At 36.9% G+C, this 57,671-nt stretch carries 38 protein-coding genes and 1 pseudogene (2 of these 39 running past the window's edge); 29 read left to right on the top strand and 10 right to left on the bottom strand.

The window, feature by feature from the left end:
* Positions 1-248, top strand: the final stretch of a protein-coding gene (locus OPU68_RS09985; protein WP_498473837.1) for a VPS10 domain-containing protein. 2,083 nt of this gene lie to the left of the window's left edge; 248 of the gene's 2,331 nt are visible here — the last part of the coding sequence; the start codon falls outside the window, past its left edge; the stop codon is at positions 246-248.
* A gap of 215 nt (positions 249-463) precedes the next feature.
* On the opposite strand, the gene OPU68_RS09990 is transcribed toward OPU68_RS09985, so the two are convergent.
* A complete protein-coding gene (locus OPU68_RS09990) occupies positions 464-1,717 on the bottom strand; it encodes a DUF4960 domain-containing protein (protein WP_498473838.1) in 1,254 nt (417 codons plus the stop codon).
* Positions 1,718-2,061: 344 nt separating this feature from the next.
* On the opposite strand from OPU68_RS09990, the gene OPU68_RS09995 reads away from it, so the two are divergent.
* From OPU68_RS09995 to OPU68_RS10045, 11 genes are all read left to right on the top strand, one after another.
* Positions 2,062-4,827: a substrate-binding domain-containing protein gene (locus tag OPU68_RS09995; protein WP_498473839.1), complete on the top strand. Its 2,766-nt coding sequence runs from the start codon at positions 2,062-2,064 to the stop codon at positions 4,825-4,827.
* Positions 4,828-5,295: 468 nt separating this feature from the next.
* Entirely contained in the window at positions 5,296-6,606 is a 1,311-nt protein-coding gene (locus tag OPU68_RS10000) for a sugar porter family MFS transporter (protein WP_498473840.1), read from the top strand.
* Between the two features lie 72 nt (positions 6,607-6,678).
* Positions 6,679-8,235, top strand: a complete 1,557-nt coding sequence (locus OPU68_RS10005) for a glycoside hydrolase family 32 protein (RefSeq protein WP_498473841.1) — start codon at positions 6,679-6,681, stop codon at positions 8,233-8,235.
* A gap of 13 nt (positions 8,236-8,248) precedes the next feature.
* Positions 8,249-11,350 (top strand): SusC/RagA family TonB-linked outer membrane protein, encoded by a 3,102-nt coding sequence (locus OPU68_RS10010; protein ID WP_498473842.1) that lies wholly within the window; start codon positions 8,249-8,251, stop codon positions 11,348-11,350.
* A 17-nt stretch (positions 11,351-11,367) separates the two neighbouring features.
* The gene (locus tag OPU68_RS10015; protein ID WP_498473843.1) at positions 11,368-13,065 is read left to right on the top strand and encodes a RagB/SusD family nutrient uptake outer membrane protein; all 1,698 of its coding nucleotides are present in this window, start codon (positions 11,368-11,370) and stop codon (positions 13,063-13,065) included.
* A gap of 13 nt (positions 13,066-13,078) precedes the next feature.
* A complete protein-coding gene (locus OPU68_RS10020; protein WP_498473844.1) occupies positions 13,079-14,473 on the top strand; it encodes a DUF4960 domain-containing protein in 1,395 nt (464 codons plus the stop codon).
* An 11-nt stretch (positions 14,474-14,484) separates the two neighbouring features.
* Positions 14,485-16,026, top strand: a complete 1,542-nt coding sequence (locus tag OPU68_RS10025; protein ID WP_498473845.1) for a glycoside hydrolase domain-containing protein — start codon at positions 14,485-14,487, stop codon at positions 16,024-16,026.
* Positions 16,027-16,029: 3 nt separating this feature from the next.
* Positions 16,030-16,947 carry a carbohydrate kinase family protein gene (locus tag OPU68_RS10030; protein ID WP_498473846.1) on the top strand — a complete coding sequence of 306 codons (918 nt, stop codon included), beginning with the start codon at positions 16,030-16,032 and terminating at the stop codon, positions 16,945-16,947.
* Positions 16,948-17,264: 317 nt separating this feature from the next.
* Entirely contained in the window at positions 17,265-18,437 is a 1,173-nt protein-coding gene (locus OPU68_RS10035; protein WP_498473847.1) for an acyl-CoA dehydrogenase family protein, read from the top strand.
* The gene (locus OPU68_RS10040; protein WP_498473848.1) at positions 18,415-19,140 is read left to right on the top strand and encodes a PIG-L deacetylase family protein; all 726 of its coding nucleotides are present in this window, start codon (positions 18,415-18,417) and stop codon (positions 19,138-19,140) included. Before OPU68_RS10035 ends, OPU68_RS10040 begins: the two co-directional genes overlap by 23 nt.
* Positions 19,140-19,724 carry a class I SAM-dependent DNA methyltransferase gene (locus tag OPU68_RS10045; RefSeq protein WP_498473849.1) on the top strand — a complete coding sequence of 195 codons (585 nt, stop codon included), beginning with the start codon at positions 19,140-19,142 and terminating at the stop codon, positions 19,722-19,724. The genes OPU68_RS10040 and OPU68_RS10045 overlap by 1 nt, the downstream gene beginning before the upstream one ends.
* Here the strand turns inward: OPU68_RS10045 and OPU68_RS10050 are convergent.
* Positions 19,694-20,881 carry a glycosyltransferase family 2 protein gene (locus OPU68_RS10050; protein ID WP_498473850.1) on the bottom strand — a complete coding sequence of 396 codons (1,188 nt, stop codon included), beginning with the start codon at positions 20,879-20,881 and terminating at the stop codon, positions 19,694-19,696. The two genes, OPU68_RS10045 and OPU68_RS10050, sit on opposite strands and share 31 nt — an antisense overlap.
* A gap of 266 nt (positions 20,882-21,147) precedes the next feature.
* On the opposite strand from OPU68_RS10050, the gene OPU68_RS10055 reads away from it, so the two are divergent.
* From OPU68_RS10055 to OPU68_RS10065, 3 genes are all read left to right on the top strand, one after another.
* Positions 21,148-21,570 (top strand): hypothetical protein, encoded by a 423-nt coding sequence (locus OPU68_RS10055; RefSeq protein WP_498473851.1) that lies wholly within the window; start codon positions 21,148-21,150, stop codon positions 21,568-21,570.
* Positions 21,571-21,783: 213 nt separating this feature from the next.
* Entirely contained in the window at positions 21,784-22,455 is a 672-nt protein-coding gene (locus tag OPU68_RS10060; RefSeq protein WP_498473852.1) for a hypothetical protein, read from the top strand.
* Positions 22,456-22,998: 543 nt separating this feature from the next.
* Positions 22,999-26,484: a T9SS type A sorting domain-containing protein gene (locus OPU68_RS10065; protein ID WP_498473853.1), complete on the top strand. Its 3,486-nt coding sequence runs from the start codon at positions 22,999-23,001 to the stop codon at positions 26,482-26,484.
* Between the two features lie 79 nt (positions 26,485-26,563).
* Here OPU68_RS10065 and OPU68_RS10070 read toward each other — a convergent pair whose 3' ends face one another.
* Genes OPU68_RS10070 through OPU68_RS10085 form a run of 4 tightly spaced genes read right to left on the bottom strand, consistent with a single transcriptional unit; the run spans position 26,564 to position 31,644 of the window.
* Complete coding sequence (locus OPU68_RS10070; protein WP_498473854.1) at positions 26,564-27,979, bottom strand: TolC family protein; 1,416 nt, start codon at positions 27,977-27,979, stop codon at positions 26,564-26,566.
* A complete protein-coding gene (locus OPU68_RS10075; RefSeq protein WP_498473855.1) occupies positions 27,960-29,279 on the bottom strand; it encodes an HlyD family secretion protein in 1,320 nt (439 codons plus the stop codon). The genes OPU68_RS10070 and OPU68_RS10075 overlap by 20 nt, the downstream gene beginning before the upstream one ends.
* Before the next feature lie 3 nt (positions 29,280-29,282).
* Complete coding sequence (locus OPU68_RS10080; RefSeq protein WP_498473856.1) at positions 29,283-30,956, bottom strand: peptidase domain-containing ABC transporter; 1,674 nt, start codon at positions 30,954-30,956, stop codon at positions 29,283-29,285.
* 10 nt (positions 30,957-30,966) lie between these two features.
* Positions 30,967-31,644 carry a TetR/AcrR family transcriptional regulator gene (locus OPU68_RS10085; RefSeq protein ID WP_498473857.1) on the bottom strand — a complete coding sequence of 226 codons (678 nt, stop codon included), beginning with the start codon at positions 31,642-31,644 and terminating at the stop codon, positions 30,967-30,969.
* A 746-nt stretch (positions 31,645-32,390) separates the two neighbouring features.
* On the opposite strand from OPU68_RS10085, the pseudogene OPU68_RS10090 reads away from it, so the two are divergent.
* From OPU68_RS10090 to OPU68_RS10140, 11 genes and pseudogenes are all read left to right on the top strand, one after another.
* Positions 32,391-32,807: pseudogene (locus OPU68_RS10090) on the top strand (type VI secretion system contractile sheath protein TssC); the annotation flags it as partial.
* A gap of 325 nt (positions 32,808-33,132) precedes the next feature.
* The gene (locus OPU68_RS10095) at positions 33,133-34,170 is read left to right on the top strand and encodes a patatin-like phospholipase family protein (protein WP_498473858.1); all 1,038 of its coding nucleotides are present in this window, start codon (positions 33,133-33,135) and stop codon (positions 34,168-34,170) included.
* Positions 34,171-34,414: 244 nt separating this feature from the next.
* Positions 34,415-34,570: a hypothetical protein gene (locus tag OPU68_RS10100; RefSeq protein WP_498473859.1), complete on the top strand. Its 156-nt coding sequence runs from the start codon at positions 34,415-34,417 to the stop codon at positions 34,568-34,570.
* A 21-nt stretch (positions 34,571-34,591) separates the two neighbouring features.
* Positions 34,592-34,999: a hypothetical protein gene (locus OPU68_RS10105; protein ID WP_498473860.1), complete on the top strand. Its 408-nt coding sequence runs from the start codon at positions 34,592-34,594 to the stop codon at positions 34,997-34,999.
* Entirely contained in the window at positions 34,999-35,775 is a 777-nt protein-coding gene (locus tag OPU68_RS10110) for a LamG-like jellyroll fold domain-containing protein (protein WP_498473861.1), read from the top strand. Before OPU68_RS10105 ends, OPU68_RS10110 begins: the two co-directional genes overlap by 1 nt.
* A gap of 207 nt (positions 35,776-35,982) precedes the next feature.
* Positions 35,983-39,855 (top strand): hypothetical protein, encoded by a 3,873-nt coding sequence (locus tag OPU68_RS10115; protein ID WP_498473862.1) that lies wholly within the window; start codon positions 35,983-35,985, stop codon positions 39,853-39,855.
* A gap of 70 nt (positions 39,856-39,925) precedes the next feature.
* Positions 39,926-42,424 carry a zincin-like metallopeptidase toxin domain-containing protein gene (locus OPU68_RS10120; RefSeq protein ID WP_498473863.1) on the top strand — a complete coding sequence of 833 codons (2,499 nt, stop codon included), beginning with the start codon at positions 39,926-39,928 and terminating at the stop codon, positions 42,422-42,424.
* Positions 42,425-42,428: 4 nt separating this feature from the next.
* Positions 42,429-42,743, top strand: a complete 315-nt coding sequence (locus tag OPU68_RS10125) for a hypothetical protein (RefSeq protein ID WP_498473864.1) — start codon at positions 42,429-42,431, stop codon at positions 42,741-42,743.
* 492 nt (positions 42,744-43,235) lie between these two features.
* The gene (locus tag OPU68_RS10130) at positions 43,236-43,811 is read left to right on the top strand and encodes a hypothetical protein (RefSeq protein ID WP_498473865.1); all 576 of its coding nucleotides are present in this window, start codon (positions 43,236-43,238) and stop codon (positions 43,809-43,811) included.
* Between the two features lie 3 nt (positions 43,812-43,814).
* Entirely contained in the window at positions 43,815-44,057 is a 243-nt protein-coding gene (locus OPU68_RS10135) for an Imm74 family immunity protein (RefSeq protein WP_498473866.1), read from the top strand.
* Positions 44,058-44,341: 284 nt separating this feature from the next.
* Complete coding sequence (locus tag OPU68_RS10140) at positions 44,342-44,842, top strand: M15 family metallopeptidase (protein ID WP_498473867.1); 501 nt, start codon at positions 44,342-44,344, stop codon at positions 44,840-44,842.
* A 69-nt stretch (positions 44,843-44,911) separates the two neighbouring features.
* On the opposite strand, the gene OPU68_RS10145 is transcribed toward OPU68_RS10140, so the two are convergent.
* From OPU68_RS10145 to OPU68_RS10160, 4 genes are all read right to left on the bottom strand, one after another.
* Positions 44,912-45,841, bottom strand: a complete 930-nt coding sequence (locus OPU68_RS10145; RefSeq protein ID WP_498473868.1) for a helix-turn-helix transcriptional regulator — start codon at positions 45,839-45,841, stop codon at positions 44,912-44,914.
* 418 nt (positions 45,842-46,259) lie between these two features.
* Positions 46,260-46,727, bottom strand: coding sequence for a hypothetical protein (locus OPU68_RS10150; RefSeq protein WP_498473869.1), 468 nt, complete (start codon positions 46,725-46,727; stop codon positions 46,260-46,262).
* A gap of 311 nt (positions 46,728-47,038) precedes the next feature.
* Entirely contained in the window at positions 47,039-48,655 is a 1,617-nt protein-coding gene (locus OPU68_RS10155; protein WP_498473870.1) for a helix-turn-helix domain-containing protein, read from the bottom strand.
* A gap of 197 nt (positions 48,656-48,852) precedes the next feature.
* Positions 48,853-49,212 (bottom strand): prevent-host-death protein, encoded by a 360-nt coding sequence (locus tag OPU68_RS10160; protein ID WP_498473871.1) that lies wholly within the window; start codon positions 49,210-49,212, stop codon positions 48,853-48,855.
* Between the two features lie 361 nt (positions 49,213-49,573).
* Here OPU68_RS10160 and OPU68_RS10165 point away from each other — a divergent pair, with 361 nt between their 5' ends.
* From OPU68_RS10165 to OPU68_RS10175, 3 genes are all read left to right on the top strand, one after another.
* Positions 49,574-50,893: a PQQ-dependent sugar dehydrogenase gene (locus OPU68_RS10165; RefSeq protein ID WP_498473872.1), complete on the top strand. Its 1,320-nt coding sequence runs from the start codon at positions 49,574-49,576 to the stop codon at positions 50,891-50,893.
* A 279-nt stretch (positions 50,894-51,172) separates the two neighbouring features.
* Complete coding sequence (locus OPU68_RS10170) at positions 51,173-56,059, top strand: DUF8693 domain-containing protein (RefSeq protein ID WP_498473873.1); 4,887 nt, start codon at positions 51,173-51,175, stop codon at positions 56,057-56,059.
* Positions 56,060-56,279: 220 nt separating this feature from the next.
* Positions 56,280-57,671 carry the 5' portion of a tetratricopeptide repeat-containing sensor histidine kinase gene (locus OPU68_RS10175; protein WP_498473874.1) on the top strand. It continues 480 nt past the right edge of the window, so 1,392 of the gene's 1,872 nt are visible here — the first part of the coding sequence; the start codon lies at positions 56,280-56,282; its stop codon lies beyond the right edge, outside the window.

A 57,671-nucleotide genomic window follows, 5' to 3' on the forward strand; every position in this document is an offset into this window, starting at 1 on the left:
CTTTAGGAGCTAATAATAATTCTTTATCAAAAGCTGAACTTGTCATCTATCCGAATCCAACTTCTGATTACATCAATATTTCTGATGATAATGTAAAAGAAACATCGATTGTGGATTTCACAGGAAAAATTTTACTGAAATCAACTTCCAAAAAAATTGATTTATCAAATCTTCCAAAGGGTGTTTACATTTTGAATGCAACTTTAAGTAATGGAAAATCGATATCTAAAAAGATTATTAAAAATTAATATGACTTAATATTCCTGAAAAAGAAATAGGATAATTAAAAAGAGAGCAAATATGATTTTTGCTCTCTTTTTTTTGCTGTCTGTGATTTTCATTAAATGCCAATGCGTTGGTACATACTTTTGTTTATTTAATTTAAACTTTTAAATACTAATATGTTTGCAAGGCTTATAATTTTTAAATAAGTATTGAGTGACAATTAATTACGTCTCATCGACTATTTTTTAATGAACTTAAAAACTTTAACAGATTTTCCCTGCTTGATCTTTATTGAATAGTTTCCTGGTAATAATTTCTCAACGTTTATGGCTTTTGAATCGGAAGTTATAACAGTTCTTCCACTCATATCATATACCTCACTGGATACTTTTTGTTCACCCATAATATTCAGAACTGACGACACAGGATTTGGAAAAATACTGACATTAATTTCCTTAATCTCTTGTGATGCCAGCATGGACTCTTTGCCTGCCAAATAAAGCAGTGTATTTTCTGTTATTTTTTTCACATTTTCATTACCTCCTCCGGGAGCATACCAGTCATACACGCCTGCGCCATACCAGACAACAGTGCCGTCACCGGAGTTTCTGGGGTTGAATTTTGCCCCCTGAATCTCTGTTCCATCACAGTTTTCCAAAAGCACCTCAGCATTTAGTGCTGTCTGGAATACCTGTCTTCTTTGTGCAAGCGTGGAAGTGCTTCCACCTGCGTCATCATAGACTCGGCCCCAGTTAAGATTGTATTGCAAAGCTCTGTTTTTCTTTTCGGTTCCGGCACCCAGAAACTCAATGTTTTTTGACGAATTGGTGCAGCTTACCGTTGTGGTGTTTATGCCAGATAGCAAAATTGGTACTCCTGAACTGCTCCAGTTTGTTCCCCAGGCTCCAGCAGTATTAGATGGGTTTGCGGCGGTATCGCCAAAAGATTGATTGGGTTTGTATTCCCAGGGATTGGAAAGTCCATCAAAGATCCCAAAAACTTCAAGTCCCTTTCCTGCAAAGTTACCCAGGAAAAGTTTTTTTCCGGACTTGTAGAATTGTTTGATCTTCCACATAAAATCATCTTCCAGCTGGGAGCATTGCCCATTCCATTCGAATCCGCTTTCCCTGAGAACACAATGTTTATCGCCATTGCTTTCTGTTGTTCCGCGTGGCCACTCATTCAGACGCTCGGTAAATGTTGCGCCATCACTTTGTATCCAGACAACGTCATAACTGCTTATGTCCGCACCTTCCGCCACATCCTGAAATGAAAAATAACTGCCAGACAATTCTTGGGAATATTTGGGAATAAAAGTGTCCATAAACCAGACCGCCGCGGTTCTGTCATCATTATATAACATTCCGTCGCTTGCAGTTGGAATATTATTGTTATAAACATCTGCCTGTCCCACAAATGCAATTTTTTTTGTTTGTGCACTGAAATTTGCGATGAAAAGTCCTGCAAAAAGACCAAGATAAAGTTTTCTCATAATATTGATTAGTTAAGTTATTGTAATTGTTGAATGTCCTTTTTAGATAATTTCTATCCGACTGAAACAAATGTATCTTCAAAGCAGGATGCGATATTTCAGTTATTGATCAAATTCATCTGTTTTTGTTATCAGTTTCAAAAAAGTGTATGTGCATCCATTTTTGCAGCTGTTTTATCCAGAAAAAAACTTCCATCGGAAAAGCAGATTTATGCTGATGTTACATAATGTTTGAAATTGTAACAAGCTGATTATGTTAGGAAAACAAATACACTTGCAATTCCTGTGAAATACCATTACCAAAAATTGTGTGTGTAAAACTTCTTTATTAATATTGCGTTAATATGGTCAGAAACAAAGAGTATAAAATGATTGGATTGCCTAAGATTTCCCGAGTGATATTTCTTTTGCTGATCGTGATGACAGCTTGTAAGGATGCGTCCAATAAGTCTGATAAGATTGTGATCGGGTTTTCACAAGGGTTGGGAAATCATCCTTGGCGGCAGGCAATGAATCATTCCATGGAAATCCAGGCCTCTCTTCATTCAAATGTACAACTGTCGATATCAAAGGCAGAAGGATCCGTAAAAAAACAGATTGCAGATATTCAGAAAATGATTGATCAGAATGTGGACGTAATCATCATTTCTCCCATAGAACCCGACTCAATTGCGCCAATCGTTGAAAAAGCTTACAACAGAAAAATACCTGTGATTCTGGTGGACAGAAAGATCAACTCTTCAAATTACGCTACCTATATAGGATCTGATAATGAGGAAATTGGAAAAGAAGCTGCCAGTTATGTCCTGTCAGATTCCAAAGGTTTTAAAAAAGTTATTGAAATAAAAGGCGACGACAATTCTTCTCCCACAATAGAAAGAAGCCTGGGTTTTGAGAAATTAATCAATGAAAATTCTGATACTGAGATTGTAAAAGTCTTTAAAGGCCTTCCTGCGGATGCATTCAAAAAGACAATAGATTCTATGGGTTCTCAGAACTTCTATGTCTTTGCTTTTAATGATGAGCTGGCTGCTAAGGCTTGGCAGGTTGCCAGGAATGCAGGCTTGGAAAATCAGATCAAATTTATTGGAGTAGATGGTCTCAATACCAAGGATGGTGGTATTCAGATGGTTTTAGACGGAAAACTCAATGCTACGTTACTTTATCCAACTGGCGGCGCGGAAGCTATTGAAACTGCAATTAAAATCTACGGCGGTCAAATGCCACCAAAGAGAATCAAACTTAATACAACAATCATTGACAGGCTGAATGCGGAGATTATGCGCAATCAGTTCGATAAAATAATTGAACAGCAGGGTATTATCGAAAATCAGGTCAGTGCAGTCAAAAAACAGACTGAACTTTATTCCTCACAAAGAGAACTATTCCGATGGTCGGTTGTTTTGTTGATTTTGATGTTTTGTCTTATTGCTTATGCAATCTATCTTATCTATGCCATTAAAATCAAAAACAAACAGCTGACTCTGACTAATGAAAGAGTGACAATACAGCGCAATCAGATTGAAACAATTGCAGATGAACTCAAGGAAAGCAATGAGGCAAGGGTCAACTTTTTTACAGGGATGTCCCACGAATTCAAAACGCCTTTAACGCTTATCCTGAGCTCTTTGGAATCTCTGAAAGAAGGAACCATACAAAAAGGAGGAAAGCCGTCTTATGAAATTGAACTCATTAGTAAAAATTCCAACAGACTACTTCGCTTAATAGATAATTTGTTGGATTTTAGAAAGATAGAAAATAAAACATTTAATCTGAGAGTCTCAAAAACCAATATTTATGATTTCACTTTTGGAATCTTCAGGGATTTTGAAAATGAAGCCCGGAAGCGGAACATCAAATTTGAAATCCATGCATCCAACAAAAATATTGAACTTTTTATAGACCGAAATCTGATGGACAAGGTTTATTTCAATCTTTTGTCAAACGCCTTCAAATTCACACCAGACAACGGTAAAATTGAAATATCAATTCAGGAGAAAGGAAATCTGGTGGTTCTAAGTTTTAAAGATAATGGCATCGGAATACCGGAAAAAGAAATAGGTAATGTCTTTGAAGCTTATTTTAAAGGTTCTAATAATCGTAAAAACAGCTCAGGAATCGGATTGCATCTTAGCAGACAGTTTATTGAGCTTCATCTGGGGAAAATTGAAGTCCATTCTTTTCAGGGAACTGAGTTTGTTATAAGTCTTTTTAAAGGTAATAAGCATTTCAATGAAGACCAGATGGTAAAAGAAGCCAGTTTGGTAAATGCTGAAACACTCGCGAGTGGCGCCATATTCGCAGGAATTGAAGATGATGTTTTTGTACAAAGTCCGGAAAATGATGGAGAGCGTTATTCATTGCTATTAGTAGAGGACAATTCTGATTTATCCTTTTTCCTGAGCAACAAACTGCAATCTGAATTTGATGTGTCGACATCCGACGGAACAGATGCTGTTGAAAAAGCTGTAGGAGAGATCCCGGACATTATCGTTTGCGATGTTAACCTGCCAGAAAAAAACGGATTTGAGATCTGCGAAATTCTCAAAAATGATCTAAGAACATCGCACATTCCCATCATTTTACTCACGGCTCTTGATAATAAAGAGTCTTATCTCCAGGGACTGAAATCCGGTGTAGACCTGTATCTTACAAAACCTTTCAGTTATCCTATTCTGACACAATCCCTGCAGGCATTGCTCTACAACCGCGAGAAGCTGCGCTATTATTATACCAATAATATCGGAAAAATTGTTGACAGTAAGTCGTTTGGAAGTATTGAACAAAGTTTTGTCAATAAGCTTAACCAAATCATTATGGGAAATGTTGACAATGCTGATTTTTCTGTGGAGAATCTTGCCGATCTGCTCAATATATCCAGAATACAGCTTTACAGAAAGATCAAGGCGATGTTTGATGTGAATGTAAGCGATTATATCAATAATATCCGTCTGGAACAGGCCAAATCTATGCTGCAAAATCCTGAGTTGACCATTTCGGAAGTGGCGTACAAAACCGGCTTCTCATCCCCGAATTATTTTTCTACTGTCTTTAAAAATAAGTTCGGCTTATCACCGAATGCTTTTAGGAAAAGTGTTGGTAACAATTGATTTTCACCTGCCTTTATCAAACAATAGATTGTTATCCTAATTTTCTAAGTATATCAATGGATTACGCTGTTGCAGGAAATCTATCATTTATATTAGATAAATGTGATAAATAGTACCTGACAAATTCTTTTCTGAAATTTCTTTAAATATAATTAACAATCCATACAATTGTAGCAAAACTTTAATTCATCAGTTTTCATCTCAAATTCCAGGTAATCTCAGAATAATTATAATCTGACATCAAATCAAAATGCGTCAAAAAACCTGTAACATTTTTATAAAACAATGTCACAATTTTGAAATTACTAAATTTTTTTCTTTGTTAAATTAAATTAAGGTGTTGATTTACAAATAATTGTATTCAGTTAACGAATCGTTAACATTGCTGAAATATTTTGTTACATAATTAGACCTTCGAATTGCCATCTCGGAATATATTAGCCACAAACAAATAAATATTTTCAGCAGATGAATAAAATTATGATGTGGTCTATCACCGCAGCTTTGGCAGGATTTCTATTCGGATTCGATGTCGTTGTAATTTCCGGAGCCGACAAAAAATTGCAGGCACTTTGGAATAGCTCTGATGCATTCCACGGAGCGGTAGTGATGGGAATGGCATTGTGGGGAACAGTAATAGGAGCAATCTTCGGCGCTGTCCCGACCAACAGATTGGGACGGAAAAAAACACTTTTGGCAATCGGAATTCTATATGCTTTGTCAGCAATAGGTACTGCACTTTCAAATGATCCTTACCTTTTTGCATTTTTTAGATTTATGGGTGGTTTGGGTGTTGGAGCTTCCACCATTGCCGCACCGGCTTATATATCAGAGATTGCGCCTGCAAAAGATCGGGGCAGATTGGTTTCTTTATATCAGTTTAATATTGTTCTGGGAATTTTGGTTGCATTTTTATCAAATTATTTACTGAGCGGAATTGGCAACAATGACTGGCGTTGGATGTTGGGTGTTCAGGCAATTCCGGCTTCAATATATACATTCTTTGTTATTACCATTCCCGAAAGTCCAAGATGGCTGATTTCGCAATCCAGAGTAGAGGAGGCAAAAAAGGTAATGAAAATCATCAGCCCGGATCAGGATTCTGAATTGCTGATTATGCAGATGGAGGAGGATCATGCCGATGCACCTAAGGAGAATATTTTTATGAAAAAGTTTCGTTTCCCTTTGATGCTGGCTTTTCTTGTGGCTTTCTTTAATCAAATGTCAGGAATTAATGCATTTCTATACTACGCGCCTCGGATTTTTGGCGAAGCGGGATTAGGCGAGAAAACGGCACTTCTCAGCAGTATCGGGATTGGCATTGTGAATATGGTATTTACTCTGGTTGGAGTCAGTCTGATCGATAAAGTAGGAAGGAGAAAATTGATGTTTATTGGTTCCATCGGATATATTATCTCGTTAGGCTTAGTTTCCATGGCTTTTTACCTTCATTGGTCCGGCCTGGCGATCCCAATATTTCTTTTCCTTTTCATCGCATCGCATGCCATTGGTCAGGGAACTGTAATCTGGGTATTTATCTCAGAAATTTTCCCGAATCATCTCCGTGCATCGGGACAAGCGTTCGGAAGTTCTACGCATTGGGTGCTGGCTGCCATCATACCTTCACTCATACCAACCTTGTTTTCCACCATCGGAGCAGGAACTGTTTTTCTGGTATTTACCATTGCTATGGTTTTTCAGTTGCTATTTGTCATTTTTATGATGCCTGAAACGAAAGGTACTTCCCTGGAAAAATTAAGTAAAACACTATCAAAATAATATCATTCGCTATCAATCTATTCTAATACAGGTGGATGATGAAATAACCTGCAAGACAATAAAAAAATTTCAATGAAAAAATATATTTCAACGCTCATCGTAGCCATAACTTTCCAATCCGGACTCTATGCGCAGTCCGAAACTAAAATTTCTGAAGAGCAATTTTACCGACCAAACTTCCACTTTAGCCCAAAAAAGGGATGGATGAATGACCCGAACGGACTCTACTATAAAGACGGCGTTTATCACATGTTTTTCCAGTATTATCCGGACGCAAGCAAATGGGGACCGATGCATTGGGGACACGCGACCAGCAATGACCTGATCAAATGGAATGAGCAGCCAATTGCACTTTTTCCAGATGATTTGGGATATATTTTCTCAGGAAGTGCGGTGGTGGACATCGATAATACATCAGGTTTCGGAAATTCAAAAAACAATGCTGTGGTTGCCACTTACACATATCACAATCCAAAACTTGAGAAGGAGGGCAAAATAGACGTAGAATCACAGGGAATTGCTTATTCCCTTGACAACAGCAAAACCTGGACAAAATATAATGCAAACCCTGTCCTGAAAAATCCGGGAATCCGTGACTTTCGTGATCCGAAAGTTTTCCGTGACAGCAAGAGAGAACAATGGATAATGGTTTTGGCAGCGCAGGACAGAATCCACCTCTACCAATCGAAAGATTTGAAAAAATGGGAATTCCAATCCGAATTCGGAAAGGATTTGGGCGGTCACGGCGGCGTTTGGGAATGTCCGGATTTATTTCCGCTGAAAGTAGAAGGCTCCAACGAAGAAAAATGGGTGCTAATCGTCAACATTAATCCGGGAGGTCCGAACAACGGTTCCGCAGGACAATACTTTGTCGGCGATTTTGACGGCAAAATATTTAAAATAGATGAACATTTCACCCACCAGCTTCACAAAGAAAATGCAGCCTGGCTGGATTGGGGGAAAGATAACTATGCAAGTGTTTCTTTTGATAATATTCCGCAGAAAAAACGAATTATCATAGGCTGGATGAGCAATTGGGAATATGCGCAGGAAGTTCCAACAGAAGCCTGGAGAAGCAGTACGACAATTGCAAGAGAAGTTTCTCTGAAAAAAACAAAAGATGGATACATCCTTAAAAATATGCCGGTTGCCCAGCTGACAGATTATCAGGAGAAATCCATCAGGAAAACAATTAATATAAAATCTGAAAATCAATTGTTCAGAAGATCAGAAATTGACCTTACGAAAGCAGTTGCAGATTTAGATTTGAAGAAAATGACCGCAGGAAAGTACACTTTTGCTCTGAAAAATACTTTGGGAGAAGAACTGATTTTCGGGATTGATAACACAAATAAAGAATTGTTCATAGACCGCTCCAAATCCGGAAAAACAGATTTCGGAAAAAATTACGCAACGCCTGTCACCAAAGCACCGCTGAATCAGGTTTATTCTGATGTGAAAATGAAATTGGTCATTGACAAAACTTCTATCGAAATTTTCTTTAATGATGGCGAAAAAGTACTGACAGAAATTTTCTTCCCAAACGAAACTTTCTCAGAACTCACATTGTCAACAGACACCAAAGGAAGCGCTTTGAATATCGATGCCCATCAGCTTAATATCAAATAAAAAACTATATCATATGAAGAAATATAAAATGGCAGTTGTGCTCTGCCTTCTTCCTTTTTCCTACGTCTTTGCACAGGAAATTGTTAAAGGAAAGGTATTGTCGCCGAATCAAAAACCTCTGAGCGGCGTGACTGTGACCGTTTCCGATACGGGTGCATCTACAACTACAGACAGCAGTGGGGCTTTTCAAATCAATGATTTGAAAAAGGGGAATACACTGGTTTTCACTTATCCCGATTATTCCACTCAGGAAGTGGTGGTGGACGAAAAAACAGTTCTCAATATTGTTTTGGCTGCTGATAAAATCAAAAACATCGACGAAGTGGTGGTTACCGGATACACGAAACAGAGAAAAGCTGACATCACCGGAGCAGTTTCCATAGTTGATATGAAAGACCTGAATAAACAAGGCGAACCTAATCCCATCAAATCCTTGCAGGGTAGAGTTGCTGGCGTTAATATCTCAACAGACGGTTCGCCATCCGGTGGAAATACCAAAGTGCTGATCCGCGGTGTCGGAACCTTGAACAACACAGATCCATTATATGTAATAGATGGTGTACCTACGAAAGCGGGAATGCACGAACTCAATCCTGGCGATATTGAAACCATGCAGGTTCTGAAAGATGCTTCTTCCGCAAGCATCTACGGTTCCAGAGCAGCCAACGGTGTGATTATCATCACTACCAAAAAAGGTAAAAAAGGGAAGATGAGGATTGACCTGAATTATTATACGGCTTTTTCTCAGTATGCTAAGAAAACTGAAGTGCTCAATGCAAAACAATTTGGAGAGGTACTTTGGCGAGCTAATATCAATGATGGTCTGAATCCTAACCTCAACAATCTCAGCTACAACTTTGACTGGGGTGTACTGAATGGTGTGCCTACATTGTACAACAGCTTTGTGCCTGAATATCTGGACGCAGCGAAAACCATCAAGTCTGCCAATACCAATTGGTATGATGAGGTTTCCCAAACAGGTGTAGCCAATTCTCTGGATTTTTCAGCTTCCAGTGCTTCAGACAAAGGTTCTTACTTCTTCTCTATGGGTTACTATGATAATGATGGCATTGTCAAACTGACCAATTTTAAAAGATTGTCTGCCCGTGTGAATACGTCCTATAATTTCTTCGATGGTAAATTAAAAATAGGTGAAAATTTCACGTACAGCAAGACCAATGAGCTGATGGATCCCGGAGTTCTTGATCCAGCTCTGAGAGCACTTCCTATTATTCCTGTTCGTACAGTTGACGGAATTGGATGGGGCGGTCCTGTTGGAGGAATGAATGACCGTCAAAATCCTGTACGTCTTTTGGAATATAATAAAGACAACGGTTACCGCTACCAAAGGTTTTTCGGAAATGTGTTTGCCGAATTGCAGATCGTAAAAAATCTGATTTTAAAATCAAGCTTCGGTATCGACTTTTCCAACTATTACAAACGAATGCTTCAAAGGAGCTATGTTTCCGGTTATCTTCAGAATAATATGAATGCCGTGAATATTGATCAATCCGATACTGAAAAATGGACTTGGACCAACACTTTACAATATACTGCAAAAGCGGGTAATCACCATTTCGATATTTTGGGAGGTACAGAAACGTATCGCGACACTTACAACAATACCTGGCTGAGAAAAGAAGGCTTCCTGATTGAAACACCAGATTATATGTATCCCGACGCTGGCACAGGCGATGCTTTTAACGGCGGAAGTTCCACATATTACAGCTTGTTATCTTACTTTGGTAAATTCTCTTATGATTATGACAACCGTTATCTGTTCTCAGCAACAGTGCGTTATGATGGCTCGTCACGATTTGGAAAAAACAACCGTTTTGGAACATTTCCTGCCTTTTCGCTAGGATGGAGAATCAATAAAGAAGATTTTGCTGAAAAATTGATTCCTTTTTTCTCAGATCTGAGGTTGAGAGCAGGCTGGGGACAGACCGGAAACCAGGAAATAAGCAACTCCGCGGTTTACTCGCTTTACATTGCCAATTATGCAGGCGGTAATCCTACCTGGGCCACTTCTTATGGAACGGCTTACGATATTTCCGGTGTTGGAAGCGGCTTGTTACCTTCAGGATTTATTGCCACTCAAACAAAAAACGATGATCTTAGATGGGAAACCACTACGCAGACCAACCTCGGTTTGGATTTTGGATTTTTCAACCAAAAGCTGACGGGAAGTGTGGATGTTTATCAGAAAGATACCAAAGATATTCTGGTATTGCCACCTTATCTCGGTGTCATTGGCGAAGGCGGAAACCGCTGGATCAACGGTGCTTCTATGGAAAACAAAGGAATTGAAGTTGCTCTAAGCTATCAGGACAAAACATCGGGCGGATTTGGCTATGAGATTTCAGGAAATTTTTCAGTGAATCGAAACAAAATCACGGAACTTCCCCAATCCGTTATCAATAATTATGGTGGGAATGGTACAACAGATAACATTCTTGGAAGACCAATCAATTCGATGTATGGCTATGTTGCCGACGGACTTTTCAGGACGCAGTCAGAAGTGGACAATTCTGCAACACAGCCGGGAAAAGGCTTGGGCAGAATCCGTTATGCAGATTTGAATTCAGACGGAATCATCGACGACAAAGACAGAACCTGGATTGGAAATCCGAATCCTGGTTATATGTACGGCGTCAACCTCAATTTTTCTTATAAAAACTTTGATTTATCAACCTTCTGGCAGGGCATCGGCGATGTGGATGTCATCAATGCTAAAAAATATCAAACCGATTTCTGGAGCGTGGATGATGTGGGTTCCAACAAAGGAACAAGACTCTTAAACGCTTGGTCGCCAACAAATCCTAATTCTGACGTTCCGGCACTGACTACAGTGGACAGCAATGCAGAATCCCGGTTCTCATCCTACTATGTGGAAAATGGAAATTACCTGAAATTGAGAATTTTGCAATTGGGTTACAGTATTTCGAAAGATGTGCTTGAACAATACAAGATCTCAAATTTCAGGATATATCTCAGCGCACAGAATCTTTTGACCATCAAATCAAAAAGCTTCACAGGCATCGATCCTGAAACACCGGCATTTGGTTATCCGCTTCCGCTGACGTTCAATTTTGGAGTTAATTTATCCCTTTAAACATAAATATTATAACAATGAAAAAATATATACTACTAACAATAGCTTGTGCCTTTTTGCTTGGAACTTCTTCCTGCAATGATTTTCTGGACAATGAGCCCAGAGGTGTGCTTTCCGAAGCTGATGTCATAACCCCTCAAAACGTTGATGGTTTTGTGGTTTCTGCTTATGCTGCTCTTGGAAATGACCATTACGACACGCCTTTCAGCCTTTGGCCTTACGGAAATGTACGTTCGGACGACGCCTATAAAGGAGGTAGCGGAACCAATGATATTCAGACCTTTCACTTTTTTGAAATATCCAGTAATATCCGTTCGGATTTCGGTGAATTAGACCGCCTTTGGTATCTGCATTATGTAGGTATCGGTAGATGTAATAAGGCTATTTCCGCACTCAATCAGCTTTCAGATGCACAATATCCCAATAAGCAAAAGAGAATTGCCGAAATGAAATTTGTGAGAGGTCATTTTTATTTCCTTCTAAAAACGCTATTCAAATATGTGCCTTATGTGGATGAAAATACACCTATTGATGAATATCCGAAAATCTCCAACCGGGCTAAAACAGACCAGCAATTGTGGGAAAGCATCGCTTCCGATTTTGAATTTGCAGCTGCAAATCTTCCATCAACACAATCTGAAGTTGGAAGACCTAAGAAAAGTGCTGCATATGCCTATTTGGCAAAAGTAAGACTGTATCAGGCATACGAGCAGGACGATAATTATACGGTGACTCAGATCAATCCTGCTACGCTTCAGAAGTCCATTGATGCTGCGAATCAGGTCATCGGAAACTACACTTTGGAATCAGATTTCGGGTACAATTTCCTTCCGGGAACACACGAAAATGGTCCTGAATCGGTTTTTTCCATTCAATATTCAGACAACGATGGGACACTTTTCGGAAGACTGAACTATGGTGATGTACTTTCTTTACCACAAGGTTTAGGCTGCTGTGATTTCCATAAGCCAAGTCAGAATCTGGTAAATGCTTTTAAAACCACACCTCAGGGTCTGCCGATGTTTGATACTTATAACGAAACTGATTTGAATTACAATCAGCTGAACAATTATAAAGTAGATCCAAGACTCTACCATACGGTTGCATTGCCGGGATTGCCCTGGAAATATGAAGAAAATAAAATCTATCAGGAAAGCTGGAACAGAAGTCCGGGAACTTACGGTTACTACGCATCATTAAAAGAAAATGTACCTGTAGGTTGCGGCTGTACTGTCAACGTTGATCCTTTTTATGGCAATTCCAAAAACAGGATCATCATCCGATATTCTGATGTTTTGCTGATGAAAGCTGAAGCTCTTATAGAACTCGGACAAATCAACGAAGCGTTACCATTGATCAATCAGGTGAGACAACGTGCGGGAAACAGTACGGTTTTAACTGGAAGTTACACCAGCAACAATCTGATCAGCAAATATGAACCTGGAGTCAATTGTACATGGAATCAGGATTTTGCCAGAAAAGCCCTGAGATGGGAGAGGAGAATGGAGTTTGCTATGGAAGGCAGCCGCTTCTTTGATCTTGTGAGATGGGGAACTGCAGCAGGTACGATGAATACATACTATTCCGGGGAAAAAACGAAAAGATCTTACTATTCACAAGCCGGATTTGACCACGGCATTGAAGAATACTGCCCGATTCCTTTAGCCCAGATCAACTTCAGCCAGGGATTGTATAAACAAAATAATGGTTATTAAAAACTAAAGATTTATGAAAACAATATTTAATAAATTTCAGATAGTGATTTTGCTGTTGATTTCAGCAATATTGGTGTGGTCCTGCGACAGTCAGATAGAAGACGGACTTGTGACAGAGGTTTCTGTAAATGTTTCTTCCTTTAGAGTAAATGGCGCAGCGGGAGAGATTGATAATAAAATTGATAAAATTACAGTGACGCTTCCTTATGGAACAAGTGTGAAAGCTTTATCGCCTGCCATTGAAATTCCGCAGGGTGCATCGATTTCGCCAGCGTCGGGAACAGCACTGGATTTTTCGCAGCCTGTAAAATTCCGAGTGAAAAATGGAAATATCTACAAAGATTATCAGGTAAGCGTTATCGCTCAGGTTCCGATTATCAGTTTTAAAATTAATGGATTGTCAGCAACCATCAACCATTCCGGCAAGAGCATTTCTCTTACGGTGCCTGAAGGAACGGATCTAACAGCATTAAAACCTGAAATAGAAATGGCACCCGGCGTGAGCATCAATCCTGCATCTGGAACTGCCATTAATTTCAGCAATCAGGTTCAGTTTACTGTATCCAATGCCAATCTCACGGAAATATACGCAGCGAAAGTATCAACACCTGTTTCGGGACCATCGGTTGCGTTTATCGGAATGGCATCTACCAGGACAGGCTTGACAAATCCTGATGAAATTGCAGCTTCCGACTGGCTTTTCGGTAAATTCTCGGGAGCGGTCTATGTATCAATGGCGGATGTGGCGAGTGGGACTGCAGACTTAACTGGAATCGATATTATCTGGTGGCATTTTGATTCTGCTGCTGCAGTTCCCGGGGAGGCGCTGAACGCAAATGTGACATCAAAAATTAAAAACTATTTAAGCGCAGGAGGCAATATTCTACTCACAGGATTCGCTTCACAATATGTGGATGCTTTGGGTATTGTTCCTGCAGGAAAAGGTCCTAACAACGTTTTCGGAGATTTCTTACCGAATGGATTTATAGATTCAGGGAGTGATTGGGGAATCTCTTTCAAAGGTCACGAAAATCATCCTGCTTTTGAAGGGCTTCAGACTTACGAACCTGGAAAGGCCAATCTTCTTCAGAAAGGAACATTCAGGCTAAATCATACAGCGTGGTGGTTTTTGCCGGAATGGGGCGGTTACGTGAACGGCGCAGGCTGGAGAAACCAAACCGGAGGTAATAACCTTGCAAGTGAAGGTTGGGATAACACGCTGGACGGAAGGGTTGGCATTGCTGAATTCCCAGGCGGAACTGCCAATAAAAAATGTATGGTTATCTCGATGGGTGCTTATGACTGGTATAATGAAACGGCAAACGGAACTCCAAGCCAGTCTAACGGATTTTTTGATAACATCAAAAAACTGACGGAGAACAGCCTTAATTATCTTGTAACTAATTAATTTCAGAACCAATGACAATCAAAAAAATATATTTAGCATCTGTAATGGCTCTGGCAACTTTTTCCTGCCAGAATAATGATTCCGTTGCAGATGTGAATCCGGATGAGATTTTCAAACAGACCAATATTTTTCCGCAGCCGTCAAACCAATGGATGGGAACTGGGAATCCATATTATACGGCAGGTTATGTAGGCGACGTAATGCCTTATTACGAAAACGGAAAATTCCACCTTTTCTTCCTGCACGACGCAAAAACGAAACCTGCTGGTGAGGGATTTCACGATATTCACAGCTTTGAGACGACCAATTTTAATGATTTCACTTATCAGGGAAGACAAATACCTTACGGAACAGCTTCAGAACCGGATTTCGGAGTGGGAACCGGAAGTCTTGTAAAGGCAGGAAATACTTATTATTACTATTACACTGGGCATAATGCAAGTGCTTCATTTTTGTCTAATAATCCTCGAGAAAGTGTTCTTTTGGCAACGAGTACAGATATGAAAAACTGGACGAAAGTGAAGAATTTTAAAATCACAGCTCCGGTAGGATATTATGATTACGAATTCCGTGACCCGCACGTTTTCTTTAATTCTGAAGACGGAAAATACTGGATGCTGGTTTCTGCACAGACCTCAGCCAAAAAAGCCGTCGTGCTAAAGTTTACTTCTACTAATCCTGCAAGCGGAAACTGGACAGTGGGAACCCCGATTTATACGACGACTTCATCGGAAAATTATATTATGCTGGAGTGTCCGGATCTCTTCAAAATGGGTAATTATTGGTATCTTGTCTTTTCAGAAAACTGGAGCAGCGACACCGGAACACATTACAGAATGTCAAATTCACCAAACGGTCCGTGGATAACTCCTGCAAATGACAGGCTGGACGGTTCCTACCTCTACGCAGCGAAAACAGTTTCGGATAATACAGACCGCTACATTGTAGGCTGGACTGCCAGGAAAGTTCCTGAAAGCAACACCGGCGGAAAGGACTGGGCCGGAAATCTTGTGGCTCATAAACTGAGTCAGAACGCTGATGGAACTTTGGCTGTAAAACCAATTTCAGCAGTACAATCTGTGTTTGGACAAAGTGCTGCTGTTTCCGTGGATAAAATTACAGGAAATGCTTCTCAGAACGGTAACAGTTTTAATCTCTCTGCCAATTCTCAGGTGATGTTTGGGAAACTTCAGAAAGCCAATATGATCACTTTTACTCTCAATGCTTCAGCAAGTGGAAAATCAGGAATGATATTGGCACAGGATAACAATGGAAACAGCGGATTCAAAATTTCATTTGAGCCTTCCGCCAACCGAATTGCCAGTTATGTCTTGAACAATGGTACTGAGGAATTTGTAAATTCTTATCCGTTATCCGGCATTTCTGGGACAAGTTATAATGTGACAGCCACCATTAGTAATGATATCTGTGTGGTTTATGTGAATGACAAAGTAGCTTTTAGTAATCGTGTTTATGATGTCGTGAACAGAAATTGGAGTATTTTTGGTACTTCGGACAGTTCATTCAGTAGTATTAATGTCAAAAATCCCTAATTGATGATTCTTAATAAAAAAATAAATGCAGTAAGCTACGGAGAAGTGCTCTTCGATGTTTTTGGCGATGAAAAAAAAATAGGTGGTGCACCGCTCAATCTGGCACTTAGAACAGCTTCTTTCGGATTTGCGGTGGCGATGATAAGTGCCGTAGGTAAGGATGAAGACGGCGAAGTTATCTGCGATTATATTAAAAATAATAATGTCGATACCAACGGAATTATCACAACAGATGATTACGAAACCGGAATTGTTCAGGTTACACTCAACGAACGTGGTTCTGCATCTTATGAAATCAAATTTCCTTCTGCCTGGGATTTTATAGAAGCAGATGAAAAAACAAAAGTTGTCGTAAAAAATGCTGACGTTTTTTTCTACGGAAGTCTTGTTTGCAGAAATGATGTTTCACAAAAAACACTTTTTGGTTTGCTGGATTCGAATCCTGAGATGTTTAAAGTTTTCGATGTTAATTTGAGAAAGCCTTTTTATCATATCGAAGTTCTTGAAAAATTAATGAAAAAAGCCGATTTCATTAAATTCAATGATGAGGAAATCCTGGAAATTGCCTCAGAATTAGGATTTGAATCAGATAATCTGGAAGAAAATATCCGTTTTGTTTCAGAAAAAACGAAGACGAATTCCATTTGTGTGACACTGGGAAAACACGGTTCCATATTGCTATGGAACGACAAATTTTACAAACACGGCGGCTATCCTGTGAAAGTGGCGGATACTGTCGGAGCAGGCGATTCGTTTCTGGCAAGTCTGATTGCCAAATTATTATCGAATAAAAATTCCGATGAGGCTATGGATTTTGCCAGCGCAGTAGGTGCGATCGTAGCAAGCAAGCCTGGTGCAAATCCAACCATTTCGCAGACTGAAATCGATAAGCTGCTTGGAAAGACTTTATCAAGCTTGTAATTAGTTAATATAAATCTCAATCACGATAAATAATCTAAAATCGTCTTGCAATTTTGCAGGACGATTTTATTTTTAGCTTTAGCTTTTAGGAATTATTGATAGTATTTGGATTTCATAATTTTCTATTTAAGATTTTTAAGTATTTAATCTGCAATAGTTGCAAACAAAAAAAGATTAAATCCTATAGTTTATTTACGGCATTATATTGGGTTAGTCTAGAATAATCAAAAAGTTATTTGATTTTAAATCTACCATAATGTCCATAATTTATACTGCGGGTTTTGAAAAATAAATATACTGACTTAGGCAAATCTACATTGGCAGAGTTAGTTGTAGCTGCACAGATCATCGGTGAAACATCGGCGTCTGAAGCTGCGAAAACTGATTCTGTCAATTCTTTTCCCGAAAAAACATTAGAAAAACTAAGATCTGCCCAACTTTTAACAGCAAGCATTCCCAAAGTGTATGGCGGGAATAATTTGGGGTTGGTGCCAGGCAGCAACTTGGCTTTGCTTACTATTCTCAAAAATATTGGCAAAGGAAATCTGGTAATCGGAAGAGTTCTGGAAGGACACATCAATGCCCAAATATTAATTGACCAATTTGGAGACGAAAAACAAAAGAAGCTTTTTGCAGAAGAAGCTTTTGCCGGTAAATTATTCGGTGTTTGGAATACTCAGGCTCAGCATGGTACATTTTTATCTAAAAAAGAAAAAGGTGATTATCAACTAAATGGTTCAAAAACCTTTGCAACTGGTACTGATTATGTCACACGACCAATTGTGACGGCTGCAAAAAAAGATGGATCCTGGCAGATGTGTGTAGTGCCTCTTGATAATGCAAACATAAAAAGCGACTCAAGCTGGTGGAATCCGATGGGGATGAAGTCGAGCAGAAGCTTTAAAATGACATTCCACAATACAAATATTCCAAAAATTAATCTGTTAGGATCGGTAGGAGATTACTACCAGCAGCCAGGTTTTAGTGGTGGAGCAGTACGTTTTGCAGCAGTTCAGCTGGGAGCTGCGGAACAGCTTTTAGACGAAACGAGGAAATATCTGGTAAGCTTGAACAGAACAGGCGACCCGTTTCAAAAAATACGATTGGGGCAAATGGCCATTGCGGTGGAGTCCGGAAATCAATGGTTGAATGGCGCCGCTTTGAGAATGGATCGATATATGAAAAAACCTACGAAAAAGAGAGGCGAAAATTTCATCATTTATGCCAATATGATGCGTATTGCGATTGAGCAAATCTGTACTGAAGTTATGACCCTTTGTCAAAAATGCGTTGGTGCACGTGGACTTAATAAACCTCATCATTTCGAACGAATCATTCGCGATCTTAGCATCTACTTGCGACAACCTGCTCCCGATGCGGTCCTTGCGGATGTTGGCGGTTATGTACTTAATTCCAATATTTCTGCCGGTGAAATTTGGGATTTAAATTTTAATAAAAAGAAAAAAAATGAATCAAATAAATTACGATAATATTCCATTAGCGCCTGAACAATGTGTGACGGGATTTGGAACAACACTTATTGTTGCACCGCACGCCGATGATGAAAGTTTGGGTTGCGGCGGCGTCATTTCATTGCTGAGGAAATATGGACAGAATGTTTTTATTTTGCTGTTAAGTGATGGAACATTATCGCATCCCAACAGCAAAGAGTATCCTGCCGAAAAGCTGCGTGATCTGCGCGAAAAAGAATTGCTGGATGCAGCAGAAATACTTGGTGTGGATGCAGAAAATATTATATTTTGTCGATTTCCGGACAGAAATGTGCCTTCAATTCACAGTGAAAAATTCGAAGCGTCCGTATCCAGTATTTCCAAAATACTAAATGTTATTAATCCACAAAGCATCTTCGTCCCATGGCGAAGAGATCCACATCCCGATCACAAGGCCGCTTTTCAACTGATAAATTCTGCAGATACTTTTAACGCAAAAATTTATGAATATCCCATCTGGCTGGAAGAGCTTGGAGATTCTGGCGATGAACCAACCCCTGAGGAATCAATGCCCTTCAGGCTAAATATCAGCAATGTGCTTTCTCAGAAGCAGGAGGCAATCTCGAAACACCTTTCGCAAATCACAGATTTGATTACTGACGATCCCGAAGGATTTAGACTGTCTCAGGAAATGCTTGATCACTTCAATGTACCTTATGAAACCTTTTTTATCTCAAAATAATGGAAGAAAAACAATCTTTAGATTCCAAATACTTCAAAGATGTCTATGATGCCAGTGAAGATCCATGGAATTTTGAAACCAGCGAATATGAATCAGCAAAATATGCTGCAACCATCGCAGCGCTTCCACAAAAACATTATGAAAATGTTCTGGAAATTGGCTGCTCTATCGGAGTTCTCACAGCACTGTTGGCAAAATTATCTACTCAATTGCTGTCGACTGATGTATCACAAAAAGCTTTAGATATCGCAAGTAAACGCAACAGCAATCTTAATAATATTTCTTTTAAAAAGATGATTTTTCCTAAGGAACTTCCAAATGATCAGTTTGACCTGATTATGGTTTCAGAGGTTGCCTATTACCTCTCGCCTGCAGATTGGGAATTTGCGGTGAAAGAATTATATGAAAGAATTGCTCCCAATGGAAATATAGTGTTAGTACACTGGCTGCCTGAAGTTCACGATTATCCACAGACTGGAGATGAGGTTCATAATAGCTTTGAAAAATTAATGAAAGATAAAATGTTCAATGTTTTCAGCACCAGAGCAGAAAATTATCGGATTGATGTCTGGACAAAATCGTGATTTGAATATTCCTTTAGCCTGATTTGCAAATCTCTGATCGCAATATCAATAGGAACATCAGGAAATTTGTTTGCGGATCTTTTTTGATTGAATGCAGTCATTTTTTCATACCATTCTCCGAAATATAAAGAAGTATTGAATGAATTAAAAATCTCGTCATTATTAAAAATTTCAGGAATTGTTTGTTGAATTAATTGTTTAAATTCCAGTTCGGTGATATGACCTTTAAGATCCCAAATATCCTTCAGGATTCTCTTTTGGGTAAATCTACTGATAATCGAATCTGCACATTCTACATAACAATTTTCAACATGAGTTCCCATGTTTTTCCAGACATTGAGCTGGTAAGAAAGTCCAATTTCTGTCCGGCCAACCCATCTGGCGGAAGTGTGAACAGTTACGTGATGACTATGACGAATCTTTGCATCTATCATTTGTAATCGATCAAAAAATGCACAATCTTCTAAATGGTCTACAAAAGGTACACCGCCAGATTTGACATAACAATCTGTAGTAATTGCAAAACTGCCATTGAAATGCTGATGATGTCTTGGAACCGGATCAAAGTTATAATTAATAATATGTCCTTCAAGTTCAGCAATTAACAGCTGGTATTTTTCATCTTTGAGGTGGTGCGAAAGTGTAAATTCATCCAAACTTTCAAGTTCATTGGGATAGAGTAAAATTCTGCCACCTACAACTTCGGCACCACTATTTATCTCCAGTTGTGTTTGCGCAATCCAGTCCGGAGCGACCATTGTATCACCATCTGTCGTCAAAATAATACCACCGCCATTTTTAATCAGTCTGGCACACGCACAATCCATCAGTTTTCTTCTTACAAAACCAATATTTGCCTGATTTGGCAACAAGGTTACTTCCTCCAGATAGATATTGATATGAGGATTTTCAATTTGAAATTTTTTTATAATTGAAACTGACTGATCTGAACAATTATTGGCTAAAACCAAAATTTCAAATTCTTTAAAATCAATAGGTTTACCGGAAAGGTTCTTTTGTTTTGCAAATGAATCCAATGTTTTTAAAATATAGGATTCCTCATCCTTTACAGGGATGACAACGCTTGATTTTACGCCTGGCAAAATTTTAAATTTCGAAAAAAAAGAATCACTAAAATCTTCTGTTGTAATAATCATGATATTTTAAGTTCAGATGCAATTCTGATATTTACAATTCTGATACCAAGACATTGGCCAAAATAACCAGTTGAAAAGATTTTTGTAAAATTTGGATAAATACTTGAGTTAAAAGTATTACTCCATTTTTTTTCCTATTTTTATAAAATCTAAAATTTTCTCAGTCCAGGAAAATATCTATATTAATTCCTGAAATCCTCCAATTGAAAATAATTCAGCATAAAATAAGCTTACTTTCAGAATACTAAACAAGTAAATAAATCAAAATGATAAATATAAAAGTCAAACGTGAAAAAATGAATGCAGTTTTCACAAAACATCATCTTACAGGTTTGCCTTTTGATGCCGTTATTCATCATTTCAGCGAGAAAGATCAGCACGAGCATATCCATGATCACCCTTTTGGTTTTACAACTCATATTTTAAAGGGTAGTTATGTAGAAAGGATTTATGAAATATTTGAAGACGGAACTTATACTAGCTCAGTTCATCACAGGAAAGAAGGCGATTCACATTTTGTTCCGGCCAGTACGATCCACGAGATTATTGAACTTCCGGAGGGAGAATGTTTTACACTCATCAGACCAAATGCACCAGAAAAGGAGACCTTTTTCTATAGGTTTGAGGAGGGAAAAGTTTTCAAAAGGCAATGGAATAAACGGAAGTTTACAGAGGTTGGTAAAATTTAATTGCTTAGACCTTCATATTTAAATCGCTATGTCTTTTTTAATTAAAAAGGCAACAAATATTCTTTATTGATGCGTCTTATTTGAAAATCTTCGATATACTTTTCAATTCGAAATATTGGAAAGTATTAGACTCACAGTTTTCAATGAGTATGTATTTTAGAATATTATTTTTATTATTTTAGATGAATTCGAATCCTGAAAATTCTCTTTTTTATGAGCAAAAAGCTTTTATTTTTCATTATATTAACGTTAGTATTTAGTTTACCGTCTAAAGCACAGAACAGTGCATTAGTTCCAACTGATGTCATTCCGTTTCAGGTAACTGTGAAAAAATCTGTTTTTAAAGGTAAGAATGCTTTAGCTCTTGAAATACCCGGTCAAGCTAATGGAGATAAAACACTTGCGGTACTAAAGGATATTGATTTTCACAATGGTATTATAGAAGCAACCATTTCCGGGGAGCCACTTGCAAACGCCGGAGAAACAGCTCGTGGATTTGTTGGTATTGCATTCAGGGCAGCTTTAGACGCTTCTAAAATGGAGGTTTTATATTTGCGGCCCACAAATGGTCGGGCGAATGACCAAGTACGCAGAAACCACTCCAGCCAATATATTTCTATTCCAGGCTATCCTTGGGAAAAATTAAGAATCGAAGCCCCGGGACAGTATGAAGCTTACGTGGATATATTACCTGCAGAATGGATAAAAATAAAAATTGTTGTACATGATGAAACCGCCAGACTTTACATTAATGGTGCTTCTCAACCAACTTTAATCGTAAATGATTTAAAGCAGAGTAAAGATATTCGTGGGAGTATCGGATTATGGATTGGTCCCGGAACATTGGGGCATTTTGCAGATGTTAAAGTAACCAAAGTGGATTAACAAATGATTTTTTTCACATGGTATCTCTCTCTTTGTGCATTATTGGTTGGTAAATTCTATAACATTTTGAAAAATTACCTTAATTCAAGTCTTTGTTGAATGCTTATGGCAATAACTTAATCATTTTAGCTTTCTGTTAATTTAACACTTCTGTCTTTCAGAGAATTTCCCTTTTCAACTTTTCAACGTGCTGATTCTCATTCTTATGCCGTTTTTTATAGACCAGCTAAAGAATTCTCAAAATGAAAATCTAATTACGCAATACGGCGGATATTTAATACGATTTTTTCGAAATATTGTAGATGTTTTTTGCTCTGTTCTTATATTAATTTTGTAGTTGTAAAGTAAATCGCTTTTTTTTACATATTATCAATTATAATAACTTATAATTGATTTATTAGCACGTATTTTGCAATATGATAATAAAAAAAACTTAGTATGCTAAAAATTTATAGTTTGTTTGTATTATTCAGTGCCCAGTTTTTATATTCGCAAAAGCCGGCATCTAAGTTTTCGACAATTAGTCAGTCTTCATCAAACATTTTGAACTTCCAACATAGAGCTATTGAACATGATTCAAACGTTCAAAATCCACTTATTAAATTTGATACTGAAAAGCCTCATGCAATAGTAGAAACTGATTACACGCTAGCTCCAAATAGCTATATTTTTTACAAAAATGGTACACTGCCAGATGGTACAAAAACTGATGGATTATATATTCCTGTTGCAAAAGCTTATCAAATGTGGAGACAAGGCAGGTATATGCAAGATGATTCTGGTATATTCACGCCAATCAATGAAAATGGCGAGCAGACTGCCACTGTATTTTGGGAAGATGTAAATGGATTAGTAAATTCAACTTCTATTGAGGGTATTGGTGAAAACGCAAAAATTAAAGTTATAATTGATAAGACAAAAGGTGAGGGTAATGCGAGTATCGCATTTAAAGTCGATGGCATCATTTATTGGACTTGGCATATTTGGGTTACGGATGATCCTAAAGCTGGAGCAACTTATGACCAAGGCTTTGAAACTGATGTACTGAATCAATCGTTTACCCCTCAATATATGGATCGGAATCTTGGAGCAACAAATGCGAGCTTTCTTGGTCATGACTGGCACAAGTCAGGTGGTCTGATGTACCAGTGGGGCAGAAAAGATCCGGTGCCTCCATTGGAATATAAAGATGGAATGTTCTACGAAGTGACAGGCGATGTTGGAAGCAGAAGACATTCGCAGGCAAGTTTACAGTCTTCTCCAATATCTGTAAAACAAAGAGGAGCTGATACAGGTAGCAATGAGATCACTGGAAATATAAGATATTCCATTAATAATCCCATAAATATTATAACCCATTCTCCAACTGATGGTACTTGGTTTTCCAGTCAGGAATATAAAAGTAATAATTCCAATCCGGATCTTATAGAAACGTGGGATCTTTGGTCTGATAATAGAAAAGGTCTTCATAGTAATGCGTCTAGTGGTGATAATATTGTTGCTGCGGATAGCAAATCATATGAGCTAAAATCAGAATACGACCCGTGCCCAAATGGTTGGAGAGTTCCTTCTCATTATGGAAGAAATACTATTAATAATAATCTTAACCCATTAGGCAGGAAAAACAGTGGTTTCAATGATGATACAAATACCGCTTACAGTCAGATATTGCCGAATTCAGTTAATGATGCATTAATCGGAGTGAAGGTATATCCTGGGAGAGGAATAGATTTCAATGGGACGGATAATAGAAAAATAGGATTAATTCCAACTTCGGGAAATTATATATACTATCAGACAGGCGACGGTAATCCACAGGTTGTCTATCAGGATCAAGCATCTGATGGTGTTTTGCTAAATGCCACTTATGGGATTGGAGGCAACAGAGGAACTATTATTCGTAGTGATGCCGAAAGAGCAGATATTTCCAGTACTGGATGGAATGGAATCTACGTCAACCAAACACTTAAAACAAACGGATTGGGAGCGGTAAGATGTATGAAAGATCCGAATATGTCATTGTTGCCTTCAGTTTATGATACAGAATATGTTTTATCAACAGACAATGATCAGACCGATTATAAGGCATGGACAAAAGAATCCAATAGTTTTGTAGTGATGACTGGTGAAGCAAATGATCCGGTGTCGCAAGATAAAGAGCTGATTATTAGTCTTAAAAAAGCCTACGCAATGCACAAACTTTACCTTTCAGATAATAAGGAACTTCCGTCTGGTAATATCGATACAGGTAGTGTGGTATGGACAGATAATGAGAGCTTAATTAAAAAAATTCAAATAGTTGGGACGTATCCGGATCAGCAAATGAAAGTTACCCTAGCTGCGAACAAAAAAGGTAATGCTGTAATTGCTTTTCATAAAGGTAATAATGGGGTGTGGGGAACATCTAATCCGGATAAAATTCTTTGGAGCTGGCACATTTGGGCGCCGGTCACATATCCGATGTCTGATCAGAATCAAATAACTTATAAGACTGAATCTGTTGAGAATGGTGGAATTATCCCTACTACAAATAATCAAATAATAAATCCCGCTAAAGGTGGAACACCTCTTACTACCACGTTTATGGACAGAAATCTCGGGGCTTTGCAGGCATTGCCATCATCCCTGGAAAGACCAAATTTAGCAGTCGAATTACAATCTAAAACACAAATTCAGCAATCTGGCGGACTGCATTACCAATGGGGAAGAAAAGATCCATTGCCAACTTTCCATAATCCTGGAGGAACTCAGTACATTTCTGCTCACGCCAATAGTGTACAGGTCGCAGCGGGATATAGTGTTTTTAAACAAACCGGCATAGATGCTGATAACAATGTTGTTTTATCAATATCAAACCCTATTACCGATTCCATCTTTTCATCAACAGACAATACCGGATACTCCAGAGAGTGGAATGTTTATAAATCTTCTGCGGGAATTGTTGCTGCCGATCCTAAACATGAAAAAATTAGAAAAGTCATAAAATATGCTACTGAAAATCCATTTTACTTTCTTTTCAGATCCAAAACAGGGAATGAACTTGGAATGGAAGATGCCGGGACATTACTCGCAAAATCATTACAGGTAAAGGATTGGATTTCCGACGAAAATGGACTTGCGCAAGACAGATGGGGACACGCTACAGAGAAATCTGTCTATGACCCTTGTCCCGGAGGATGGCGAGTGCCGGATACTGCAAACGCAAATTTATTTGCTGCAGGCTCCAACGGTTCTTATGCAAAAGGTTCTTCTCCCTGGTTCTATAATGGCTACAACACAACAAACAGTTTTTCAGATTATGGTATTGTTCAGAGTACAATTGCAGATCTTATGGGTGGTTCGGCTAATAATCCGGTAAACGTGAGGCAATATCCAGGCTACACGCTTTCAGTTACTACAGAAGGTACAACACCAAGCAGCAGATCTGGCTGGGTATTTAGTTTTACCGAATCCAAATATAACATTGGAAATATTCCGGCAATTGGCATCAGAGGAATACTTGGTGGGAATGATTGGAAAAATATCAGGAGCGGATCTCCTGAGGCAGATAATTACAAATATCAAACTGGATTATGGACCAGTTCTCCTGCCGATTTCTATACAGGTTACGCTATTGGACTTGATCTCAGCAGCACGTCAGGTTCCGGAGGAAAACTTGCATCGGGAACCGGTTTTTACCCACAAGCTGCTATGGGAGTGAGATGTGTAAAAGATACAGAAAGATATATGGGAGATCTGCCATACACGACAAATACTGAGACAACATACCTCAATTCTGTAATTACGATAAAAGATTATAACAAAGGTGATATCCAAATTCATCCAAATCCTGTAAAAGATGTGCTTCACATAGTTTCAAAAAATAACAACAGACAGGATTCGGGATTTGTAATTTTCAATACCGCAGGAGGTCTTGTAAAACAAGGTTATTTTAGTAACGGCACTATAAAGATTGCAAATTTACCGACAGGTATTTATATCTTAAAAGTTGACAATTCTCCGGAAGCTTTCAAAATAATCAAAAAATAAAATGATTCAACCCAGATTTTTTACAATTGAAACTGAATGATGAATTTTTAAAGTTGGTGTAGGAAAATATATTTAAAGACTAAATTTTTATCTTGAAAAAATTCTCATTCAGCCATTTCAGTTTATTATAGCTTTTCAGGAATTTTGTTTTGAGTTCTAAGTTTTTTTCCTTGGCTTCCAGTAATTTATTTTCTCTGGAATTAATCAAAAACAAAGAACTTTCTCCATTGCTGAAGCGGATTTCTTCCGCATTTAAAAGACGCTGATAGTTATTAAGGTTTTTACTAGAGATATCGATCTGTGTGAAATAATTGCTGACCTCATTTTTATAAGTTTCAATTTTCGTGCTGATCTCGCGGGATTTTAACTGAAAATCCTGCTGGTTCTGCGAAATTTTAAGCTTAGCTATTTCATAATCTGCTCTTGCCTGTCTCAGGAAAATTGGAATTTCGAGTTTCAAGCCATATTGAAAGTTATTGTCAAAAAGAGGAAGATAATCCGGTTTGTAATTTTCTTTATTGAAAAAATTGTAGGTAAAATCCAGTTTGGGAAGAAAGCTCTGCCATTTCAGCCGTCTTTCACTTTCGAGAATGTTTTGCTTCTGAAAATAATATTCGACTGAGGCATGATTTTCCAGCTGTCTCGAAGAGATGTTCTCAACTAAAAATTCATAATCCGAATAACCGGAATGTCCGTCTAAGTTGGATGAAGGAAAAATCAGCTGCGAAATTTCAAAAAGTTCCCGATTGTCTTTCCAAAGAAACATCTGCAAATCCTGCGTGCTTTTAACAAAATTAAGATAGGCGTCACGCTCGCGAAGTTCAAAATTTTGTAATTGAGATAAAACTTCTACAGTATCAATAGCCGGCCTTTCGCCGTACTGATACGTTTTTTTGGTGAGGATAAGACGCTCTCTGTTGATCTCTACGGCAGATCTTTGTAATTTGTAGATTTCGTAATTCTTTACCCATTCCCAAAACGTATTCTCCGCATCCAGAAGCAGTTCGTTGGTTAGGACGGTTTGTTCCGCTTCTGTCATTTTCAATCCGAATTTTGCCTGATCAAGCATCGCTCGTCGCTTGTCGTACAAAAGGTTTTTGGCTAATGGAATCGTAACCCCGAATTGATACAATCCGCCTCTCGTATCACTATTATTGATTTTTTCTCCATCCAGATAGTTGTAGCTTCCTGTAATGTCGAGTCCGTACCAGGTCGGGATTCCAAGTTCGATGTTTTTCTGTTCGTAATATTTTGTCCCGTCTATATTTTTTTCTCCAAATTTTCCGGCAATTACGGGATCGAAGTTTCCTCTTGCTTTGGTGATTTCTGCATTCGCAATTTTATTTTGAAGCTGATATTTGAAAGCCAAAGGATGGTAATTCTTAACAATGTTAAGAAATTCCTGATGCGAAAGCTTCAAAGAATCCTGCGCATAGGAAAACTGGATACAAAGCAAAAAGAGAATAAACGGAAATTTATTTTTTAGCTTTTTCATCGCCTGCAGATTTGTCTGTTGCTTTTACTTCATAATAATCCGGCGGAAAACCGTTGATGTTTCGCCACAACTCGTACCAGATCGGAACATCATTCAGAATGGCAATTCCCTGAACGCCGGTTCCCATTTTGATTTTTGGAGGCCATTGTTTTTCGTTTTTATCCTGAATGACCAACGCTTTGAACATTCCATTGGCACTGATGTTATTTTCTATAGCAATCACTTTTCCGGCAAAAGTTCCGTAGCTGGAATTTGGCCAGCCTGAAAAAACAATTGCAGGAAAACCATCGAAAATACACATCACTCGTTGCCCTTCTTTTACCAATGGCAGATCTACAGGTTTTATGTAAACTTCCACTGCATAATCTACCTTTTCCGGGACAATCACACCAATGCTTTCGCCGTCTTTCAGTATTTCTCCGATTCCCGCTTTGTTGAGCTGAACCACCTGCCCATCCTGGGAAGCAATTACAAAATACAAACCTTGTCTTGCACGGTAATTGGCAACCTGATTTTCAAGCTTGGCAATATCACCGTCACTTCCTTCAATTTGTCCCATGCTTTGGAACCTGTCACCTTCTGTCTTGCTCAATTTCTCATTATAATCCTGAATGGTGGCGTTTTGCTCGATGCTTACATTTACAATCTCTTGTCGGGTTTGTGCCAATTTATTTTCTGTGGCAGTTTTTTTTGCTAAAGCATTTTGATAAGAAACACTTCTCTGCTGAAATTGCGTAAGGGAAACCAGACCTTCATCATACATTTTTTTCTGTCTTTCGTACTGGTCAGCAGTCATTCGGAGTTCATTATTAGCAGCTGCAAGCTCAGCCTCCTCAGCAGCCATTTTATTATTTAGCTGGCTGATTTTCACTTTGAGCTGGCTTAGTTTCAGCTCTCTTCCTGAATTTAAAGCCTGCATTTGATCGTTGGTACTTCCGACTTTAGCTTCGTAATATTTTTGCAGACCTTTTTTAGCATCTACCTGTTGTTCAGTTCTTTTGACCAAAAGCGGATCCAGATAATCTTCCTTCACCTCCGAAAGTTGGAGTAGGGTATCACCTTTTTTTACATAATCTCCGTTTTTCACATGCCATTTGATGATCCGGCCGGGAATTGGTGAATTTAGCTGTTGCGGACGCTGTTCCTGATAGAGCGTACTCACATTTCCAATGACTTTGATATTCTGAGTCCACGGTAAAAACAGAACGATAATTCCGCCAAGAAAGATGAATAAAAACCATCTTTTTACCCGGGACTTTTTGTTGATTTGATATATTTTATTGACTGATTGCAGTTCCATTTCTTAATCTTTATTAAATAAATTTTTAACCGTTCCTTCTTCGATATGCAGATGCTGGTCTGCGTTACTTATTAGTGCTGGGTCTTCGGATACAATGACAATCGTAGTTGTTTCTTTAAGCTTTAAAAGATAATCTGTCATTTTTGTTCTGAACTCATCATTCATTCCGTCAAGCGGATCTTCAAGAATAAGCAATCTTTTTCCGCCAACTAAAGCTCTCAGAAGCAGAATTTTCTTTTTTGAACTGAACGACATTTCGGTATCTGTCTCGCTGATATTGGTAAAGAAACCGTTGCTGAACTGGCTTGAGAAATTCTCAATTCCCATCTCTTCAGAAATATCAAGAATCTGCTCTGCCGACGTTTCATTGTGCCCCAGAATGATATTTTCGTACACTGTGCCTTTGATGATGGTCATATCGTCAAGGTACATCCCGATTTCATTCCTTAAAGCTATTTTATCGATATTCTTCAGTGGGATTTTATCAACCAAAACACTTCCGACAGTTGGCTCATAAAATCCGGTCATCATATTGAGAAGCAAAGATTTTCCGCTGCCTAATTTGCCTGATATGACGCTGATTGTATTTTCATTAATTTTAAAATTTACATTCTCCAAAATTTTCTGGAAATCATTGAATGCAAAAGTCACATCTTTGAACTCGATAGCGAAACCTGTATTTTGCTCCTCAAAGGTGATCGCACCCATTTTTTCTTCGGGCAAATCTGTCACTTTATTCAGCTTCGCCAAAGCAGCTATCACGTCATAATAACTTTCAAGACTTACAATCAGCTTTTCTACCGCCGTCATAATGCTTAGTACAACGATTTCAGTCGCGATAAATGCGCCAATATTCAGCTGCTGATTGATCAAAAGGTAAGTTCCGATGACCAGCATTACCAATGTGATAATCACTTTGAAAGCGATGATGGTTTTGTACTGAATTACCAGAACCTTGAAGTGAGAAGTTCTGTCATCGATATAATCAACGACTCTTTCATCTGTTCCCTTGAGATGAATTTCTGTTTTCGAATTGAGCTTGAAGGTCTTTATGGATGCAGCAATATCTTCCAGCCATGATGCAACCTCGTACTTCTTGTCACTTTCCTCGATACTGGATTTTATTCCGCTTTCCATTGTGAATCTGAAGATGATAACCACGCAAATTATGACCAATGCACCAAATACCAAAAACCAGGGATGATAGAATGAGAGCAGCAGAATTCCGAATAAAATCTGGATCAAAGCCGTAGGAATCTCAAGCAATATCTTCGAAATGCCTTTCTGGAGGTTCTGTGTATCAAAAAAGCGATTGACCAGCTCAGGCAGATAATATTTCCTTGTGGCTGATAGACTGACTTTCGGAAGTTTTTCTGCAAAAGCAATAGAAAATTCGACAAAAATCTTTTGCTGGATTTTCTCAATGATCTGCATTACTTTAAGCCTGAAATAGCCGACAAGCCAGGTTCCTAAGACCACAAACGCAATGAGAATATAGATGGAAGTGGCCATCGTTGCTCCCATCACGAAGCTGACGATAGATTGTATCCCAAGCGGAACACTTAGCTGTACCAAACCATTCAGAATGGCGTAAAAATAAATGTTGGTAACGTCTTTTTTCTCTTTTGTTACATATTTAAAAAGATTATAGCCGTGCTGTTTTGGAGAAGTTTCCATTTGTGTCATATTATTTGATCAGAGTGAAAGTGATGAAGCGCAGATACTCCAGAACATATTTTTTATGTTCTATTTTATTGATATGATTATCTGTCAGTTTCGGAAGGTGCTCACTGAAAAACTGCTGATTATGAGCAGTTTCAAGCAATGTACTTGCAAATGATTTTGGATAAAGGAAATCTGGTTTAGCTTCCGATATCACTTCTCCAAAAAAATTACAAAGGCTCTTCAGGGGATTGAAAACCAACTCTTTATTGATCTCATCCACTTCTTTTACCAGGTAAGATTTACTGCTTTCTGCAATCACAATACTATGAAGTTTAGCAAGATCATAATCTTCAATCTTATCATCCGTCTCATCATTATGGGTAATGATTTCAAGAATTTTTTCCATTTTCTGATGTGGTTCCCTGATTTCCTGTAATCTTTGCTTGGCGATAAACTCAATATAAGACCAGTACCAGTTGAGAATGTAAGTCAGTAATTTATGTTTTGAAGAAAAATATCTGTAAACTGTAGCTTCTGTAGAATTGATTTTTTGCGCTAGTTTTCTGAACGTAAAACTCTCGAAACCAGTCTCGTAAATAAGTTCTATTGAGTCCTTTACGATTGATTTTCCAATCTCGCTATTCTCAGGATCTTTTAAATAAAGATGTTCGTTGACTTTAAATTTTAACTGAAATTCCATATTTTATATCACTATAATTTAAAATAGCAAATTAAATACCAAAGATAGTTTAATATTGTTTTTTGATAGTAATACTATTGCGTAGCTTTGAAAACTGTGGATTACAAATTCCCGATGCATTTTAAATATTTTCTCAAAAACTTAAGAAACAAGAGCAAAACTTGTTTGAAATAATAGCCTTTTTTCCCATTCATTAAAAAAATATTTCAAAAAATTTGATTTTTGATTAGGTCAAAAAGTACGAAAATATTCTATGACTTAAGATTTTATAAACAAAGATGTATCTGTTTTTACTACTATGAATCAAAAATAGCAAAACAAAATGTTTAGATTTCTTCATAAAATGATATGCAAAATAAATTCGAAATACTTTTAAAACTAATATTTTGTTTTTTTTTACAAAAAATCAATTAAATTGTAATTGAATACAATTGTATTAATTCAATAAATAATTATTTTATGTTGATTATTAAAACAATAAAATCATTTATTTTTCAAAAACTGTAAAATTTGGCAGAGATTCATTAAGTTGTATTTGTTTGATTATCATTTGTTTATGTGTGAAATGTAATTATATTTGTGTTGAACACAAAATATAATGAAGAAAACTAAAATCAATTTATTTTCTAATGTTGACTATAAAGTTTACGTAAGCTTTGGAGTCCTTTTTATATTGAGTCTCATCGTACTCATTTTTCAATATACAAGACACGTCGATTGCAAAAACGCGAAATACTTCATTCATTCTTGGATTGATTCCGATGGTAAATGAGTACGGAAAAGTAATGGCATTTTCTGGTAAAACTTTATTCAACGGTGACAACTTGGGGCTTCAGACATATTCTGTAGTAAGATTTTTCGATTATGTGACCAAAGTTTTGATGGATTTCCTGAACAGAAGAGCGTTTGAAAACTTCACAGCTGTGACAAGAAAAGAAATTATGAACCAAATTGTTCGTTTTCTTGACGGAATTACTGGTCCTGGTAAACTGATTGAAAATTTTGAAATCAGAAAATTTGAGCAGGATCCCATACAAAAAGACAGAATTCATCTTGATATTCATATGAAACCTGATTTTCCGGCTAAAAACTTCCTGATTAAAATGGATGGTCATAAAGGTGATGACGGAAATGAGTGGGAAACAGAATATGAGCAGAAATAGTTTTTAATTTGATTAATTTGTGTGAGCGTGGAAATTTTTTTCTGAGCTTTTTTTGTTTAAAAAGTTTTATAGCACTTAATACATTCTATTATTAATAGAAAATAATAATAGAAATCGAGATTCTGTATTAGAAATTTACTTGAATATAAGTCTCATTTAATTACTTTTTGGAAAACTTCTCCATTTGATTTTTTTGGACTGCGTCCAGATTAATTTATTTTTTTTAATATCTCAAAACAAAATATATCACGTCAAGTTCTGTCGCCGCCCTCATTTACTTTTGTATTATCAAATCAAATCAAATCAAATTAAAACAAAAGAAAAAATGAAAAAGATAACCATACTTTCTTTGGATGGCGGCGGTATCAGAGGGATTATTTCTTGCATCATACTCCGTTATCTGGAAGAACTTCTACAGCGAAAAGACCATCCTAATGCAAAGCTTGGCGATTACTTCGATATGATTGCGGGAAGCAGCACCGGCGGAATCCTGGCGTCAGTTTTACTCTATCCTAATGAGAACGGAAAAGCCAAATATTCTATTAAAAAAGCTTTTGAACTTTATACGGAAAAGGGTGAAGATATCTTCAATGTTTCTCTTTGGGAAAGCCTTGTGAATCCTTTCGGATTATTCAGCGAACGTATTTCTCAGGATAATTTGGAAAGACAACTCAAAGATTTTTTCGGAGATCTGGAACTGAAGGATTTTATAAAACCATCGCTCATTACCAGCTATGATATTGAGAACCGAAAAGCAAAGTTGTTTAATACAATTAATGCAGAACAAAGCCAGCAGAATTTTTTGGTTAGAGATGTTTGTCGAGCAACTTCGGCAGCACCAACTTATTTTGCCCCGGTTCAGATCAAATCAAAATACGGACAATTCTTCAGCCTGATAGATGGCGGAATGTTTGCCAATAATCCGGCTTTATGCGCTTATGCCGAAGCCAGAAAAATTCCTTTTGCCGACATCTTCAAAAATCCATTCAAACCAAATTATCCGAGTGTAAATGATATGATTATTGTCTCGATAGGCACCGGAACAGAAATGAAAACATATCCAATTAAAAAATACCGAAATATCGGAAAGCTTGCTTGGGTAGGACCAATAATTGACATTCTGCTTTCTGCCAATGCCGAAACGGTTGATTATCAACTCAGCCAGATGTTTATGACATTGGGGAAACGGAATCAGCAGAATTATTACAGAATTAATCCTTCATTGAAAACCGCTTCTCCGGAGATGGATAATGTGAAAAAGAAAAACCTGGAAGCATTGATACAAGCCGGTTTATGCTATGTAGAAGAGAATGATGAACTGCTGAATCAGATTGCAGAAAAATTGATAAAAAACAAAATATAAATTTTAATGCGACGAGTTTTGGCGCCAACGCAGAATATCTTTGAATTATAGAAAAACAGAAACAAAAACAAATGATGAAAACAAAAAATAAAATTTATTGCGTCAAGTTTTGGCGTTAGCTCCCACTACTTTTGGATTATAATTAAGGCCTTAATTAAATAATCAAATCACTTTTAAAAAATCAAATGAATGTTAGCCGTAAAAAGCGGATAAGGAAACCTATTACCCAATCACAAAATATTAAATGCAAAACACATTAGAAAACAACAAAGAAAAATCTTCTCAGGATTACAGCATAGAATGGGAAGATATTGAGAACACAGATCTCGAGTATGACTACGATCTGGATGAGATAGAAAACTTCTTTCGGGAAGACTTTAACGAGAATATTATTTATTAACACTTTAAAATTTTAAAAATTATGACAACAAAGACAGTATTAAAAACTTACTTCGAAAAAGGAGACACTCCGACAGAAAGCCAATTTCACGAATGGTTGGATTCTTACTGGCACAAGGAAGAAGTACTTCCCGCGGATCAGACCTATAAAACAATTTCTGCTAATATAACATTAGATGATAGCTTTCACAATTCCATAGTACGTATCACAGCTAACTCAACAATTACTGTTCCTAATACTTTGAAAGCAGATTTCAATTGTGTATTTGATGTGGTAGGAAATATTATGGGAACATTCGTGGAAGGAAGTGGCGCAACATTCAGCGCACCTTTTGGGAAAATATTAAAAGACAATGGGATGTGTACTTTATACAGGTATACTTCAAATATTTTTAGATTAAACGGAGGACTATCAGTAAACCAAGCATAATGAAAATTAATATTAATAATTACAATTTTGCGCAACGGAAACTTAGAAGCAGGTTGCAAGGCTATTATAAATTCAACGAAAATTTATTGGGAGCTAAAAATTACGCAAGTTCTACAGGTACATTAGGAGCTAAGGCAGGAAATCCAATTTATGAAACTGGCAAGCTTGGTATGGGTTGCAAATTTAATAACCAACAAACGGGATATAGATCTCCTAATGGTCATCTTCATTACAATTTTGACAGTGGAGATGGTATTACGGTATTACCCTTTTCAATATCCTTTTGGATGAATCTTGCATCGGTAAGACCAACTAACAATACTCAAGGTATGGTTTTCGGACTTATTGGGAGAACCGGCGGTGCCAAGGATCAGTGGTATGTGCAATATCCCACTACAGTCTCTAATGTTGTTTATGAAAAATTACGATTTGTAAAGGTAGATGGGGGGTTAGGTAAAACCAGAATTATCACTGCAGAAGTTACATTGCCATTTGACGAATGGCTTTTTATCACAATAACAGATAAAGGTATAGGTAGCGAAAAAATATATGTTAATGGGCAGGAAGTTACACTAAATATTACCGATAATGGCTACGTAACATTTTTGAGCGGAACACCTTATGGTACTTGTATATCTATGCTATCTGCTGCAAATTATTCCGGAGTTTTTTTTCCTGGTTCACTTGATGATATAGCTATATTCAAAGACTATATTTTAACAAAAGATGATATTGACTGGCTGTATAATAATGGTAGTGGGAATGAGATCATTTAATGTGATAATAACTTTATTATTTTCTATCAAATCATCTGCGAAATTATAAAATAAAAAAGTCTGTGATCTAATTTCATCCTAATCCAGCAATTTTAATAATAAAAACTGAATTCGAGGAAAAATCCTTGAACAGCAAGAAATATGTCCAAAAATAAAAACAATTTTAAAACAACAAACAAAAACAACAAACAAAAACAACAAACAAAAATGACAACACCAGACAACACAAATCCGGACGCAAGTAATCCGGTAGATCAAAACACAAAAGCAATAGCAAACCCAGCTACACAAACATTATTCAGATTTGTAAGCCTTAGAAATCCACAGTTAGCTAAAAAAGAAGGCAATACAAAATTTATCTTCAGAGAGGAGAATTATAAGGGGGTTTTTGATGAGCTATTACTAGGATGGAAGCCAGAATTAAACAAATCAAAAATTGACTACTTTACAGAAAATGTAAAGGGCAAAGATTTCGATTTCAGATATATCAAAAGAACAGAAAGTGACATTGCAAACTGGTTTGGTAATTTTTACATATCAAGTAAAAATCTTATTTCTAATGGAAGCTTGCCAGCGGATGAAGTAAACGGACTGATTTCAATTATAAAAACGTTCGAAAAAGATGAGCAAAAATGCAAAGAAGTTTTTGGCGGTCTTTGGGACAGTGTCATCTATCAGGTTCTTACTCAGGAAGATTTTTACATCAAGGAATTGTTGACTCAGATTTTGCAGACTATTCACTATGCTAAAAACTATGAAATTTTTTCTGCAGAATCCAACTCTAAAAAGAGACTTGCAAAAGAAAAAGAAATTGCAACGGCAAAAGTGGTAATTCCGGATTATCTCTTTGTGGATTCTGCTATTGTACCGACTGTACAGCAAAATCAAAATTTTACGGTAGGTGCAAGTGCGGTAGGTTCACAAGATGATATAAAAGGGACAAATGCCGATAGAATTCAAGATCAGAATATTGAGAATTCCGCAGTAGCAGAACAGACATATCTGACTACAGAATCTATGCTGAAACGCCAAAAAGTAGCATTGGCAAGCTTGGAAAAAGAGCAATTGGAAAAACTACAAAAAGAGCTTTCCAAAACACAAAAGCTCTACAATAAAGAATACTCAAAAGCATATGATCTGGCCACTCAGCAATATCAGAAATCAATTATGCCGGAGCGGGAAGCTTATGAACAGAGACTTTTGGAAGTTGAAGCAACTTTTAGTGAAGAGATGACAGAGGCAGCAAAGAAATTGGCGCTGAGTCGGGTTACAAAACCAGAGTTTCCGGACTTCGAATTCGAGTTTCGTGCGGAGAGGGATGCTGAGTATTTGCAAACCAAATTATCCGAATCAGCTTTATTTACATTTGCTAAGCTCATTGCTGATTCTGCATCTGAGGAAGATCTGTCTGCCAGAATCTCCAACGGTAGTGTCTTAGCAGAAAACATCTTGGCAATTGGCAAAGAGCAGTACATTCTGCCGGCAGATGAAAACCTGAATTTTGAAGAGATGTTCGAGACTATCAACTTGAGACTATCAGAATTAAACGAAGAAATCTACCAAAACACAGAAGTTGAAAAACAGAAATATGTAAGTGTAGGAGGGGTTTTGATTCCGGTAACTAATAACAATGAATCAACTTCGAATGTTATTATTCGTGATGCAGAGTTTTGTGCTTATGAAAATGTACCTAATTCTGGAATAGTTAATATTGGAGGAAGGATGAGTATTCCTAGCTCTTCTACTTTTAGCGATATTAGTTATAATGTTTCTAATGGTAATGTAGTTGTAAAAGAAGGAAATTATCATAATTTATTAAGAACAAATGATGGGGTTTTAGAAATACGTGATCTTTTTGATAATAAGTTGTCTATGGCGGAGTTCAATCAATCAAACACGTTTGTAATGAAATGTAAAATAGATGGTTTAGATACGACTTTAACATTAGATATTTCAAATCAGGGTTGTAATAGAACTGAATTGATAAGCGTTCCTAATGATAATTCCACAAATACAAATTCCTCTAATAGTTCTTTCATCCCAAAAGGCTTCGGCATCAAAAGATTAGGTATTGCAGACTATCTTAAAGTAGAGCAGTCAACTCATGCTTATGTAGAAGGAGAGGTAGCGGGTATTGAGAATATTATGGCTCGCGAATACCGTGAAAAATCCACAAGAAGATTACGCAGAAGCGAAATTACAGAAACAACATCTTCTGACACAGAAAAAGAACAATTGACGGATACTACTACGGCAAGCCGTTTCGAAATGCAATCTGAAATTGCCAAAATGCAACAAGAGGCTACCGATGTTGGTTTGAATGTTCAAACTGGATATAAAGGTCCAGGAGGATTATTTTCTTTAAACATTGGAGCTAGTTATGCCAATCACCGTTCCAAAGAAGAAAGCATGAGACAAGCTGTGACACAGGCTCAGGACATAACATCAAGAGCATTGGATAGAGTGGTCACAAAAGTACATCAGGAACGTATCGAAAAAATTATTGAAGAATTTGAAGAAAACAATTCTCATGGATTTGATAATAGAAAAGGCGATAAGCACGTAGTCGGAGTTTACAGATGGGTGGACAAGCTAATGAAAAACCAAGTATGGGATTATGGCAAAAGATTGATGTTTGAGTTTGCAGTACCACAGCCAGCAAAAATTCACACCTTGGCTACAGCGTCTTTAAAAAATGGGAAAGTAATCGAAAAACCTATAGATCCTAGAAAATCCGAAAAATTTACAATGAAGGATTACACAGCTGTAAGTGAAGAAAATGTTTTTAAATATTGGTTAAGTGAATATAATGCAGAAACCGAAAGCATTCCTGCACCAACCATTAAAGTAACAAAAGCATTTGCTTATGGTAAAGATAAAGTAGCTGAAGTTAATGACTCAGATACAAGTGCTATTGGTATTCAAGATACTATAAAAATTCCTGAAGGCTATGTAAGTACCAGTTATTCTATTAGTGGTGGAGGTAAACAATATCTTAAAGATGGGCACTCTCTATTAAATATTAATATTGGAGACCTATTAGTAATAATGAATGATACTTCAGAATCATTTAGTAGAAGTAATCTTTTCAGCGGGTATACTGACGATGTTGCTATTGGAATTTCTACAGATAGATTTTATTCTTTTGAAACTGTAGTTGCAATAATTTGTCAATTATCCGATACTGCAAAAAAGCAATGGCAACAAAAAGCCTTTAATGTTATCATCGAAGCTTATGAAACCGCTTTGACATTATATAATCAAGAAATTGCAGAAGAAGAAACAAAAGCAGGAAACATCAAAGAGACCAATGCTAATTTCTACCGTCAGATTGAGCAAGATGTTTTGAAGCACAATTGTATTGCCTATATGGTGGATCCTAAAGTTCTGGGCTCTAAGCTTTATGATAAAGAGAACATACAAAACTTTGAAGTCATTAAAAATAAATACCTGGACGAGTATGCTTCGCTGTCCAAATTTATGGAGCAGGCATTCGAGTGGAACATCATGTCTTATGACTTTTACCCATATTATTGGGGAGCAAAAGCAGATTGGCAGGCTTTGTATCAATCAGAAAGCATGGATCCATTATTCCGTTCATTCTTGCAAAGCGGAATGGCAAGAGTTGTGGTTACTGTTCGTCCGGGCTTTGAAGATGCGGTTCAGTTCTATATGGCAACAGGTAGATTGTGGAACGGTGGAGAGGTTCCTGTTATCGGAGATCCAATGTATCTGTCTATTGTAGATGAATTGAAAGATATAAAAGGAGAAGAACAAGGTAAGCCTTGGATCACAAGAATCCCGACATCGCTTACCATTCTTCAGGCACAAAATATCGGCTTGGAAGTGACTCATGCTTTACCATTCACAACAGAAGATCCATTAGATTTTGAAAATCCAGAGGAAGTTATTACCGAAAGTAATTTCTATCCATCCGATGCTCAAATGGAAGCAGATAAAAGCAAACTGGTCGAGAATATCGAGATCAATAACGATTATCTGCAGCTGACCAACAATGACAATCCACATCAGGTTATTGCACAGATTTCTTTGGAAGATCTTAAAGTAGCTTTAGAATAATAATTTTTGTTTGATCCAACAAGGGCGGTTTTCTAAGCCGCCCTTTTTATTAACTATTAAAATTAATGAAATGCAAAACAAAGAATATTTCAAAGACTTTAATGACTTTGACAAAGAAAGCCAAAAAATGCTATTAGCTTCTTATGGAATTCTGGTTAGCACGGATTCTTATTCAGTTTCTGCTGTAAATAAGTTATCAACAGAAAAAAACACAGGTAATTCTGAGTCAAAAGATGATGAATATATAAACCTCACTTTATTAACAGAGGACTTGCGCAAAGCCTACAAATCGGCTAAAGGCAGCAACTTCCCTTTTGAGTACAGAAAATATCTGAATAATTTGCCACAAACATACTTTTTAGATGGCCAGAACCATCACATAGATATGTCCGCAAAAATATCGCTAAAGGATGGAAATATACAAGTCTCAAATCTAGTAAAATGGGACAGACCATTTATGAAAATGTATTTGGATCAAGATCATAGGCTCAACTTTACATTATCTTTTAAGTATGAAGATGAGGAAGATGTTGCAATTGTGCTGAAAACAACCTCTTTTGAAAGCTTTAAATATCTGCTTCTCCACATCGGCTACGGGAATATAGAAACGGATAAAAATTCTGCTCGGTTTTTCACCACAGAGTTTACTTATTTTCTGAATAATGCCCAAACGGGAAAAGAACTGGCTGTAGTCTATTCGCAACTTCCTCTAGGATTTATAAAAAATATAAATCTTACGACAAGCAACGTGATAAGCCAACTAATAATCCTTGCTAAGGAAGATAATACCGGATGGTTCAGCTGGACAAAAGACACCAGTTCTCTCCTGATAAAAGCAATGGGAATGTTTAGTAATTATAAAGAGGTAGCAGACTTTTTCTGGAAAAACCCCAAACTGCTTACTCAGATTTATGATAATCTTGATGGGTCTTCGGAAGTCTTCGGAATCAGCTTTTCAAACAGAATTATCTTCACTTCAATTTTAAACAACATCGCCAGAAACGGCTCGGATCTGAAAAACAGAATCACCAAAAACGCACTGCTAAGCGGAAAAGGATATTCTATAGAATCCAACATTCTGGAACTGAATGATACACTCAATACAATGAAAGGTGTTCTGGGGCTGGATTTTGACTTCGATTACAAAGACAGTATTTTGCTTCAGCAAAAGAAAACCGTTACCCAAACAGTAGAACAGCGAGAGACAGATGAGTTCGGGAAAGGAGGAACTACAACAGAACAAAACAGTACCAAAGAAGAAGATGTAGATCCGGGCTATCTCTACCATCCGCTTCATTTGGTGCACTATCTCGATCAGGAAACAAAAAAGGCAGATCTGGTAACAGCTCTTTTCCTGAAAGCCGTGGCAGACGAAAAAGAATGGGCAGAAGTGATGCGTTGCATCCGCATAGGTGGAGATATCATTGCAATATTTGCAGGATTGTTTACAATGGGAGTTACTGGGCAAGGCTCAGTTTTGGCAATTGCAGACATTGGATTGGCAACTGCGGATTTGATAATGATGGATGAGGATGTAAAACAGTTCTTATCACAATATACCGAGGGAAAATGGTTTGTAGAAAACTGGGATGTCATCTACGGATTGGTTGGGATGGGGATCCTGAGTGTTGTAATGATAGAAGGCATCCTAACTTATGGTCCCGCACTTGTAGAAAAATTGAAGAACATCAAAAATCTAAAAGCAAATTACCGTATTTTTACAGAACAGCTGGAAAAGCTGATAACAGAGCTGGATGCCTACCAAGCAAAGAATGCCACGACTGCAATAGAAGAAGTAGTTATCACTGGAGGGCAAAACAATCTTCTGAAAAAGTTGTTGAAACCTTTTTTAGGAAAAGATGCTAATTTTGAACATATTTTACAGCAACTTCATAAAAGAAATATTTCAGTAAAAAAATCAGGAGAGAATCTTTATGATATTTATTATAAAGGCGAAGCCATTAAAACTGTTAATGATAAAGAAGCGGGTCTTTTTTTAAGAAGCAATTTCTACAAAACTGAACGGCAGTTGGAGGAAGTTGCTAAAATGGCAAAGCCTCACGATATTGATAAGTACTTGGGTGGGAAAATTTTAAAAGAATCACAAATCAGAAAATTTAGAGGAGACTTAAAGAAAAGAGGAACTGCGTTAATTTTAGAAGAAGATATTTTATTAAATAAATCGGGACAAATAACCAACAAGGCTGTTGTTAAAAACTTCAAGCCTGTGATTTTAGATAGATTTAAGTTTGATAACATATACGATTTGTATAATTATTTACGAAGAAAAGGTTATGCGGGATTATTTGATCATCAAAACAAACAGATTATCTTAACAAAAAATCCTACAGAGTATTTGATATTTCACGAGATAGGACATCTAAAACATTTAGAAGAAATAAAAGACATTTATAAAACATTACAATCTTGGCAAAGAGAAACCTATGTTTTTGAAGAAATTTGGAAACAAAGACATCTTTGGACAAAAAAAGAGTTGCAACACGCATTAGATTATGTAAATGATATAAGAGATAGAGCAGGACAAACATTAATAATTAAAAAACTATAATATTATGAAATATACAGAAGAACAAATCATAGCAAAAGCCAAAGAAATAATGAAAGATTTGGATGGTAAATACTACTTTGAGGAATGTGTTGCTGGAGTTGCATTTAGAAAAAATAAAATCTCAAATTATGGAAAAAATATAGGTGAAAAACATTCTATGTGGATAGTGGGGATAAAAGCATTAGCGGATAATGAGGATTTATTATTTATCTCTGATGAAACGGGTGAACCATTATATTATCAAAACTTCAATACTTTTGTTTTTGATATAGAAAAAGACGAAAAAGGATATTTCCGCGTAGGTTTGCCAAGAGATTAAAACTATGAAACATACAGAAGAGCAAATACTAGCAAAAGCAAAAGAAATACTAAAAACTTTAGAGGCAAATACTATTCTGAAGAATGTATAGATGGCGTAGTTTTTAGAGAAAATAAAGACATTAATTTTGGAAAATTAAAAGACCAAAAGCATTCTACTTGGATAATTGGAGTAAAATCCTTAGCAGATAATGAGGATTTACTATTTATCTCTGATGAAACAGGAGAACCATTATATTATCAAAACTTCAACACTTTTGTTTTTGATGTGGAAAAAGATGAAAGAGGATATTTACGCGTAGGATTACCGAGAGATTAAATTTATAAGAGACTATCGAAAAAGATGGTCTCTTTTTTTTACTAATAAATTATAAAGAATGCCACGACTGCAATAGAAGAAGTAGTGATCACAGGAGGGCAAACAATCTTCTGAAAAAGCTGTTAAAATTAGTATCTTCCCAGCAAGAGAATCTACAGTTCATAGCCACAGACCTTGCAAAAAAAAGGCTTATCTGTAAGAAAGTTATCAGAAAATGAATACGAAATACTTTACAAAGGCACATCTATTTTTGCAGGAAAGGATTCGGAAGTAGCAGGTTTTTTGAAAAAATATTTTTGGAAGAGTTTAGGAAAGAGTACCAAAGAGCTAGATCAGTTAAATATTTTAAGATTTGTAGAAAAGTATGCCGAATATTTAAAGACAAAACCTAATGAAGCATTCTTTTGGTCAGGGAGAACAGATGGAATTGGAGGCCCAGATATAGCATTAGAAATCGCTTTGTCAAAAAAAGGAATTACTTTAGAAGGACTAATAGATAAAAATAAAATTTCTATGCCGACTTGGAATCCCAATGATGATGATAATATACAGGCTATCTTGCCTTCTATTTCCAAAAAATATGCTGATCAAGTATCTGGAGAAATTAGAGCAGTTGTTGGTAAGAGTTTACGCAAAGATAATATTTGGGAAAGTTTTGAGTTGCCCGTTCTTAAGAAAAATAATAATGTTAAAAAGATAACTATTATTGATCCCAAAACGAAAAAAGAAACAATAATATTTAAAAGATAAATTATGATAGTGACAAAATTTGAAGGAATAAACCGAGGCTTAATTAAGGTTTGGTTTGGCGAAAAATCAATACTAATTACAGGAGAATTAACTATGACACCAAAATTTTATGCAGATATCGTTTCTATTAAAAAATGGGAATCTCCATTTGAAGATGAAATAATTACAGAGGAAGTAAAAAAAGAAATTATACATTCTATAGAAAGATTTACTAGAACAGCTAAAGTAAAAGTAATATTTGATTAGTAAAATAAGTTTATTAATAGAAATATGGGTAATTATCTGTTTGTTTATCAGACGAAAAAAAAACCCCGATAGCACGGATTTACAATCCGTGCTTTATAGTCAAAATAAAAACAGTCCCACAATGTGTTACTGCTTGTTTAGCATTTAGAAAAACAATCACAGACAATCACATTTCAACTCTTCCATTATATTTTTCCAGACAAGCTGCAATTTTCAAAATATCAAATAATACACGACAGGTTTTGGCGCATTAGCCCTCTACATTTGCGTTAAAGAATCACATCATGGATAAAATAACACAAAGCCGAATAGAAAAATTGCACCCCTCAGTCGTTGCAGAAGTAGAAAAAATAATTAATGAGTGCAACGCCGGTTTAACAGCAAATTCCCAGGTAAGAATTACACAAGGTCTTAGAACCTTGGAAGAGCAGGCAAAGCTCTATTCACAAGGCAGAACCGTCTCCGGAAAGAAAGTTACCAATGCCAAAGCCGGGCAGAGCATTCATAATTATGGCTTAGCCGTAGATATTTGTCTTATGATTAATGGCAGACAAGCCAGTTGGGACACCGCCAAAGATTGGGATAATGATAAAGTTGCAGATTGGTACGAATGTGTAAAGATCTTCGCAAAACACGGATGGAACTGGGGCGGAAACTGGAAAAACTTCAAAGACCTTCCTCACTTCGAGAAAAGAACACTGGTAATTGCCGGCAAGACGCTGCCTTGTAACTGGAAAACCCTGTCCAAACTTCCAAAAGACAAAAACGGCTACGTAATTTTCTGAAAAAAAATTCAATTTAATAAAACCCACGATATGTATCGTGGGTTTATTTTTTAAATGAATATTTTCGAGCTATGAATCCTGCGAAAGATCATCATACTGCTGGATAGATTTTTTTAATGTTTCCTTTATTTGATCCGCAAGGGTTTTTGGTTCTAATACTTTTACTTGGTTTCCAAAAGATAAAATCTCCTGAACGAAGTCATAAGTAGGGAAGAGGTCATAGGTAAAATACACCAGCTTATCAGTTTCCTTATCTATCTGCTGGGAATGGTGCAGAGGCGAACTTTTGAGATATTCTGCCTGCTCTTTTGTAGACCTGATAATGATCTTTTCCGGTGATTCTTCCAGATTCATAATGCCGAAAGCATTTTTGAAATGTTCTTTGATATTAAACTTTTCATGAAGTTTAAATCCCGATTTGCTAACTGTCAAATTACTGATCCTGTCCAGACCAAAAGCTTTCAGCTTTTCATCCTTAGAGTCTATGGCAATCAGGTACCAGCGGTCTTTGGACTCTTTCAGTGCCAGAGGATGCACTTTCCTGGATGTGACACTCTGGTCTTTGTATTTGAAATGCTGAAACTCTATAATACGCTTATTACGAATGGCAAACAGAAGATCATAAAAATTCTGAATTCCGCGTGGATTGCGACTTTCCAGATACACAAACTCTGAAAAATCAGGTTGCGAATTCACGGCATTCATAATCTGAAAAGATTCCAGCAGGCGCTGGTTGTACTCATCCACTTCCATCACAGGGCGGCTCTCTATGTAATACCGATTATCACCCTTCTTTTTGTTGTGAATATCAAAATTAAAAAGATTTGAAATATCCCTTATATCCCTCTGCAAAGTACGGATAGAATAACTGCCAATTTTGGCATCCTGAAACTCAAAAGAATTGAGAAGATAATCCTCGATCTCTTGATAAGTAGCAGGTGACCGTTCCAGTCTTTTAATAATCAGCGCATATCTGTTAAGGTAAAAATCTTTTTTCATCTCGGTTTTATTTGTCGCCTATAATTAGGTTATATCAGGTTTTTAATTTTATTCTCTGGTCTTAGTTTGCTTTTATTTCGTAGAACAAATATAAAATCTTAATGCGACAAACCGTGTCGTGTTTTATAATCTGATTTAAATTTGGGATATTTTTTTTGGAATTATTTTTTTAATCTCACGATTTCAGAATATTAGTCTTGGATCTCCGGAAAGATTTTAATACTCAAAACCAACTGATGAATGTAATGTGTCTTGGCAGAGGAGAAACAATGTAACAAATTGCGAAATACTTTCCCCAAAGAGATAGAGATAGATTCCATTAAATTTTTCTCATCAGAAAAACAGATCGGGAGATTGCTACAGATTAGCATAGAAGATTATAATTAAAGGAAGAATAGAAGTTATTTTCCCTTCCGGTTTAGTCTTCTTTGATGTTCGACAATGATTTGGTGATCTCATCACATTGCGCTTCACTGAAACCACTCAGAACTATTTTGAAAACATTGGTTTTTTCAGATTCCATATTGCTGCTGGCCAATTTCAAATAAATTGTTCGTCCGTCAATATGAAATTCCTTTAGCAAATTCAGTGGAAACTCAAGAATAGGCAATGCAAAACCTTTGGCACGCAACGGATACTTTTTCTTGATGGTAATCACGTAGCCCGAGTTTTCAAATTCTTTGTAATGCAACGTGTAAAGAGAAACCATTATAGCAAGCAACATTGGAATTAGGATGATGATGATCCAGTCAATTTTTTTAATTATCATAAAGTGGCATATTGCTACCACCAAAATTACCGGAATCATAAACATCAGGAATAATCCTACCGCTTCAATATTTTGTTTGTTGCTAACTTTCATGGCAGAAAAATATTTTCTCATCATCTCTTTGCAATATTACCTTTATTAATGATGGTGAACAAAGTTTGTACGACACGAATTCGGGAAAATGACCCATTGTAAATACCGTTTTGGATTATTGCAAAGTGTTATAAACCAGCGTTTAAATCTGGAAGCAACAGGAAAATTGAAAGAATATAAAAACAACTAAAAATACCTTCCGAAAATCGCAATTTTCATTGATTTCTAAGTGTTTTTAAGCACTATAATTCTGTATAAACTGTTCGAAGCCTTAGTTTTGACTTTGAATAATGCTTTTATGAATGTTCAGTTGTGGCGAAAAATACAAAAGAATCTTAATCCTTTTGAGCCGTTTTCAGGTGTTCCAGAAACTGTGATGGTGAGACATCTGTCACTTTTCGAAACGCAGCAGCAAATTTGCTTTGAGAAGAAAAACCAGCCTCTTCTGCCAGTGTGGATATTTTATATTTGTGATACTGAGGATCGGTCGTCAATTTTTCTATGATATATCCTACGCGCAACTCATTGATGTAGTTTTTAAAATCTTTCTTTTTGTACGTATTCACAACATTAGAGAGATACTTTGTATTGGTATTGCAGTACGATGCGAGATAGGGAAGGGAAACAGAACTTTTGGTAAACAGTTTGGACTGTTCAAACTTCTCCAGCTTTAATAATATTTTTTCCTTTGTAGCAGAGGTCATCATAGAATGACTTTCCGCATTCTCAATAACAGTTTCACCGCTGTATTCTTCATCATCAAAACTTCCGATTTCTGTTACCGATATTTCAGAATTTAATACTTTGGATTGTCCCACTTCATCCAAAATCTTCTTGATCTTTTCAAAATTCTGCTTTTGCCTTCTTTTGTGAAATAAGAAATAAACAATACCACAAAATAAGACAAACAACAAGATTTGGAGCAGCAGGCTTTTGTTCTCTATTTCTTTCTGGATGACTTCATTTCTGTTCCTGAGGCCAGAGTAGGAATCACTTATAAATGCTGATGATTTTTTTTCGATCTTTTCTACCACAGAATCTTGTTTTATTTTGGATTCCTGCAATTTTTTCACATCATTTATAAGCGCATAATATTGCTGGGATGTATTGTAGATTTCTTTTTTCAGACTTAGGTATTTCGATTCTTTTGCGAGACTTTCGGACTCATCAATATATTGTTTTGCCTTTTCCGCATCTTTCCTGGCAATATAGATTTGTGCAATTCCGTTTAGTACAAGTGCTTTGAGATAGTTGTCGGGCATCAGAGCGAGCTTTTCGAGTGCCTTGTTATAGAAGTTTAGCGCCTTGTCATAATCTTTGAGATGGTAATAATTGAGTCCAAAAAGCTGATCATTGTTGGCGGTTAGAAACGGGTTCGTTTGTTCACTCAGATCAAAATAACGGTTAGCTTCACTGACGTAAAAAATCGATTTTCTATAATCTTTCATCTCGATTTCGTAGTACGCTTTTTCCTGCATTACAAACCCCATCGTTTGATTTACAATTCTTGGCTCATCTATTTTCGCAATAGATTCCATTGTTTCATTGATGTACTTTTTGGATTCCTTTACAAGTTTTAATTGTCTGTATTGTGAAGCCAAAAATCCTGAAATCTTAGATTTCCAGATATAATCCTCTGTATTTTTGATGATGGTTTCAGCTTTGGATGCAAACTCCACAGCTTTTGTAATTTCTCCAACCTGCTGGAGCAGAGAAGCGGACAACATAAGACTTTTCGCCTGGTAGCGCGGCGTCTCGGAAATGTTAAATAATGAATCTGCGGTTTTTAGTGCTTTCGGAAAATCTTTTTGAGAAACCTCAAGATAGGTTTTTGTGTAGATCTTATTGTATTCTTCCGGATTTTGAGCGCAGATTTGAGAATTAAAGGCAATGAGTATAAGGATCAAAAAACTGAAAAGACATCTTTCCCTTTTACTTTGAATAAGATTCATAAATAATTATTGTAGAATATTATTCAAATTTAAGAAAGATGTTTGGACAAATTGAATTATAATCCATTATTAATATTATATTATTAAAAGCTTACAATCGTAAACTTTATATATAATAATACAAATAATACCTGATTTTGATGAAGGAAGAAAGGTTTCCGGATGCATTTGCAACACCCGGAATTTTTTAAAAGATACTAATAAAGTTCGTAATTCAAAACCACCAGACTCAAGATGAAATGAACAAAATCCTGTTCCGCTTCTTTCCTGTTGATAAGTCTTTTTCTGTAATGATAAGAAGAAAGAACGTTTTTCAAATTCTGATATTTAACAAAATTTTCGTCTCTGAAATACATATTGATATTGCCATCTTTCTTTTTGATAATCTGATCATCCAGTGTTCTTACCTTAAACAGAACCTCGCATAATTTTGGCTTCTTTATAACTTTTACCGCATACCTCTCAACGATGTTAACTTTAAATGAGTCCAACATAATAGTATTGAAGACAATATTAGATCCAGCTTCCTTTACGTCGAGCTCAAGAGCGTAATTCATTAATTTATTTTTTGCAAATCTAGGGAAATGTAATGTGATATGGTATTTATAACATAAATTATTTCTGATAAAGAATCTATAATCGTTTTATAATATGAAGTTCTTATTTCTAAAAATATAATGATGTGCTGACTGGTATTAGGCTTAGCGAGCATTCATAAATCTTAATATTTTTCTGAAATTTAATTATTAGGCCTTTGAAAATTGAGGTCAAAAAAAATATTTTCTTAAAAAGAATATATTAAAATGAGATTCTTTTTAAATCTAATATCAAAGATTTGTGATCAGATTCAAATATAGAAAAGCTCCGAAGGTCTGATAATTGTATCTAAATTTTTTTAATATCACATCTCAAAAAATTATGAAAAAATATCTTTTACCCTCAGTTGCGATTCTTTTTTTTAGTTGTAAAGAAAACAAAAATCCATCTGCAGAAGCCGAGCAAGGCAATGAGGCTGTTACCCAAACCGATACTTTGAAATTACCTCCTCCAGATGAGAAGAGTTCTAAAAACAAATTCAGCAATGTCATAGGATGGCCCAAAGACAAAGCGCCCACAGCTCCAGATGGATTTACTGTGACTCGATTTGCGGAAGGCATCAAAAGCCCGAGAAATATGATTCAGGCAGAAAATGGCGATGTCTTTGTGGTTCTGTCCAATTCTGAACGCTCTGCTACTGATAAAATTAAAAATGATATCAGTGGCAAAAGTGATGCTGAGGTTGGCGGCAAATCTGCCAACAGAATTATTCTCTATCGCGATGCAAACAAAGATGGGATTCCAGAGTCGTCATCCGTTTTTTTGACTAACTTAAACCAGCCTTACGGAATGCTGATCATCAAAGATAAATTTTACGTCGCCAATACAGACGGACTCTATGTTTATCCTTACAAAGCTGGTGATACCAAAATTACTGCGCCGGGGAAGAAGATTGTCAATCTGCCGGCAGGAGGTTACAACAACCACTGGACTAGGAATTTGATTGCAAATAGAGATCAGTCAAAAATTTATATCTCTGTAGGATCAGGCAGTAATGTGGGTGAAAATGGGATGGAAAATGAAGTGAGAAGAGCCAATATTCTGGAAGTAAATCCTGATGGAAGCGGTGAGAGAATCTATGCTGCCGGGCTCCGAAACCCGGTTGGGATGAGTTGGAATCCTGTAACCAGTGCATTGTGGACTGTTGTGAATGAAAGGGATGAGTTGGGAGATGAGCTTGTTCCGGATTACCTTACAAGCGTGCAGCCTAATGCGTTTTATGGCTGGCCGTACGCGTACTTCGGAAAAAACGAAGACCCAAGAAGAAAAGGCGAAAAGCCGGATCTTGTGGCAAAAACCATTGTTCCGGATGTGCCTCTTGGAAGTCATACTGCATCTTTGGGTTTGACATTTTATACAGGATCTCAGTTTACGGAAAAATATAAAAACGGCGCATTTATAGGGCAGCACGGATCTTGGAATCGCTCTTCGCTTGTAGGTTATCAGGTGGCTTTTGTCCCTTTTAAGAACGGAAAAGCTTCCGGTTCTTATCAGTCATTTTTGACAGGATTCATTTCGGATGAGGCTAGGGGAGATGTATATGGGAGACCAGTCGGTGTGCTTCAGATTGCAGACGGATCACTTTTGGTGGCGGACGATGTGAGTGGAATTGTCTGGCGTGTCTCTTACAATAAGAAATGATAAGGATGTGTAAACAATTTTGAAAATTAAAAGTGGCTGGAAGCAATTCCGGTCATTTTTTTTATGGTTTTATGCTGTAGTAATGTGATGATTTCTTTCGATGTGCTCGAAATTAAAATAATAACAGGATTAATTATCAATGCTTTAGTGTAAAAAGTCAAAATGTATAATATCTAAAAATATTAAATATTGGTAATTTAATAATTAACTAAAATATTTTTTTAAATATATTTAATAATATCTTATTTTTGTACAAATTATATTTTTGAATAAAACATTATGGAAATAAAATTACTAATTAATAACTATTCTTCATCAATAAGGAAGCAAATGTTGCTTTTCTTTTTGTTATTTGTAACTGGAAGTGCTTTTGGACAAGTAACTTTAACTGGTTCATCATATACACAAGATTTTGATGCTATTGGAACAGCATTACCGACAGGTTGGACCGTAAGAACCGGTGCTACAGCTTCAGCTTTGGGATCAACAGCAACTTTGAATACAGCCAAAACTGCTTGGTCAGACACTGCAGGTACTTTCAAAAATTTTGCTTCTGCAGATGCTTTAACTTCTGCTTCAAACGCAACTGCACAATCAAACTCAACTGATAGAGCTTTGGGAGTGAGACAGTCCGGCAGTTTTGGAGATCCTGGAGCTGCATTTGTTCTACAATTGGCTAATACAACAGCCAGAACATCTTTTAATTTATCTTTCAAACTTCAGTCTTTAGATAATACTTCGTTAAGAACAGTAACATGGAGAGTCGATTATGGTTTAGGAACATCTCCAAGTGCTTTTACTGCTGTAGCATCTTCACCTACTACTATAACAACGAGTCCGACTTGGGGCAGCACTAATGTTACTGTTACTTTACCAGCTGCACTAGAAAATCAAACAGGTAATGTTTGGATTCGTATTGTGACTATTGCAACATCTTCAGGTTCAGGTAATAGACCGAGTTCTGCTATTGATGATGTGAATTTAACTTGGAGTGCAGCCTGCGCTAATCCAACAGTTTCATCAACAACTTCTGTTGCCAATAATACTGGAACAGGAATAGATCTATCCGGAAGCGTTACCGCAATTGGCGGAGCAAATATTAAGGAAGTAGGTTTCAATTATGGTACAACTAGCAACTTATCAGGAGCAGTTACTTCCAGTACAACAGGACTTGCAATTGCTACAGTTCCGTATCCGTTTACAAAAACATTATCCGGATTAGCGGCTAATACACTTTATTATTACAGAGCTTATGCTATTAATAATTGTACAACACCGCAGACAGTTTATTCTCACGCATCAGGATATCCAACATTCACTACGGTTTCATTGGCTCCTGCGTCTCTGGCAGCTGATAATATTAGCATAGATTCTTTCCTTGCACAGTGGACGGCGCCTTCAGGACAGGGTTCGGAGTCCTATACCTATCATTTACAGATAGATAATGATAATGATTTTTCTTCTCCGTTCTATAACGTTGAAAGTTTAACCGCAACAAATCATACAGAGGGTTCATTAGCACCCAACACACCATATTACTACAGAGTGCGTATTAAAAATGCTGGTGGATATTCTGCGTGGTCAGCAACACAATCACTTACAACTGCTTCGAGCACCAAGCCTGTTGTAACTTCTACTACATTTGCTGGATTGGCTGTTAATAACAGTTTTTCCAGAACTATTAATGCAACCAATACACCGGACAGCTATGCCATCGTAGGCGGAACCAGTCTGCCTCCGGGATTGGAACTTAATACGACAACCGGATTAATTTCCGGAACGCCAACTTCAGCAGGAACTTTCACAACGAATGTTACTGCTACAAAAGGCGCGGAAACCAGTGATCCAGCAACACTAACGTTTGAAATTGGAAAAGGAACTCAAACCATCACCGGGCTGCCTGTTGCACTTTCAAAAATATATGGCGACGCAGACTATACATTATCTGCAACAGCAACATCCGGACTCACAGTGACATACACTAGTTCCAATACAGCAGTAGCTACCATCACTGGTAATACTGTAAAAATCGTAGGTGTGGGAACTTCTACAATTACCGCTCAGCAAGAAGGTAATGCAGACTGGAAAGCTGCCAATGATGTAACACAAGCCTTAACGGTTACTCCACAGGAACTGACAATCACAGGTTTGACAACAGAGAACAAAGTTTATGACCAAAATACTACCGTGGTTGTAAACGGAACGCCTCAATATTCAGGATTGGTAAACGGAGATACTTTTTCTGTAACAGGAACTGTAACCTGGGCTTTTGCAAATAAAAATGCGGGCACAAACAAGACACTTTTGCAGACAGGCTCCTACACTGCGCCATCTGCAAACTATACCGTCGTGCAACCGACATTGCAGGCTTCTATTACTAAGAAAGATATTGCTATTACAACTATTACGGCAAATGATAAAGCTTATGATTCAACTGTAACAGCAAGTTTCTCGAACGCGACTTCAGCAGATATTTTTGCGGGAGATACGGTGATATTCACAGTATCCGGAAGTTTTGCTGACGCAAATGCAGGAGAGGAAAAACCAGTTACTGTACTTGGGATCAATCTTTCCGGTACAGATGGCGGAAATTATAATATTCCATTATTGCCAACAGGTTTGACGGCAGATATTACTAAAGTAAATCAAACCATTACATTCAATGCATTGCCAGCGAGTATGAACGTAGGTGAAACACTTAACCTTGCAACTTATGCCAGTACAACTTCAGGATTAGCATTGGTTTACACCAGTTCTGTGCCTGCAGTGGCAAGCATCTCCGGTACTACTCTTACGGCTAATAATACGGGAACTACTACTATAACAGTATCACAAGCAGGGAATAACAATTACAACGCCGCAACAAGTGTTCAGCATACTATAGACATCGTTGAGTTACCAGTAGCTTTGGCTAAGTGGGATTTTACAGGATATGGAGGCTCGAATCAAACGTCAGCAGTAACTGTAACAGCACAAGCAAAAAATGCCGCTTTGAACTCTGCAAGTGCTATTTTAAGCAGAGGATCCGGAGCAGCACAAAGTAATGCCAATAATTCTTTCAGAACTATAGGTTTTCAAAATGATGGAATATCAGTAAGCAATACAGATTATTTCCAAACTAGCTTTGCATCTTCTAATAACATTTTGTCATTAACCTCTATCAGAGCTGCATTCAATGGGACAACTGCCTACATCGCAAATCCTGGAGTTCAGGTGCAGTTTGCTTATAGTTTCAATGATACAAACTATACGCTTATTAATACACCAACAACTGTCTTAAGCAATAACCAGACAGTGAATATAAATGTAGCCGGTGTAGCAGCTCTTCAAAATATTGCAGCCGGAACTACGGTTTACTTTAGATTCTATGCTTCTGGTCAAACCAGTACTGGTGGATACGGATTTTATTCAAGTGCATCTGGAAGTTATGGTTTGGAATTCGATGGAAGGTTAAAAACCACCACAATTATTTGGGACGGATCGGCTTGGTCCAATTTTAATGGGCCGGACGCATCTCAGAATGCAGTTATTGATGGCGCTTTCACTCAAACTAGTTCAAATACACCACTTCAAGTCAATAACTTGGAAATTACAGCGGATGGTTCTTTGACTATCCTAGCTGATCAAGGTGTGACTGTAAATGGTGATATTATTACAGCAGATGACAAAATCACAATCGAAAGTGACGGAAGTCTTGTGCAGACAAAACTTACCAATGGAAACAGCGCCAATAAAATTATTGCCAAGAGAATTGTGAATATGAGAACCTCAGATTATACCTACTGGAGTTCTCCTGTAGCAGATCAGGTTTTGAGAAATACAACCAATGGAAATGCTGCGGACAGTAGTGGCGGTTTCTCACCGGGTTCTCCAAATAATAGAACGTATGAGTATAACGAAGTCAATGATACCTTCAAAGCAACTGCTGATGCTGTATTTTTGCCAGCGAAAGGTTATGCAATACGAGGAAAATCGGGATACGGCGCAGGTCTTACATCGGATGAGCTTAGCTTCAGAGGTAATTTGCACAACGGAGATCAGTTTATTCAGATCCAAAAATCAAAAAATACGCTTGTAGGAGGTGTTTCTACGGAACACGGTTACAACTTAATCGGAAACCCTTACCCTTCCCACATAGATTTCTACAAATTCTATAATCTGAATCAGGGCAACGGTACAAGCAACAGCGATCTAATTCTTGGGACTGCTTGGTTCTGGACCAATGTGCCGGGTGCGCCAACAACACAGGGCGGATCTGCTTATACACCAAATAACTATGCAACTCTTACACTTGCGGGCGGAGGTCCGGCAACTGGAACAGGCGATGTAGAATCACCTGAACCAAATCAATTTATAAAAGTTGCGCAAGGATTTATTGTACAGATGAGAACTCCGGCTCCAACAGGAAACACGCCGGACGTTGCAACTTTGAAATTTGATAACAGCATCAGAACCAATGATAGTTCAGGCTATTTCTATAACAACAGCAAAACTGCTGGTAATGAGATCAACCGTTATAGAGTAAAATTAATTTCACCATATAATATTGTCAATACAATCCTTGTTGCTCACATGGAAGGTGCAACAGATGATTTTGACCAGGATTATGATGCAGAATTGTTCTCAATAGGTGATGATTCTTTCTATTCAAAACTGGCTGCAAGAAAATTGCAGATCCAGGCAAGAAATAATCCTGTTAGCATTAATGATGTTGTAAAATTGGGGACAAAATATTCCGCCAGTGGTAATTACAAAATCAAACTTGGTAACAGAGAAGGGATCTTCAAAACAGATCAGAAGATCTATCTTGTGGATAAATTGCTGAATACTTATACGGACATCACGAATCAGGATTATTCTTTCACAGCAAACAAGGGAACAGATGAAAACCGTTTCGAAATTGTTTACAAAGAAAACCAGGTTTTAGGTACAGATTCTGCTAATAAATCACAATTTGAAGTTTACAGAGACGGTACAGAATACGTAATATCTTCATCAAAAGTTTTAGGCAAAATTGAAGTTTATGACGTAGCCGGAAGATTGGTCATCAGTCAAAAAACTGTAAATAAAAATATCAGATTGGATGCATCTGCACTTATCAATGGTATTTATATTATCAAGGCTGAGAATTCCGGAGATGTTAGAACGAAGAAGATTATTAAATAATTTACCTTGTAAATATTTTATAATAAAATAACTTAATGATAGCCGGAAGAATTTTTCTTCCGGCTTTTTTTATTTACAGATTTCACAGGAATCCAAGTCATATACCTTCCTCAGGGTATGTTTTTGTTTTTCTGTTTTAATACATTTACTAACGTTATTTTGAAGGATGAATTATTTGTAATTGACTCATAATGATTAACTTTAACAAAAACTATGACCATTGAAAACTATCAATTTATTTTTGTTTGCACTACTTTTTTTAGGTTCTGGTTCTGCTTACGCACAAAGTAATCAGAATATCTACAACAGGCTTCTGTCTGTGAAAGAAAGGATATTTGAGGATGATCAGAAATCACAAAAAAGTCTGGATTCTCTGAAGCCTGTTTTGGAAAAAGCTGAGGTGGACAGCTTGTGGGGATTGTACTACAGAACGATTTCCACTTTGTTATCAAATCAAATGGAGAAGGATAAAGCTCTGGAAAATCTTAATCTTTCTATTTCTTATTATCAGAAAGCAAAAAATCCGAAAGGTGTGGCTCTTTCTATGATGAACAAGGGCAATATTTTCCTTTTTCAGGGTAAGACCAAAGAAACCCTCTCTACCTATCTGAAAGCTCTTGAAATTACAAATAAAAATAATCTACACTACGAGTCGGGTTTACTTTATAAAAACATTGGTGTTCTTTACCTTAACAATGAAAAATTTGATGAAGCTTTAAACTATTCTACAAAATCCTATAACATCTTCAAAAATCTGAATAAAGATGAGGATATGGGAAGAGCCCTTGTAAACATCGGCAATTCTTACTATATGAAATATGATTTTGATAAGGCTTTGTTGTACTATAATGAAGCCATGGTGATCTCGGAGAAATTAAAAGACAGTTCCAATATTGCAAAGCTTCTGAACAATATCGGCGCCATTTACATAGATGACAAGCGTGATCTGAAAAAAGGGATGGGTTTTCTGCTGAAATCTCTGGAAATCAAAAAGAAACTCAAAGATCAGAATTCTCTGCTATTGCAGTATAATAGTATTGCAACATATTATGCCGGCGCAGGAGATTTTGCTGCTGCAGAAGCATATCTCAGACAGGCTTTGGAGCTTGCAAAAAAAAGTAATAACAAAGATGAGCTGAAAGAAGTTTATGAGACTTACTCAAATATCTATGAAGAAAAAGGCGATTTTGGAAAAGCTCTCAATTATTACAAACTGTATTCTGGCATAAAAGACTCGATACTGAACAAAGAAAATATCGAAATCCTTGAAGACTTAAAAATAAAGTATAAAACCGCCGAAAAAGATGCTGAAATCACAACTCAGAAATCTAAACTTTTCAAGAGAAACGTTCTTGTTTTTGCGCTCATCGGATTATTACTTTTAGCATTTGTTTATTACAAAAATTATCAGAATAATCAGAAAGTTAAACTCCAAAAGGAAATACTTTACCAACAGGATCTTGCTACCAAAGCGGTCATGAAAGCTGAGGATGATGAGCGGAAAAGAATGGCGCTGCATCTTCATGACGGCATTGGGACGTTGCTTTCGGCAATCAATATGAACATCAATGTTTTGGAAGATTTTAAGCACAACGAAAATCAATTTTCCAAT

Source organism: Chryseobacterium sp. TB1-D10, from assembly GCF_059803555.1.

Coding starts and splice junctions, on each gene's coding strand:
- OPU68_RS09990 (WP_498473838.1), bottom strand. CDS start 1,717: ATGAGAAAACTTTATCTTGGTCTTTTTGCAGGACTTTTCATCGCAAAT.
- OPU68_RS09995 (WP_498473839.1), top strand. CDS start 2,062: ATGGTCAGAAACAAAGAGTATAAAATGATTGGATTGCCTAAGATTTCC.
- OPU68_RS10000 (WP_498473840.1), top strand. CDS start 5,296: ATGAATAAAATTATGATGTGGTCTATCACCGCAGCTTTGGCAGGATTT.
- OPU68_RS10005 (WP_498473841.1), top strand. CDS start 6,679: ATGAAAAAATATATTTCAACGCTCATCGTAGCCATAACTTTCCAATCC.
- OPU68_RS10010 (WP_498473842.1), top strand. CDS start 8,249: ATGAAGAAATATAAAATGGCAGTTGTGCTCTGCCTTCTTCCTTTTTCC.
- OPU68_RS10015 (WP_498473843.1), top strand. CDS start 11,368: ATGAAAAAATATATACTACTAACAATAGCTTGTGCCTTTTTGCTTGGA.
- OPU68_RS10020 (WP_498473844.1), top strand. CDS start 13,079: ATGAAAACAATATTTAATAAATTTCAGATAGTGATTTTGCTGTTGATT.
- OPU68_RS10025 (WP_498473845.1), top strand. CDS start 14,485: ATGACAATCAAAAAAATATATTTAGCATCTGTAATGGCTCTGGCAACT.
- OPU68_RS10030 (WP_498473846.1), top strand. CDS start 16,030: ATGATTCTTAATAAAAAAATAAATGCAGTAAGCTACGGAGAAGTGCTC.
- OPU68_RS10040 (WP_498473848.1), top strand. CDS start 18,415: ATGAATCAAATAAATTACGATAATATTCCATTAGCGCCTGAACAATGT.
- OPU68_RS10045 (WP_498473849.1), top strand. CDS start 19,140: ATGGAAGAAAAACAATCTTTAGATTCCAAATACTTCAAAGATGTCTAT.
- OPU68_RS10050 (WP_498473850.1), bottom strand. CDS start 20,881: ATGATTATTACAACAGAAGATTTTAGTGATTCTTTTTTTTCGAAATTT.
- OPU68_RS10055 (WP_498473851.1), top strand. CDS start 21,148: ATGATAAATATAAAAGTCAAACGTGAAAAAATGAATGCAGTTTTCACA.
- OPU68_RS10060 (WP_498473852.1), top strand. CDS start 21,784: ATGAGCAAAAAGCTTTTATTTTTCATTATATTAACGTTAGTATTTAGT.
- OPU68_RS10070 (WP_498473854.1), bottom strand. CDS start 27,979: ATGAAAAAGCTAAAAAATAAATTTCCGTTTATTCTCTTTTTGCTTTGT.
- OPU68_RS10075 (WP_498473855.1), bottom strand. CDS start 29,279: ATGGAACTGCAATCAGTCAATAAAATATATCAAATCAACAAAAAGTCC.
- OPU68_RS10080 (WP_498473856.1), bottom strand. CDS start 30,956: ATGGAAACTTCTCCAAAACAGCACGGCTATAATCTTTTTAAATATGTA.
- OPU68_RS10085 (WP_498473857.1), bottom strand. CDS start 31,644: ATGGAATTTCAGTTAAAATTTAAAGTCAACGAACATCTTTATTTAAAA.
- OPU68_RS10095 (WP_498473858.1), top strand. CDS start 33,133: ATGAAAAAGATAACCATACTTTCTTTGGATGGCGGCGGTATCAGAGGG.
- OPU68_RS10100 (WP_498473859.1), top strand. CDS start 34,415: ATGCAAAACACATTAGAAAACAACAAAGAAAAATCTTCTCAGGATTAC.
- OPU68_RS10105 (WP_498473860.1), top strand. CDS start 34,592: ATGACAACAAAGACAGTATTAAAAACTTACTTCGAAAAAGGAGACACT.
- OPU68_RS10110 (WP_498473861.1), top strand. CDS start 34,999: ATGAAAATTAATATTAATAATTACAATTTTGCGCAACGGAAACTTAGA.
- OPU68_RS10115 (WP_498473862.1), top strand. CDS start 35,983: ATGACAACACCAGACAACACAAATCCGGACGCAAGTAATCCGGTAGAT.
- OPU68_RS10120 (WP_498473863.1), top strand. CDS start 39,926: ATGCAAAACAAAGAATATTTCAAAGACTTTAATGACTTTGACAAAGAA.
- OPU68_RS10125 (WP_498473864.1), top strand. CDS start 42,429: ATGAAATATACAGAAGAACAAATCATAGCAAAAGCCAAAGAAATAATG.
- OPU68_RS10135 (WP_498473866.1), top strand. CDS start 43,815: ATGATAGTGACAAAATTTGAAGGAATAAACCGAGGCTTAATTAAGGTT.
- OPU68_RS10140 (WP_498473867.1), top strand. CDS start 44,342: ATGGATAAAATAACACAAAGCCGAATAGAAAAATTGCACCCCTCAGTC.
- OPU68_RS10145 (WP_498473868.1), bottom strand. CDS start 45,841: ATGAAAAAAGATTTTTACCTTAACAGATATGCGCTGATTATTAAAAGA.
- OPU68_RS10150 (WP_498473869.1), bottom strand. CDS start 46,727: ATGATGAGAAAATATTTTTCTGCCATGAAAGTTAGCAACAAACAAAAT.
- OPU68_RS10155 (WP_498473870.1), bottom strand. CDS start 48,655: ATGAATCTTATTCAAAGTAAAAGGGAAAGATGTCTTTTCAGTTTTTTG.
- OPU68_RS10160 (WP_498473871.1), bottom strand. CDS start 49,212: ATGAATTACGCTCTTGAGCTCGACGTAAAGGAAGCTGGATCTAATATT.
- OPU68_RS10165 (WP_498473872.1), top strand. CDS start 49,574: ATGAAAAAATATCTTTTACCCTCAGTTGCGATTCTTTTTTTTAGTTGT.
- OPU68_RS10170 (WP_498473873.1), top strand. CDS start 51,173: ATGGAAATAAAATTACTAATTAATAACTATTCTTCATCAATAAGGAAG.